At 71.6% G+C, this 57,671-nt stretch carries 46 protein-coding genes (2 of these 46 cut by a window edge); 12 read left to right on the top strand and 34 right to left on the bottom strand.

What is annotated here, in order from left to right:
• The 5 genes from dxs to AB0M99_RS15835 form a co-directional block, all read right to left on the bottom strand.
• Window positions 1–995: the 5' portion of a 1-deoxy-D-xylulose-5-phosphate synthase gene (gene dxs, locus AB0M99_RS15855; RefSeq protein WP_365920602.1), read on the bottom strand. The gene continues 922 nt to the left of window position 1, outside the view; only the first 995 of its 1,917 coding nucleotides appear in the window; its start codon is at window positions 993–995; its stop codon lies off the left edge, out of view.
• 252 nt (window positions 996–1,247) lie between these two features.
• Window positions 1,248–2,504: a sugar ABC transporter permease gene (locus AB0M99_RS15850; protein ID WP_365920697.1), complete on the bottom strand. Its 1,257-nt coding sequence runs from the start codon at window positions 2,502–2,504 to the stop codon at window positions 1,248–1,250.
• Window positions 2,505–2,563: 59 nt separating this feature from the next.
• A complete protein-coding gene (locus AB0M99_RS15845; RefSeq protein ID WP_365920600.1) occupies window positions 2,564–3,352 on the bottom strand; it encodes an ATP-binding cassette domain-containing protein in 789 nt (262 codons plus the stop codon).
• A gap of 179 nt (window positions 3,353–3,531) precedes the next feature.
• Entirely contained in the window at window positions 3,532–4,638 is a 1,107-nt protein-coding gene (locus AB0M99_RS15840; protein WP_365920598.1) for a substrate-binding domain-containing protein, read from the bottom strand.
• A gap of 118 nt (window positions 4,639–4,756) precedes the next feature.
• Entirely contained in the window at window positions 4,757–5,971 is a 1,215-nt protein-coding gene (locus AB0M99_RS15835; protein WP_365920597.1) for an ROK family transcriptional regulator, read from the bottom strand.
• Between the two features lie 593 nt (window positions 5,972–6,564).
• On the opposite strand from AB0M99_RS15835, the gene mgtA reads away from it, so the two are divergent.
• Both mgtA and AB0M99_RS15825 read left to right on the top strand, forming a co-directional pair.
• Window positions 6,565–9,285, top strand: coding sequence for a magnesium-translocating P-type ATPase (gene mgtA, locus AB0M99_RS15830; protein ID WP_365920595.1), 2,721 nt, complete (start codon window positions 6,565–6,567; stop codon window positions 9,283–9,285).
• 25 nt (window positions 9,286–9,310) lie between these two features.
• Window positions 9,311–10,033 (top strand): MgtC/SapB family protein, encoded by a 723-nt coding sequence (locus AB0M99_RS15825; RefSeq protein ID WP_365920593.1) that lies wholly within the window; start codon window positions 9,311–9,313, stop codon window positions 10,031–10,033.
• Between the two features lie 7 nt (window positions 10,034–10,040).
• Here the strand turns inward: AB0M99_RS15825 and AB0M99_RS15820 are convergent, their stop codons facing one another.
• The 4 genes from AB0M99_RS15820 to acnA form a co-directional block, all read right to left on the bottom strand.
• Complete coding sequence (locus AB0M99_RS15820; protein ID WP_365920591.1) at window positions 10,041–10,967, bottom strand: carbohydrate ABC transporter permease; 927 nt, start codon at window positions 10,965–10,967, stop codon at window positions 10,041–10,043.
• 13 nt (window positions 10,968–10,980) lie between these two features.
• On the bottom strand, window positions 10,981–11,925 hold the full coding sequence (locus AB0M99_RS15815) for a sugar ABC transporter permease (protein ID WP_365920589.1): 945 nt from the start codon (window positions 11,923–11,925) through the stop codon (window positions 10,981–10,983).
• A 43-nt stretch (window positions 11,926–11,968) separates the two neighbouring features.
• Window positions 11,969–13,402, bottom strand: a complete 1,434-nt coding sequence (gene ngcE, locus AB0M99_RS15810; RefSeq protein ID WP_365920587.1) for an N-acetylglucosamine/diacetylchitobiose ABC transporter substrate-binding protein — start codon at window positions 13,400–13,402, stop codon at window positions 11,969–11,971.
• 304 nt (window positions 13,403–13,706) lie between these two features.
• Window positions 13,707–16,421, bottom strand: coding sequence for an aconitate hydratase AcnA (acnA, locus tag AB0M99_RS15805; protein ID WP_365920585.1), 2,715 nt, complete (start codon window positions 16,419–16,421; stop codon window positions 13,707–13,709).
• Window positions 16,422–16,797: 376 nt separating this feature from the next.
• On the opposite strand from acnA, the gene AB0M99_RS15800 reads away from it, so the two are divergent.
• Window positions 16,798–19,011, top strand: a complete 2,214-nt coding sequence (locus AB0M99_RS15800) for a DUF6585 family protein (RefSeq protein ID WP_365920583.1) — start codon at window positions 16,798–16,800, stop codon at window positions 19,009–19,011.
• 52 nt (window positions 19,012–19,063) lie between these two features.
• On the opposite strand, the gene AB0M99_RS15795 is transcribed toward AB0M99_RS15800, so the two are convergent.
• Complete coding sequence (locus AB0M99_RS15795) at window positions 19,064–19,948, bottom strand: haloalkane dehalogenase (protein ID WP_365920581.1); 885 nt, start codon at window positions 19,946–19,948, stop codon at window positions 19,064–19,066.
• 98 nt (window positions 19,949–20,046) lie between these two features.
• Between AB0M99_RS15795 and AB0M99_RS15790 the strand changes: the two genes are divergently transcribed.
• From AB0M99_RS15790 to AB0M99_RS15775, 4 genes are all read left to right on the top strand, one after another.
• A complete protein-coding gene (locus AB0M99_RS15790) occupies window positions 20,047–20,529 on the top strand; it encodes a MarR family transcriptional regulator (protein ID WP_365920579.1) in 483 nt (160 codons plus the stop codon).
• Window positions 20,530–20,586: 57 nt separating this feature from the next.
• Window positions 20,587–22,116 (top strand): UDP-N-acetylglucosamine 1-carboxyvinyltransferase, encoded by a 1,530-nt coding sequence (locus AB0M99_RS15785; protein ID WP_365920578.1) that lies wholly within the window; start codon window positions 20,587–20,589, stop codon window positions 22,114–22,116.
• A 354-nt stretch (window positions 22,117–22,470) separates the two neighbouring features.
• Window positions 22,471–22,947, top strand: coding sequence for an excalibur calcium-binding domain-containing protein (locus AB0M99_RS15780; RefSeq protein ID WP_365920576.1), 477 nt, complete (start codon window positions 22,471–22,473; stop codon window positions 22,945–22,947).
• 101 nt (window positions 22,948–23,048) lie between these two features.
• The gene (locus AB0M99_RS15775; protein ID WP_365920574.1) at window positions 23,049–24,440 is read left to right on the top strand and encodes a cytochrome P450; all 1,392 of its coding nucleotides are present in this window, start codon (window positions 23,049–23,051) and stop codon (window positions 24,438–24,440) included.
• Between the two features lie 53 nt (window positions 24,441–24,493).
• Here the strand turns inward: AB0M99_RS15775 and AB0M99_RS15770 are convergent, their stop codons facing one another.
• Window positions 24,494–26,080, bottom strand: a complete 1,587-nt coding sequence (locus AB0M99_RS15770) for an MFS transporter (RefSeq protein WP_365920573.1) — start codon at window positions 26,078–26,080, stop codon at window positions 24,494–24,496.
• Between the two features lie 83 nt (window positions 26,081–26,163).
• Between AB0M99_RS15770 and AB0M99_RS15765 the strand changes: the two genes are divergently transcribed.
• On the top strand, window positions 26,164–28,236 hold the full coding sequence (locus tag AB0M99_RS15765) for a prolyl oligopeptidase family serine peptidase (RefSeq protein WP_365920571.1): 2,073 nt from the start codon (window positions 26,164–26,166) through the stop codon (window positions 28,234–28,236).
• A gap of 122 nt (window positions 28,237–28,358) precedes the next feature.
• Here the strand turns inward: AB0M99_RS15765 and AB0M99_RS15760 are convergent, their stop codons facing one another.
• From AB0M99_RS15760 to AB0M99_RS15695, 14 genes are all read right to left on the bottom strand, one after another.
• Window positions 28,359–29,330 (bottom strand): oligopeptide/dipeptide ABC transporter ATP-binding protein, encoded by a 972-nt coding sequence (locus AB0M99_RS15760; RefSeq protein ID WP_365920569.1) that lies wholly within the window; start codon window positions 29,328–29,330, stop codon window positions 28,359–28,361.
• Window positions 29,327–30,328, bottom strand: coding sequence for an ABC transporter ATP-binding protein (locus tag AB0M99_RS15755; protein ID WP_365920567.1), 1,002 nt, complete (start codon window positions 30,326–30,328; stop codon window positions 29,327–29,329). Before AB0M99_RS15755 ends, AB0M99_RS15760 begins: the two co-directional genes overlap by 4 nt.
• Window positions 30,328–31,314 (bottom strand): ABC transporter permease, encoded by a 987-nt coding sequence (locus AB0M99_RS15750; RefSeq protein WP_365920565.1) that lies wholly within the window; start codon window positions 31,312–31,314, stop codon window positions 30,328–30,330. Before AB0M99_RS15750 ends, AB0M99_RS15755 begins: the two co-directional genes overlap by 1 nt.
• Window positions 31,311–32,258: an ABC transporter permease gene (locus tag AB0M99_RS15745; protein ID WP_365920563.1), complete on the bottom strand. Its 948-nt coding sequence runs from the start codon at window positions 32,256–32,258 to the stop codon at window positions 31,311–31,313. The genes AB0M99_RS15750 and AB0M99_RS15745 overlap by 4 nt, the downstream gene beginning before the upstream one ends.
• A gap of 20 nt (window positions 32,259–32,278) precedes the next feature.
• Entirely contained in the window at window positions 32,279–34,021 is a 1,743-nt protein-coding gene (locus tag AB0M99_RS15740; protein WP_365920561.1) for an ABC transporter substrate-binding protein, read from the bottom strand.
• Window positions 34,022–34,229: 208 nt separating this feature from the next.
• Window positions 34,230–34,940, bottom strand: coding sequence for a GntR family transcriptional regulator (locus AB0M99_RS15735; protein ID WP_365920559.1), 711 nt, complete (start codon window positions 34,938–34,940; stop codon window positions 34,230–34,232).
• A gap of 56 nt (window positions 34,941–34,996) precedes the next feature.
• Window positions 34,997–35,914 carry an ornithine cyclodeaminase family protein gene (locus AB0M99_RS15730; RefSeq protein ID WP_365920695.1) on the bottom strand — a complete coding sequence of 306 codons (918 nt, stop codon included), beginning with the start codon at window positions 35,912–35,914 and terminating at the stop codon, window positions 34,997–34,999.
• Between the two features lie 74 nt (window positions 35,915–35,988).
• Window positions 35,989–37,008, bottom strand: coding sequence for a proline racemase family protein (locus AB0M99_RS15725; RefSeq protein WP_365920557.1), 1,020 nt, complete (start codon window positions 37,006–37,008; stop codon window positions 35,989–35,991).
• Window positions 37,005–38,009 carry a proline racemase family protein gene (locus tag AB0M99_RS15720; RefSeq protein ID WP_365920555.1) on the bottom strand — a complete coding sequence of 335 codons (1,005 nt, stop codon included), beginning with the start codon at window positions 38,007–38,009 and terminating at the stop codon, window positions 37,005–37,007. The genes AB0M99_RS15725 and AB0M99_RS15720 overlap by 4 nt, the downstream gene beginning before the upstream one ends.
• Before the next feature lie 20 nt (window positions 38,010–38,029).
• Complete coding sequence (locus tag AB0M99_RS15715) at window positions 38,030–38,959, bottom strand: dihydrodipicolinate synthase family protein (RefSeq protein WP_365920553.1); 930 nt, start codon at window positions 38,957–38,959, stop codon at window positions 38,030–38,032.
• Between the two features lie 76 nt (window positions 38,960–39,035).
• Window positions 39,036–40,487, bottom strand: a complete 1,452-nt coding sequence (locus AB0M99_RS15710; RefSeq protein WP_365920551.1) for an NAD(P)/FAD-dependent oxidoreductase — start codon at window positions 40,485–40,487, stop codon at window positions 39,036–39,038.
• On the bottom strand, window positions 40,468–40,782 hold the full coding sequence (locus tag AB0M99_RS15705) for a (2Fe-2S)-binding protein (protein WP_365920549.1): 315 nt from the start codon (window positions 40,780–40,782) through the stop codon (window positions 40,468–40,470). The genes AB0M99_RS15710 and AB0M99_RS15705 overlap by 20 nt, the downstream gene beginning before the upstream one ends.
• On the bottom strand, window positions 40,779–41,909 hold the full coding sequence (locus tag AB0M99_RS15700; protein WP_365920547.1) for an FAD-binding oxidoreductase: 1,131 nt from the start codon (window positions 41,907–41,909) through the stop codon (window positions 40,779–40,781). The genes AB0M99_RS15705 and AB0M99_RS15700 overlap by 4 nt, the downstream gene beginning before the upstream one ends.
• A gap of 91 nt (window positions 41,910–42,000) precedes the next feature.
• A complete protein-coding gene (locus AB0M99_RS15695; RefSeq protein WP_365920545.1) occupies window positions 42,001–44,382 on the bottom strand; it encodes a collagenase in 2,382 nt (793 codons plus the stop codon).
• A gap of 173 nt (window positions 44,383–44,555) precedes the next feature.
• On the opposite strand from AB0M99_RS15695, the gene AB0M99_RS15690 reads away from it, so the two are divergent.
• Window positions 44,556–45,941 (top strand): aminopeptidase P family protein, encoded by a 1,386-nt coding sequence (locus AB0M99_RS15690; RefSeq protein ID WP_365920543.1) that lies wholly within the window; start codon window positions 44,556–44,558, stop codon window positions 45,939–45,941.
• An 80-nt stretch (window positions 45,942–46,021) separates the two neighbouring features.
• On the opposite strand, the gene AB0M99_RS15685 is transcribed toward AB0M99_RS15690, so the two are convergent.
• From AB0M99_RS15685 to AB0M99_RS15675, 3 genes are all read right to left on the bottom strand, one after another.
• Window positions 46,022–46,348 (bottom strand): hypothetical protein, encoded by a 327-nt coding sequence (locus tag AB0M99_RS15685; protein WP_365920541.1) that lies wholly within the window; start codon window positions 46,346–46,348, stop codon window positions 46,022–46,024.
• A 136-nt stretch (window positions 46,349–46,484) separates the two neighbouring features.
• Window positions 46,485–46,883 carry a RidA family protein gene (locus tag AB0M99_RS15680; RefSeq protein WP_365920539.1) on the bottom strand — a complete coding sequence of 133 codons (399 nt, stop codon included), beginning with the start codon at window positions 46,881–46,883 and terminating at the stop codon, window positions 46,485–46,487.
• Complete coding sequence (locus AB0M99_RS15675) at window positions 46,880–48,016, bottom strand: acyl-CoA dehydrogenase family protein (protein ID WP_365920537.1); 1,137 nt, start codon at window positions 48,014–48,016, stop codon at window positions 46,880–46,882. Before AB0M99_RS15675 ends, AB0M99_RS15680 begins: the two co-directional genes overlap by 4 nt.
• Window positions 48,017–48,154: 138 nt before the next feature.
• Between AB0M99_RS15675 and AB0M99_RS15670 the strand changes: the two genes are divergently transcribed.
• Entirely contained in the window at window positions 48,155–49,774 is a 1,620-nt protein-coding gene (locus AB0M99_RS15670; RefSeq protein WP_365920535.1) for an AMP-binding protein, read from the top strand.
• Between the two features lie 4 nt (window positions 49,775–49,778).
• Window positions 49,779–50,579 (top strand): PaaX family transcriptional regulator C-terminal domain-containing protein, encoded by an 801-nt coding sequence (locus tag AB0M99_RS15665; protein ID WP_365920533.1) that lies wholly within the window; start codon window positions 49,779–49,781, stop codon window positions 50,577–50,579.
• Window positions 50,580–50,592: 13 nt separating this feature from the next.
• On the opposite strand, the gene AB0M99_RS15660 is transcribed toward AB0M99_RS15665, so the two are convergent.
• Window positions 50,593–52,842 carry a bifunctional salicylyl-CoA 5-hydroxylase/oxidoreductase gene (locus AB0M99_RS15660; RefSeq protein ID WP_365920531.1) on the bottom strand — a complete coding sequence of 750 codons (2,250 nt, stop codon included), beginning with the start codon at window positions 52,840–52,842 and terminating at the stop codon, window positions 50,593–50,595.
• Window positions 52,843–52,846: 4 nt separating this feature from the next.
• Complete coding sequence (locus tag AB0M99_RS15655; RefSeq protein WP_365920529.1) at window positions 52,847–53,674, bottom strand: enoyl-CoA hydratase family protein; 828 nt, start codon at window positions 53,672–53,674, stop codon at window positions 52,847–52,849.
• A gap of 240 nt (window positions 53,675–53,914) precedes the next feature.
• Here AB0M99_RS15655 and AB0M99_RS15650 point away from each other — a divergent pair, with 240 nt between their 5' ends.
• Window positions 53,915–54,328: an ATP-binding protein gene (locus AB0M99_RS15650; protein ID WP_365920527.1), complete on the top strand. Its 414-nt coding sequence runs from the start codon at window positions 53,915–53,917 to the stop codon at window positions 54,326–54,328.
• Here AB0M99_RS15650 and argF read toward each other — a convergent pair whose 3' ends face one another.
• From argF to AB0M99_RS15630, 4 genes are all read right to left on the bottom strand, one after another.
• Window positions 54,329–55,339, bottom strand: a complete 1,011-nt coding sequence (gene argF, locus AB0M99_RS15645; protein ID WP_365920525.1) for an ornithine carbamoyltransferase — start codon at window positions 55,337–55,339, stop codon at window positions 54,329–54,331.
• Window positions 55,340–55,415: 76 nt separating this feature from the next.
• A complete protein-coding gene (locus AB0M99_RS15640) occupies window positions 55,416–56,642 on the bottom strand; it encodes an arginine deiminase (protein ID WP_365920523.1) in 1,227 nt (408 codons plus the stop codon).
• A 46-nt stretch (window positions 56,643–56,688) separates the two neighbouring features.
• Entirely contained in the window at window positions 56,689–57,165 is a 477-nt protein-coding gene (locus AB0M99_RS15635; RefSeq protein WP_365920521.1) for a hypothetical protein, read from the bottom strand.
• Window positions 57,166–57,376: 211 nt separating this feature from the next.
• Window positions 57,377–57,671, bottom strand: the 3' end of a protein-coding gene (locus AB0M99_RS15630; RefSeq protein WP_365920519.1) for a polynucleotide kinase-phosphatase. Its footprint extends 2,333 nt past the window's final position; only the last 295 of its 2,628 coding nucleotides appear in the window; its start codon lies off the right edge, out of view; it ends in the stop codon at window positions 57,377–57,379.

The following is a 57,671-nucleotide window of genomic DNA, read 5'->3' as shown; positions in this document are numbered from 1 at the left end:
CGCTCCTTGCCGAGCCTGACCATCTCGTCGGCGAAGACGGAGGTCCAGCTGGCGGCGTCGGTGGAGACCGGCAGGCCGGTGTCCGGGTGGATCACGCCGACCGCATGGAAGCGGTCCGCCTCGTCCTGGACGGCCGGCTCGTAGCCGCGGCCCTTCTGGGTGAGGCAGTGCACGATGACCGGGCCGCTGAAGCGCTTGGCGCGCGTGAGGGCGGACTCCAGGGCCTCGATGTCGTGGCCGTCGATGGGGCCGATGTACTTCAGGCCCAGGTCCTCGAACATGCCCTGCGGGGCGATGAAGTCCTTGAGGCCCTTCTTGGCGCCGTGCAGGGTCTCGTAGAGGGGCTTCCCGACGACCGGGGTGCGCTCCAGGAGGTCCTTGCCGCGGGCCAGGAAGCGCTCGTAGCCGTCCGTGGTGCGCAGGGTCGCCAGGTGGTTCGCGAGGCCGCCGATGGTGGGGCCGTACGAGCGCTCGTTGTCGTTGACGACGATCACCAGCGGGCGGTCCTTGGCGGCGGCGATGTTGTTCAGCGCCTCCCAGGCCATGCCGCCGGTGAGCGCGCCGTCACCGATGACGGCGGCGACGTGGTGGTCCTCGCGGCCGAGCACCTCGTTGGCCTTGGCGATGCCGTCGGCCCAGCCCAGGACGGTGGAGGCGTGCGAGTTCTCGATCACGTCGTGGTCGGACTCGGCGCGCGAGGGGTAGCCGGACAGGCCGCCCTTCGAGCGCAGGTTGCCGAAGTCCTGCCGGCCGGTGAGCAGCTTGTGGACGTAGGCCTGGTGGCCGGTGTCGAAGAGGACCTTGTCCTTGGGCGAGTCGAAGACCCGGTGCAGGGCGATCGTCAGTTCGACCACACCGAGGTTGGGGCCGAGGTGCCCGCCGGTCTTGGAGACGGCGTCGACGAGGAAGGACCTGATCTCGGCGGCGAGCTGGTTGAGCTCCTCCTGGCTGAGCCGGTCCAGATCGCGCGGTCCCTTGATGCGGGTCAGCAGCACCCGTGCCTCCTTGCAGTTGCTTGCTGGTCTGTCGAGTCTAATGTTCCGCTCGCGGCGGGCATCATCGGGCGGTCCCGGTCGGGTCACACCTTTGTCATACCTGTACACGCCGGCGTGAGGTCACACACCCCAAACGGGCGTATACCCGCACACCTGCACGCACATTTGTACGCACAGGTGCCCGGCGCCACACGGAGTGGCACCGGGCACTGTGACGGGTCTTACCGCCGGGTCACGCCTCCGGGCGCGCGGTCAGGCGCGTCCGGCCGACTTCTGGGTCTTGCGAGTGATCGAGTCGATGACCACGGTGGCCAGCAGTACCGCACCGGTGATCATGTACTGGATCGGCGTCGCGATTCCCTCTAGGGCCAGACCGTACTGGATGGAGGTGATGACCATGACGCCGAGGAGGGCGTTCCAGGTCCGGCCGCGGCCGCCGAAGAGGCTGGTGCCGCCGATCACGGCCGCCGCGATCACGTTCATCAGCAGGTCGCCGGCGCCGGCGCTCTGGTTGGCCGCCGCGATCTTGGAGGCCCAGAAGAGCCCGCCGACGGCGGCGAAGGTGCCGGCGATGGCGAAGACCGCGATGCGGACGCCGTTGACGCTGATGCCCGCACGGCGCGAGGCCTCGACGCTGCCGCCGAGTGCGAAAACGTTTCGGCCGAACGAGGTGCGGCGCAGCACGAAGTCCGTGCCGACCAGGGCCAGCAGGAACAGCACCACCGCGAGCGGCAGGCCCTTGTACTGGTTGAACACCACGGCGGGACCGAAGGTGAACACCGCGAGCACGCCGGTGCGCAGCAGGATCTCGACGAGCGGCCGGGAGGGGACCCCCGCCGCCTCGCGGCGCCGCGCGTCGCTGAAGGACGCGAGGAAGTAACCGGCCACCGCGACCGCGGCCAGCCCGTAGCCCACGGCCACGTCCGAGAAGTAGTACGTGGTGAGCCGGCCCACCACGCCCTCGGAGTCGAGGTTGATCGTGCCGTTGCTGCCGAGGATCTGCAGCATGGCGCCGGACCAGAAGAGCAGGCCCGAAAGAGTGACGGCGAAGGCCGGCGCGCCGATCCTGGCGAAGAAGAAGCCGTGGATGGAGCCGATCAGGGCACCGCCCGCGATGGCCGCGAGGATCGCCAGCCACTCGTTCACGCCGTGGGTGACGGCCATGACGGCCACGATGGCACCCGAGACGCCGCTGACCGAGCCGACCGAGAGGTCGATCTCGCCGAGCAGCAGCACGAAGATGATGCCGACGGCCATCATGCCGGTGGCGACCATCGTGATCGCGATGTTGGTGAGGTTCTCCGGGGAGAGGAAGTTCGAGTTCAGCGACTGGAAGATGGTCCAGATGATGATCAGGCCGAGGACGACCGGGACCGAGCCCAGGTCACCGGCCTTGAGCTTGCGGCCGAACTCGTTCACGTAGCCGGACAGGCCCTGCTCGCGGACGAGCAGTCGGGGGTCGACGGCCGGGATGGCGTCCGGCGCGGCGGCCGGATTGACCGGGTCGATGTGCTCGGCCTGGTCGGCCGGGCCCTTGCCCAGCGGGCCGGCGGGAGGGTTCTGGGTGCTCACTTGCGGGCCTCCCCGGTGCGGGCCGCCCGGCGGGTCACGGCGTTGTCCGTGGCACCGGTGATGGCGGAGATGATCTCTTCCTGCGAGGTGTCGGCGACGCTGAAGACACCGTTGTTGCGGCCCAGCCGCAGCACCGCCACCTTGTCGGCGACGGCCTTCACATCGGCCATGTTGTGGCTGATGAGGATGACCGCGTGACCGCGCTCGCGCAGCCGCTCCACCAGGTCGAGGACCTGTGCGGTCTGCTCGACGCCGAGGGCCGCGGTGGGCTCGTCGAGGATCACGAGCTGGGGCTCGCCCAGCATCGAGCGGGCGATCGCCACGGTCTGGCGCTGGCCGCCGGAGAGCGAGGCGATGGGGATGCGGACACTGGGGATCCGGATGGACAGGGTGGTCAGGAGCTCGCGGGCGCGGCGCTCCATCTCCACCTCGTCCAGGACACCGCGGCGCTTGAGCTCGCGGCCCAGGAAGAGGTTGCCGACGACATCGATGTTGTCGCACAGCGCGAGGTCCTGGTAGACCGTCGCGATGCCCAGGTTCTGGGCGTCGTGGGGCTTGGTGATCGTGACCGGGCGGCCCTCCCACTCGATGACTCCGTCATCGATGGGGTGCACGCCGGCGATCGTCTTGACCAGCGTGGACTTACCGGCGCCGTTGTCGCCGACGAGGGCGACCACCTCGCCTGAGTGGATCTCGAGTTCTACGTCGGTGAGGGCCTGAACGGCGCCGAACCGCTTCGAGACCCCTCGCAACGCCAGCACGGGCGCAGCGGACACATGAACCATCTCCTTCGCCGCCTGACCGGCGGGGATGTCGTGCAAAAGAGCAGGAGCGGGGTGAATGGGGGATCAAGCAAAGAGGGGAGGAGAAGCGTTTCTGTGCCGGCGCCCCGCCGGTGGCGGGAAGTTGGGGGCGGGGCGCCGGACAGGCACGGGGGTCGCCCTGCGGGAGGGCGACGGGGGCCTTACTTCAGGCCGAGGGCGGCGCAGGCGGCCGCGTACTTGTCGGTGCAGATCTCGTCGAGCGTGTAGACGCCGTCCTTGATGACGGTGTCCTTGATGTTGTTCTTGGTGAGCGAGACGACCGGGATCAGCACGGCCGGGACGCCCTTGGCGCTGCCGCTGTCGACGGTGGAGGTGCCCGCCGGCTTCTCGCCCTTGGCGAGCGCGACGGCCATCTTCGCGGCGGCCTCGGCCTCGGGGGCGTACGGCTTGTAGACGCTCATGAACTGCTCGCCCGCCACGATCCGCTGCACACCGGCGAGTTCGGCGTCCTGGCCGGTGACCGGGGGCAGGGGGTTCAGACCGCCGGCCTTGAGGGCGGTGATGATGCCGCCGGCCATGCCGTCATTGGCCGAGTAGACGCCGATGATCTTGTCCTTGCCGAGCGCCGCGATCGCGCCGGCCATGTTCGTGTTGGCGTTCTCGGGCTTCCACTCGACGGTGTCGTACTCCTTGCCGATGTTCACCTTGCCGTCGAGGACGGAGTGCGCGCCGGCCTTGAAGAGCTTGGCGTTCGGGTCGGTGACCGAACCGTTCATCATGACGATCTGGCCGTCCTTGGCCTTGTCGCCCAGCGCCTCCAGGAGCGCCTTGCCCTGGACCTTGCCGACCTCTTCGTTGTCGAAGGAGGTGTAGGCGTCGATCGGGCCCTCGGCCAGGCGGTCGTAGGCCACGACCGGGATGCCGGCCTCCTTGGCCTTCTTGACCGAGCCGGCGATGGCCTTGGCGTCCACGGCGTCGACGATCAGGACGTTCACCTTGTTGGTGATCATCGTGTCGACCTGCGAGTTCTGCGTGGTCGCGTCCTGCTTGGCGTTGGCGTAGACCACCTCGGCCTTGCCGCCGGTGAGTTCGGCGATCTTCTTCTCGATGAGCGGCTTGTCGAACTTCTCGTAGCGCGCGGTCTGGTTCTCCGGCAGGAGCAGACCGATCTTGATCGCGTCACCCTTGGCGGCGCCGGAGTCCTTCGTCTTGTCTCCGGCCTCCTTCGCGCTGCCACAGGCAGCGAGCGAAACGGCCATGGTGCCGGCGGCAACGGCTACGGCGGCTCTACGCATACGCGTGTTCATTACTTGAACCTCCCTGACGAGGCCGCAACACTGCGGCCGAGGTGGATGTGAGTCAACCCCGGCCGCAATCTTGGCGTCAAGGAGTGAATCCTTAACGAGATGACAACGGTGCCATCCGTTATCTAACTGAAGACAAGACGGCTGGAGCTCGCACCCCACTACTATTTTCCGCCAAAAGGGTCGAATCGCCCATCTCGCTGAGTACGAGGGCCAGCGCGCCCAGCACCTCGGCCCGGCCGCCCAACGACCCCGTCAGCACCGACAACTGGCGGGCCGCGCTGGGAATCGCGTACCTCCCCACGGATTCACGGATGGGAGCCAGTACGAGTTCACCGGCGTCGGCGAGCGAGCCCCCGAGCACCACCCGGCTCGGGTTCAGGAGGTTGCACAGGCTGGCCACGCCGCTGCCGATGTGGCGGCCCACGTCCGTGACGACGCGACGGCAGCCCGGGTCCCCCTCCCGGGCCAGCTCCACCACCCGTTCCATCGTCAACTCCGGTCCGTGGCTGCCCTGGAGGAGCGGCAGTACGTAGCGGGCGGCGGCGAAGGTCTCCAGGCAGCCGCGGTTGCCGCAGCGGCAGACCGGGCCGGACTCGTCCAGCGTGATGTGCCCGATCTCGCCGGCGGTTCCGCCGGGGCCGCGGTAGATCTGGCCGTTGATCACCAGCCCGGCGCCGACACCGCTGGCGACCTTGATGTAGGCCAGGTCCTTCACTCCCCGCCCGCTCCCCCATACGAGTTCACCGAGCGCCCCGAGGTTCGCGTCGTTGTCCACGTACACGGGCACGCCCAGGCGCTGCGAGAGCTCCTGGCGGGGGTTGATCCCGGCCCAGCCGGGCAGGATCGCGGTGGAGCCGAGGGTTCCGGACTCCACGTCGATCGGCCCGGGCACGCCGAGCCCGACGCCGATGACCTTCTCCAGGCCCACTCCGATGGACGCGATCAGCCGGCCGACCAGGGCCTCGGCCCGGTCGAAGCCGTCCGTCCAGGAGGCGTCCACATCCAGCGGCTCGGACTCCTCGGCGAGGACCTGGTGGGCCAGGTTCCCGACGGCCACCCGCAGGTGGGTGTGGCCGAAGTCGACGCCGATGACGATGCCGGCGTCACCGCTGAGCGAGACGCTGCGCGCCCGCCGGCCGCCGGCCGAGGTGTCCGTGACCTCGACGGTCCCGGCCTCCTTGAGCTCCCGGACGATGTTCGAGACCGTGGCCGCCGACAGTCCGGTGGTACGGGCGATCTCCGCCTGGGTCAGCGAACCCGCGAGCCGCACCGCGCGTACGACCCGTTCCAGGTTCGCGCGGTGCAGCGAGGACTGCGATCCGGGAGTCTGCACGACTCATCCACTCCTGCCCATAAGCGACGGCCAGCCGTCGCCCCCCGGCCGGGCCGTCGCGGCTGCGTGCTCCGAGACCCCGGCGTCTCTCCAACTTGTGAACCTTAAGTCGAGCCTTTGCTCATCGCGACGTCAAGGGGTTGGCGCCGCACGAATCAGGCACTACCGGTCAAAAGGAGGAGAGAAAGGTCCCAGAGATCGTGCTACGGTCGCTGAGGCGCCGATCCTCTGCGGCCTCTTCCGGCCGGACCGGGCGCCTTTCAATGACCGCGCTACGCAAGGAGGTGTTCGGGATGAGTCCCGATCGAAGTCCTTGCAGCGCTCTCGTCGGCTGACCAGCTCAGACCCGTTCTGACCGGCTGACCCTTTCTTCGAGTGTGCGCCCGGCCGCGGTACTCCGCCGCCGCGACGCCTCCTGCATTCATCTTCGCAACCCCTTCCGCGGGCCTCCCGGTCCTTCCGCCGGGCCCGCGTCATCCATGCCCCTCGGCGTATCCGCGGCCCCTTCGGGCCACCCGTGCGCCGACCCATGATCACTCCACGTGACCGTGCGGCTCCGTGCTGCCCGGACGCCGTGGAGGGAGGTATTCGTCATGACCATGCTCACCCCTCGTACCCCCGCCAAGCTCGCACCGCCGGGCCGGAGCCGCCGCGAGCGCAAGGCCGCCGAGCTGGAGTCCCGTACCCGCCTCGTCGGCGAGCGCCTCACCGCGATCAGCGCCCGCCCGGGGATCCAGGTCCTTCAGGATGTGGACACCTCGCGCACCGGCCTCACCCACACCGAGGCCGCCCTGCGCCTGGAGCGGCACGGCACCAACGTCGTCGCCCAGGAGCGCGCCCCGCTCTGGTTCGTCCAGCTGGCGAAGGCCTTCTGGAACCCCTTCATCGCCGTCCTGGTCTTCCTGGCCGCGATCATGTACTGGCAGGACCCCGAGGACCCGGGCGTCATCATCCTCTCCGTGATGGTGGCGATCAGCGGACTGCTGCGCTTCTGGCAGGAGTTCCGCTCGGGCCGCGCCGCCGACGCGCTGAAGCAGCTCGTCACCACCACCTGCGCGGTGCAGCGCCGGGCCGGCAGCGGCTCGGGCCCGACCACCTTCGAGGTGCCCATGGACCAGGTGGTCCCGGGCGACCTGGTCAAGCTGGCGGCCGGCGACCTGATCCCGGCCGACCTGCGGCTCATCACCTCCAAGGACCTGATGGTCAGCCAGGCCGCGCTGTCCGGCGAGTCCCTGCCGGTCGCCAAGGCCGACACCCGGTCCGAGGACCTGGGCCAGCAGGAGACCACCGACCCGGTCGAGGCCGACAACCTCTGCCTGATGGGGACTTCGGTCACCTCCGGCACCGCCACCGGAGTCGTCGTCGCCACCGGCGCCGGCACCTACTTCGGCTCGATGGCCGGCTCGCTGGTCGGCGAGCGCCCGCAGACCAACTTCGACACCGGCGTGCGCAAGGTCAGCTTCCTGCTGATCCGCTTCATGCTGGTCATGGTCCCGGTCGTCTTCATGATCAACGGCCTGACCAAGGGCGACTGGAACGAAGCCTTCCTCTTCGGTATCGCCGTGGCGGTCGGCCTGACCCCCGAGATGCTGCCGATGGTCGTCTCCGCCAACCTGGCGCGCGGCGCGGTGGCCATGTCCAAGCGCAAGGTCGTCGTCAAGCGGCTCAACGCGATCCAGAACCTGGGCGCGATGGACGTGCTCTGCACCGACAAGACCGGCACCCTCACCGAGGACCGGATCGTCCTGGACCGCTACCTGGACGTGCACGGCAACGAGGACAACGAGGTCCTGGAGTACGGCTACCTCAACTCGCACTTCCAGACCGGCCTGAAGAACCTGATGGACCAGGCGGTCATCGACCGCGTGGACGAGGCCGAGGAGGTTGTCGTCGACGCACGGTTCTCGATGGTCGACGAGATCCCCTTCGACTTCGCCCGGCGCAGGATGTCCGTGGTCCTCAACCGCAACAGCGTCGTGGGCGGACTCGGCCGCGCCGAGCACGTCATGATCACCAAGGGCGCCGTCGAAGAGGTCCTGGACCTCTGCACGCACATGACGGACCGCGGCAGGAAGGTCGAGCTGACCGAACAGCTGCGCTGGCACGTCACCCGCATCGCCGAGGACAACAACCGGCAGGGCCTGCGCGTCCTGGCCGTCGCCACCCGCACCGTCCGCAGCCCGCGCGACACCTACACCGTCGCCGACGAGGACCAGCTGACCCTGGTCGGCTTCCTCGCCTTCCTCGACCCGCCGAAGGCCGACGCCGCCGCGGCCCTGCAGGGCCTCGCCGACAAGGGCATCGCGGTGAAGGTGGTCACCGGCGACAACGAGCTCGTCGCCGCCCGGGTGTGCGCCGACGTCGGCATCGAGGTGGGCCACGTGGTCCCCGGCTCCGAGATCGACGGCCTCGACGACCCGGCGCTGCGCGCGCTGGCCGCCCGTACGACGGTCTTCGCCAAGGTCAACCCCGTCCAGAAGGCCCGGATCGTACGGGCCCTGCAGGCGGACGGGCACACCGTCGGCTTCCTCGGGGACGGCATCAACGACGCGGCGGCGCTGCGCGACGCCGACGTCGGCATCTCGGTCGACACCGCGGTCGACATCGCCAAGGAGTCCGCCGACATCATCCTGCTGGAGAAGGACCTGACCGTCCTGGAGCAGGGCGTCGTCCAGGGCCGGACCACCTTCGGCAACACGATCAAGTACATCAAGATGACGGCGTCGTCGAACTTCGGCAATGTCTTCTCGGTGCTGGTGGCGAGCGCGTTCATCCCCTTCCAGCCGATGCTCGCGATCATGCTGCTGGTGCAGAACCTGGTCTACGACATCTCCCAGCTGGCCACGCCGTGGGACCGGATGGACGAGGAGTACCTGCGCAAGCCGCGCAACTGGGACGCCAAGGGCATCTTCCGCTTCATGGTGACCATCGGCCCCGTCAGCTCGATCTTCGACATCTCGATGTTCCTGATCATGTGGAACGTCTTCGGCGCCAACACCGAGGCCGGCGCGTCGCTCTTCCAGTCCGGCTGGTTCATCGAGGGCCTGCTCTCGCAGACCCTGATCGTCCACATGATCCGCACCCGCAAGATCCCCTTCATCCAGTCGCGGGCCTCCTGGCCGGTGATGGTGATGACCGTCCTCGCGGTGCTGACCGGGCTCTACCTGCCCTTCTCGCCGCTCGCGTCCTCGCTGGGCTTCGTGGCCCTGCCGGCGAGCTACTTCCCGTGGCTGATCGGCGTACTGCTCGCGTACTGCACGCTCACGCAGTTCGTGAAGACCTGGTACATCCGCAAGTTCAGCACCTGGCTCTGAAAGAACAAGGAAAGGAGAGAGGCCGATGCTGCTCAGCGAATGGGAGATGGCCGGACACCTGGCCGCCGCGCTCGGATTCGGAGCGGCGATCGGCCTGGAACGGCAGTGGCGCGCCCGGATGGCGGGACTGCGTACGAACGCCCTGGTGGCGGGTGGCGCGGCGCTGTTCGTGCTGCTCTCGCAGTACGGGTTCCTGAGCGCGGCCTCGGAGGTGAGCTACGACGGCTCGCGGGTCGCGGCGCAGATCGTCTCCGGGATCGGTTTCCTCGGCGCCGGGGTGATCATGCGGGACGGGCTGAGCGTCCGGGGTCTGAACACGGCCGCCACCCTGTGGTGTTCGGCGGCCGTGGGCTGCCTGGCCGGCGTGGGCCTGTTCGTACTGGCCGCCTTCGGCACGGCGGGCGTGGTGGGGGCCAACCTCCTGCTGCGCCCGCTGGGCCGGCGCCTGGACCGCGAACCGCGCGGCGGGGCCGAGGTGGCCACCGACTTCCACTTCGAGGCGGTGTGCCTGGAGGCGGAGGAGGCCCACATCCGCCACCGGCTGGTCGACGCGCTGGGCCGGCCCGGCTACCAGCTGCGCTCGATCCGCAGCCAGGACGGCCCCAAGGACGGCCTGGTGACGGTGTCGGCGCTGCTGACCGCCGAGGGGCAGGGGGGCCGGGCGCTGGAGGAAGCGGTCAGCAACCTCTCGCTCGACCCCTCGGTCTCGGCGGTCAGCTGGTCGGTCGTCCCCGACACCACGGGGTGACCCCGGGCTACTTGAGGGTGGCCGAGGTCAGTCCGGCCTGGATCTGGCGCTGGAAGGACAGGTAGACCACCAGCATCGGGATCATCGCGATGGTGACGCCGGCGAACAGCACCGGCAGGTCCGTCTCGTAGCCCATCTGGTACTGGAGTTGGATGAGGCCCTGGGTGAGCATGTACCGCTCGGGGTCCGATCCCGTCTGCGGCTGCATCAGTACGGACGGCAGGATGTACTGGTTCCACTGGCCCAGCATGTTGAATATCCCGACGCTGATCAGGCCGGGCTTGGCCATCGGCAGCATCACCTGGAAGAAGATCCGGGTGTGCGAGGCCCCGTCGATCACCGCCGCCTCGTGCACGGCCGTCGGCAGCGTGCGGAAGAAGGAGTGCATGAAGAAGACGGTGAAGGGCATCGAGTAGGCCACGTACACGAGGATCAGGCCCTGGTACGAGTTGAGCATGTCCAGCCGCTTCACCATGAAGAACAGCGGGACGAGCGCCAGGAAGACGGGGAACATCGCCCCGCTGACGAAGAAGTAGTAGATCAGCCGGTTGCCCGTGAAGGGGTAGCGCGCCAGGACGTACGCGGCCATCGAGCCGAGCAGCATGGTCAGGGGGACCGAGAACGCCATCACGATCACCGTGTTGGCGAAGTAGTCCCCGATGCCCTTGCTCCAGGCCCGGCCGAAGGCGTCGAACTCCCAGTGGGACGGCCAGCTCAGGGCCGATCCGCCGATCTGCGCGTCGGTCTTGAAGGAGCCGAGCACCAGCCAGATCAGGGGCAGGACGATCAGTATCCCCCACACGGCGAGGAAGCCGTGGGAGAAGACGTTCAGGGCCATGCCGTCGGAGCCGCCCTTGCTCCGGCCGCCGGCCTGACCGGTGCCGGCGGTGCGCTCTGCGGCCGCCTCGCCCGGTGCTTTGATCACTGTGGTCATCGTGGTCTCCCGCTCAGAACTCGACGCGCTCGCGGCGGGTGGCACGCAGCGTGATGACGGAGAGGATCAGGGTGAGGAGGAGCATGACGACCCCCATGGCGCAGGCGTAGCCCGCCTTGCCGAAGTGGAGGAAGTTGCGCATCAGCACCGTCGCCATGACCTCGCTGTGGTGGTCGGGTCCGCCGCCGAACTGGCCCGAGGTCATGGTCGACACGAGGACGAACATGTCCATCGCGGCGATGCCCAGGTAGACCGCGGAGGTCTGCACAGAATCCCACAGCAGCGGCAGCGTGACCTTGAAGAAGGTCTGGGCGCGCCCCGCGCCGTCGAGCAGGGCTGCTTCGTAGATGTCCTTGGGGACCGACTGCATGGCCGCCGAGAAGAGCACGAGGTAGAAGCCGACCCCGTGCCAGACGACGACCAGGAGCAGGCACCACAGGACGAACTTGGGCTCGTTGAGCCATTCGACGGGGTGCTGCGGGTCGACCAGGCCCAGCTTCATGAGGAAGCCGTTGAGCAGTCCTCCCTGGTCACTGCGGTACACGGCGCCGAAGAGCACCGCGAGGATGGCGAGGGAGAGCACCTGCGGGAAGAAGTAGACGATCTTGTAGAGCGCCGATCCCCGGACCCCCTGGACGCCGCCGGCCCCGCTGCGCCCGCCGGCGTTCAGCATGAAGGCGAAGAACAGGGAGATCAGGATGGTGACCGCGGGGACGAACACCAGGAGCAGCAGGTTGTGCAGCAGTGCGCCTCGGAAGACCTCGTCCTTCATCAGGGCCGAGTAGTTGTCCAGGCCGACGAAGTCGAATGTCGGTGACTGGCCGGTCCAGTTGGTGAAGGAATAGCCGAACGTCTGAATGTACGGCCAGATGACAAAGGTCAGGTACAGCGCGAGGGGCAGGAAGAGGAAGCCGGCGATGAAGCCGCCCCGTCCCTTGCTGTTGGCTACTTGGCTCATGGTGTCCGTCCCTGGTGTTGCCCGGTGACCGGTGGACGCTGCGTCAGCTGCGCTTGTTGTTCTTGGCGTTCGGGTCCTGGGTCGCCTTGTTTACCGCAGCCTGGGCCCGCTTGATCCATTCCTTGGGCTGGATGCGCTTGGCCATCAGCTCATTGGACGCGTTCTGGATCTCCGTGTCCATCTCGCTGTACCAGTCCGGGTAACGGTAGTTGAAGGTGTTGTCCCCCGCCGCCTTGAGGGCCGCGACCGCGGACTTGGTGCCGGGTCGCAGCTGAACGGCCGGGTCCACGCCGTCCTTGACGACAGTCAGCGAGTTGGCTTCCTTGGCGAAGATCGTCGACCATTCGCGCGACAGCATCGAACGGATGAACTCCAGGCCGCCGGCCTTGTTCGCGGCCTTCTCCGGGACGATGAAGGGCTCGCCGGCGCCGGCCCGGATGGCCTCGAACGGCAGCTTGCTGCCGGCCAGGACGGGCATCGGCAGGAACTGCATGTCGAAGTCGTCCGGGGTCTGCTTGAGCTGCTCGTTCTCCAGCCAGGAGCCGGAGGTGATGAAGGCGGCCTTGTACTGGTTCCACTGGGTCTGGGACTCGGTGTGGGTGAGGCCGTTGGTGCCCGGCATCAGGAGGTTCTTCTCGACGATCTCGTAGACCGCCTCGACCGCCTCCAGGGCGACCGGGTTGTTCTCGAAGGCATTCGGTTCGAGGTTGTCGATCGCCTTCATGGCATCCAGGCCGCCCTTCTTGGCGATCAGGTCCATGATGGCGACGTTGATGTAGTACGGGTACTTGCCCTGGTGGGCGAGACCGCCGATGCCGGCGTCCTTGGCCTTCGTACAGACGGCGAGGAACTCGTCCCAGGTCTTCGGCGGGGTCCAGCCCTTCTCCTTGAAGAGCTTGCCGGAGTACCACAGGCCCCAGACGGTGTAGACGTAGTTCAGCGAGACGAACTTGCCGCCCTGCATGCCGCCCTCGATGGTGCCGGCGATCAGCATGTCCCGGACCTTCTTGGTGGGGTCGTCGAGCGAGGGCGCGTCGAGCACCGGGGTGAGGTCGGCGAGCTGGTTGCCCTTGACGAGGACGTCCAGCTTGATCTGCTGGGCGCCGGAGTCGTCGACGACGTCCGGCGGGTTGCCGCCGTTGAAGCGCGGCTGGAGCTTGGAGGTGATCTCCTGGGTGGCGAGGTGGGAGGAGGTCGTGCCCCACTTCTTGTCGAAGGCGGCCTCCCACGCCTTGGCGTACTCGTCGCCGTAGCCGCCCTTGAAGACGACCACGTCGAGCTTGCTGCCCTTCGCCACGCCGAAGGGGTTCTCCTTGCTGATCGCCGCGCCGGAGGGGGCGTCCTTCGGCTTCTCCTCGCCGCCGGAGGCGCAGGCGGACAGGAAGCTCATCGTCGGCACGGTGATAAGTCCGAGTGCTGCGGAACGCTTGATCAGATCGCGGCGGCCGAGGCCCTCACCAGTGGATCCCATGCTCATGTCCTCGCCTTCGTCAGGAGTGTGAAGGAGGCCGGAAACCACGGCAGTTGCCGTTCATACGGGCATCGCCGCAGGTCCCTGCCGTCCCCCGGTCCGGGGCCGCTCGTAGCGCGGCGGTCCGGACGGGCACAGGTATAGTCCACTTCCGGTCGGCTGAGCAAGATCGTGCGCAAGGATGACCGCCAGCTTTTCCGAGTTGAGACCTGTCCGTCATCTGGAACCGCAACCACGAAAAGCGGAAGGACCGTACCCCCTTAACGGGGATACGGCCCTTTGGTGCCGATTCGCCTAAGCGTTTGAGAGCTTAGCCGCGGATGAGGTTGCGGAGCACGTACTGCATGATGCCGCCGTTGCGGTAGTAGTCCGCCTCACCCGGCGTGTCGATGCGGACGACCGCGTCGAACTCCACGCCGGTGTCGGTGGTCACCTTGACCGTGCGCGGGGTGGTGCCGTTGTTCAGCTCCTCCACACCGGTGAAGGCGAAGGTCTCCTCGCCGGTGAGGCCCAGGGAGGCCGCGGTGACGCCCTCGGGGAACTGCAGGGGCAGGACGCCCATGCCGATCAGGTTGGAGCGGTGGATGCGCTCGTAGGACTCGGCGATGACGGCCTTGACGCCGAGCAGCGCGGTGCCCTTGGCGGCCCAGTCGCGGGACGAGCCCGAGCCGTACTCCTTGCCCGCCAGGATGACCAGCGGGATGCCGGCGGCCTGGTAGTTCTGCGAGGCGTCGTAGATGAAGGAGACCGGCGCACCGTCGACGGTGAAGTCGCGGGTGAAGCCGCCCTCGGTGCCCGGCGCGATCTGGTTGCGCAGGCGGATGTTGGCGAACGTACCGCGGATCATGACCTCGTGGTTGCCGCGGCGGGAACCGTACGAGTTGAAGTCGCGGCGCTCGACACCGTGCTCGGTGAGGTACTTGCCGGCCGGGGTGTCGGCCTTGATCGCACCGGCCGGGGAGATGTGGTCGGTGGTGACCGAGTCGCCCAGCTTCGCCAGCACGCGCGCGCCGGCGATGTCGGAGACCGGGGTGGTCTCCATCGTCATGCCCTCGAAGTAAGGGGGCTTGCGGACGTAGGTGGACTGCGGGTCCCACTCGAAGGTGTTGCCGGTCGGGATCGACAGCGCCTGCCACTGGGCGTCGCCCGCGAAGACGTCCTGGTAGGACTTGCTGAACATGTCCTCGCCGATGGCGTTCGCCACGACGTCGTTGACCTCGGCCTCGGAGGGCCAGATGTCCTTCAGGAAGACCGGGTTGCCCTCGGTGTCGGTGCCGATGGCGTCGGTGGTGATGTCCACCTTCATGGAGCCCGCGATGGCGTACGCGACGACCAGCGGCGGGGAGGCCAGGTAGTTCATCTTGACGTCGGGGTTGATGCGGCCCTCGAAGTTGCGGTTGCCCGAGAGGACCGAGGTGACCGCGAGGTCGTGCTCGTTGATCGCCTTCGAGATCTCCTCGTCCAGCGGACCGGAGTTGCCGATGCAGGTGGTGCAGCCGTACCCGACGAGGTTGAAGCCCATCTTGTCGAGGTACGGGGTCAGGCCGGCCTTGTCGAAGTAGTCGGTGACGACCTTCGAGCCCGGGGCCAGGGTGGTCTTGACCCACGGCTTGCGGGACAGGCCCTTCTCGACCGCCTTCTTGGCCACGAGCGCCGCGGCGACCATGACGTAGGGGTTCGAGGTGTTGGTGCAGGAGGTGATCGCGGCGACGGTGACGGCACCGTGGTCGATCTCGAAGGAGGTGCCGTCGGCCAGGGTGACCTGGGTCGGGCGGCTCGGCACGCCGTTGGTGGCGGCCGGGGCGTCGGAGGCCGGGAAGGACTCCTTGCCCGCCTCGTCGTCGTCCTCGACGTAGTTGCGCACGTCCTGGGCGAACTGCTGCGAGGCGTTGGCGAGGACGATGCGGTCCTGCGGGCGCTTCGGGCCTGCGATGGAGGGGACGACCGTGGAGAGGTCGAGCTCCAGCTTCTCGGAGAAGTCGGGCTCGGCGGCCGGGTCCAGCCACAGGCCCTGCTCCTTGGCGTACGCCTCGACCAGCGCGACCTGCTGGGCGTCGCGGCCGGTCAGGCGCAGGTACTTCAGGGTCTCGTCGTCGATCGGGAAGATCGCGGCGGTGGAGCCGAACTCCGGCGACATGTTGCCGATGGTGGCGCGGTTCGCGAGGGAGGTGGCGGCGACGCCCTCACCGTAGAACTCGACGAACTTGCCGACGACGCCGTGCTTGCGGAGCATCTCGGTGATGGTCAGCACGAGGTCGGTGGCGGTGGTGCCGGTGGGCAGCTCGCCGGTCAGCTTGAAGCCGACGACGCGCGGGATCAGCATGGAGACCGGCTGGCCGAGCATCGCGGCCTCGGCCTCGATGCCGCCGACGCCCCAGCCCAGCACGCCCAGGCCGTTGACCATGGTGGTGTGCGAGTCGGTGCCGACGAGGGTGTCCGGGTACGCCTGGCCGCCCCGGACCATGACCGTGCGGGCCAGGTGCTCGATGTTGACCTGGTGGACGATGCCGGTGCCCGGGGGGACGACCTTGAAGTCGTCGAAGGCGGTCTGGCCCCAGCGCAGGAACTGGTAGCGCTCCTTGTTGCGGCCGTACTCCAGCTCGACGTTCTGCGCGAAGGCGTCCTTCGTGCCGAACTTGTCGGCGATGACCGAGTGGTCGATGACCATCTCGGCGGGCGAGAGCGGGTTGATCTTCGCCGGGTCGCCGCCGAGGGCCTTCACGGCCTCACGCATGGTGGCGAGGTCCACGACGCAGGGCACACCGGTGAAGTCCTGCATGATCACGCGAGCCGGCGTGAACTGGATCTCCTCGCTGGGCTGGGCCTGCGAGTCCCAGTTGCCGAGCGACCGGATGTGGTCGGCGGTGATGTTCGCGCCGTCCTCGGTGCGGAGCAGGTTCTCCAGCAGGACCTTCAGGCTGTAGGGAAGGCGGGCGGAGCCCTCGACCTTGTCCAGCTTGAAGATCTCGTACGACTCGTCGCCCACCTGCAGCGTGCTGCGGGCGTCGAAGCTGTTCGCCGACACGACAGTCTCCTTCATGCATGAATTCGCGCTTTTACCGCAATCCTGCCGCGAGGCACTCTGGCCAATCCGCTAAGGTGAGGCTAAGTTAGGTAACCCTTACCAGCGGGACGGCTGCGGTACGTCTTGGGCAGATATCTCGATGTCGAGATAACTCTAGTACATGTCCGCGGCCCGGACGAGGCGCGGACCCGTCGGCCCGCCGTCACGGCCTGCCGCCGGGGCCCTCGCGCACGCCCTCGTCCGGCGCACCGACCGGCGCGAACGGCGCGAACACCGCCCGCCGCCGAGCCCCCGTACGCCCTACGTGCACGCACCCGCGCTCCCTATCCTGCTTCGAGGAGGCCGGGGGGCCGGGGTTCCGCGTCAGGGGGCGGCTGTGGCACGTGCGGTGGGGATCGACCTGGGGACGGACCGCTGCGCCGTGTCCGTATTCACCGGGGGCGCGGACGGGTTCGGCGGCGCTCCGGTGGCCGTCCCCGGCGCCGGAGGCTCCCGCACCACCCCCGCCGTGGTCGCCTTCACCGCGGACGGCGAGGTCCTGGTCGGCGAGGCCGCCCGGCGCCAGGCCGTCACCAATGCCGCCCGGACCGTCGACGGGATCCGGCGGCGCCTGGGAACCGACTGGACGCTGCGGATCGACGGGGAGACGTACACCGCGCAGCGGATCGCCGCGCTGCTGCTGGGCCGGCTCAAGGCGGACGCCGAGGCCCACCTCGGCGAGCCGGTGACCGACGCCGTGATCACGGTTCCGGCGGACTTCGGCGAGGCCCAGCGGCAGGCCACCCGGGAGGCCGGGGCGCTCGCGGGCCTCCATGTGCTGCGCGTCCTCAGCGAGCCGGCCGCGGTGGCGCTGGCGAACGGGGTGGCCAGGTCCGGCGGGGACGACACCGTGCTCGTGTTCCGCCTGGGCGGCGGCAGCTTCGACGCATGCCTGCTGGAGACCGGCCGGGCCGACGGCAGGCTCGTCGCCGAGGTCAAGGCCGGCGCCGGCGACTGCGGCCTGGGCGGCGCCGAATGGGACCGGGCCCTGGCCGACGGCCTCGCCGCGCGGTTCCGCGAGGCGCACGGGGTCGACCTGGACGGGGACGAGGCGACGGCGCGGCGGTTGCGCGAGGCGGCCGAGCGGGCGAAGACCGACCTCTCCTCTGCCACCGAGACCACCGTCAGCCTGCCGTTCGTCGCCGGCGCGCCCGGCGGGCCGCTGCACCTGGAGGAGCGGCTGACCCGCGCCGAGTTCGAGCAGCTGACCCGCGGCCTGCTGGGGCGCTGCGCCGCCGTTTTCCACGGGGTCGCCAGGGACTCGGGAATCCCGCTGCGTGACATCGACCACGTCGTGCTGGCCGGCGGCGCGACCCGGATGCCCGCCCTCGTGGAGCTCGTACGCGAGCTGACCGGCGGACTGGAGCCGGGCAGGGCGGCGTACGGGGACGAAGGGGCCGCGGGCGGGGCCGCGATCCAGGCCGCCGTCCTCAAGGGGCTGTGCCGCGACGCCCTGCTGCTCGACGCCACCTGCAAGTCGCTGGGCGTGGAGACCGAGGGCGGCGTCATGACACCCGTCGTCGAACGCAACACCACCATTCCGGCCAAGCGCACCGTGCTCTTCGACCGCACCGGAAGCGGCCCCCTGGTCATCCGGGTCCACCAGGGCGAGCACGCCGTGGCCGCCGAGAACGAGCTGCTGGGCACGGTCGAGCTGGCCGGGCCGCCGCCCGGCCGCCGCCGGGGCGCCCCGCGGATCGAGGTCACCGTCGAGATCGACGGCAATGGCCTGATCGACGTCTGGGCCCAGTACGCGGGCAAGGGGCCCAGAGCGCGGATGGCCGCGACCGGCCCGGCGCCGTCGGGGGGCGGCGCCGAGCTGGTCGCGGTGGATCCGGGGACCGGAGCGGACGGCAGCCGGCGGACCGCACCGGGCGCCGGGAGCCCGCGGGTGGAGTCGGCCGCCGAGGAGGCGGGGCTCGGCGGGCACACCGCGAGCTACGACACGTCCGTCGCCGCGGCCCCGATGGCCGCGGGCGCCATCGCCGCGGCCCTGGGGATGCGCTCCCTGGCCGCCCGGGCCGCGGGCCGGGGGCGCACGCAACTGCACTTCTTCGAGCACGGGCTGGTCGTCGCGGAGGCCGACGGCGCCACCGCCGCATGCCGCTGGGACGCGCTCTCGGTGTGCCAGAACGTCGTACGGCACTTCTACAACGGGGCGCACACCCACACCACCCACGCGTACCGGCTCGCCCGCCCGGACGGCTCGGTCCTGCTGCCCGGCCGGGTGGCGCCGGGCGCGGACCGGTGGGGTCCCGCGCTCCAGGAGGCGGTGACGGCGGCCCAACTGCCCAGGGCGCTGGCCGAGGTCCGGGAGGGCCGGGCGGTGGCCTTCGGCGCGTTCTCCCTGAGCCGGGAGGCGATGTCGGCGCGGGAGCGGTCGGCGTCCTGGGACCGGGTCGAGGAGGTCTCCGTCGCGGGCGGCCGGGTCAGGGTCCAGCTCAAGGGGCAGCGGCGGGCGATGGCCCGGGCGCGGGTGAGCGAGATCCCGAACTTCTTCGTCTTCCAGACGCTCGCCGAACACCTGCGCAAGTCGGCGGGCGAGCCGTAGGACCTCGGGGCGCCGGCTTCCGCAGGGCCGGAGGGGGCAGCGCGCGCGGGCGTCAGCCGCTGAGGCCGTGGCGGGCCGCCCATGCGCTGACGGCGGCGGCGATCTCCTCGGGCCGGTCCTCCGGGCACAGATGGCCGGCGGCGCCGCAGTACTCGGTCTCCAGCGCCGAGATGTTCTCCCGGCACCAGGCGGTCAGCTCGGCCCCGACCATCAGCGTGGGCGAGCCGTCGAAGGTGAGCAGCAGTTTGGGCACGCCGGGGCTGGCCGCGAGCCACGCGTCGTAGGCCTCGACCCGCGCGACCACGTCGGCGGGTTCGCCGCCGAGCGGCATCGAGCGGGCCCACCGGAGCATCGGCAGCCGGCTCTCGCGGGTGGGGTAGGGGGCGGCGTAGACGGCCCGGTCGGATGCGGCCATCGGGGTCAGGACCGTCCGGCCGATGCCGTCCTCGATGAAGACGTTGCGGTCCAGGACCATCTCCTCCCCCAGGCCCGGGGTGCGCAACGCCTCGAACCGGGCGCGGGCGGCAGCCGGGTACTCCTCCCAGGTCAACGGCCGCAGGATCGTTTCCATGAAGGCGATGCCGCGGACCCGCCCGGGGTGCCGGGCGGCCCGGTCGAGGGCGAGCGCCCCGCCCCAGTCCTGGCCGACGAGGACGGCCCGCTCCAGGCCGAGGGCGTCGAACCAGGCGTCCAGGTAGCGGGCGTGGTCCTCGAAGCGGTACGCGCCGCCGGGCTTGCCGGAGCGGCCCATGCCGATGAGGTCCGGGGCGAGGACGCGGACCCGGCCCTGTGCGGCGCCCTCGATCCGGGGCAGTACGCCGCGCCAGAGGTGGGAGGAGGTGGGGTTGCCGTGCAGGAAGACGTACGGGGTGCCGGTGGCGCCCGCACCGAGCTCCTCGTAGTACACCGTCGAGTCGAGTACGCCGATCGTGGGCATGGAGGGTCCTTCCCGAATAATCATTGGTGACACTAACGTTAGTGCCGCGAACGAAGCTATATCGTTAGTGCCACCAACGCAAGGGGTAGACTCCGCGCATGATCACGGAAGAGGGCCAGGCCGTTCCGGCGCGACTGCGGGAGCTGCCGAGCCGACTGCTGGGGCAGGCCTCCACGCACGCCCAACGCTTGGTGACCGAGGGACTGAACGGGGCAGATGCCCGCAAATGGCATTACGCGGCCCTGGTCGCCCTGGAGGAGTTCGGACCCGCGAGCCAGGCCGAACTGAGCGGCCGCACCGGCATCCACCGCAGCGACCTGGTCGCGGTCATCAACGAACTCGCCGAGCGCGAGCTGGTCGAGCGGGCCCCCGACCCCGGCGACCGGCGGCGCAACGTCATCACCCTCACGCCGCCCGGCCGGCGCAGACTGCGCAAACTGGAACAACTCCTCGCCGCGGCCCAGGAGGAGCTCCTGTCCCCTTTGTCCGCATCCGAGCGCGAGCAGCTCGTCCGGCTCCTGGGCCGCCTCGTCGAGCACCACGCGCACGCGGACCCCACCATGGGAGCTGACGACCGGTAACACCCGTACGCCACACCCGACGCGAGCGGAATCTCATATCTGAGATACGGTGCAGCCATGGCAGACGACTACCTCGTACGCATCGGCAAGCTCATCCGTGACGCCCGGCAACACCGGGGCTGGACACAGAGCCAGCTCGCCGATGCGCTCGGCACCAGCCAGAGCGCCGTGAACCGGATCGAACGCGGCAACCAGAACATCAGCCTTGAGATGATCGCCCGGATCGGCGAAGCCCTCGACAGCGAGATCGTCTCCCTCGGCTACGCCGGCCCGATGCACCTGCGCGTCGTCGGCGGGCGCCGGCTGTCCGGTGCGATCGACGTCAAGACGAGCAAGAACGCGTGTGTCGCCCTGCTGTGCGCCACCCTCCTCAACAAGGGCCGTACGGTGCTCCGGCGCGTGGCCCGCATCGAGGAGGTCTACCGCCTCCTGGAGGTCCTGAACTCCATCGGCGTCCGCACCCGCTGGATCAACGACGGCGTGGACCTGGAGATCGTGCCGCCGGCCCGCCTCGACATGGACGCCATCGACGCGGACGCGGCGCGCCGTACCCGCAGCATCATCATGTTCCTGGGCCCCCTGCTGCACCGGATGGACCGCTTCCGGCTGCCGTACGCGGGCGGCTGCGACCTCGGCACCCGCACCATCGAGCCGCACATGATCGCCCTGCGCCGCTTCGGCCTGGACATCACCGCGACCGAGGGCATCTACCACGCGCAGGTCGAGGCGGGGGTCTCCCCCGGCCGTCCGATCGTGCTGACCGAGCGCGGGGACACGGTCACCGAGAACGCGCTGCTGGCCGCCGCGCGGCACGACGGCGTCACGGTCATCCGCAACGCCTCCTCCAACTACATGGTCCAGGACCTGTGCTTCTTCCTGGAGGCCCTGGGCGTCGAGGTGGAGGGCATCGGCACCACCACGCTGACCGTGCACGGCGTCCCGAACATCGACGTGGACGTGGACTACTCCCCCTCCGAGGACCCGGTCGAGGCGATGAGCCTGCTCGCCGCCGCGGTGGTCACGGAGTCCGAGCTGACGATCCGCCGGGTGCCGATCGAGTTCATGGAGATCGAGCTCGCGGTCCTGGAGGAGATGGGCCTCGACCACGACCGCTCGGCGGAGTACACGGCCGACAACGGCCGCACCCGCCTGGTGGACCTCACGGTCCGCCCGTCGAAGCTCGAAGCGCCGATCGACAAGATCCACCCGATGCCCTTCCCCGGGCTGAACATCGACAACGTCCCGTTCTTCGCGGCCATCGCCGCCGTCGCCCAGGGCCAGACCCTGATCCACGACTGGGTGTACGACAACCGGGCCATCTACCTGACCGACCTCAACCGCCTCGGCGGCCGCCTCCAGCTCCTGGACCCCCACCGCGTCCTGGTCGAGGGCCCCACCCGCTGGCGCGCGGCGGAAATGATGTGCCCCCCGGCCCTGCGCCCGGCGGTGGTCGTCCTCCTCGCGATGATGGCGGCCGAGGGCACCTCGGTCCTGCGCAACGTCTACGTCATCAACCGCGGCTACGAGGAACTGGCGGAACGCCTCAACTCGGTGGGCGCCCAGATCGAGATCTTCCGGGACATCTAGGAACCCGGCCACACCGAAAACACGACGAAGGCCCCCGCCGGCCCCCTGGCGGGGGCCTTCGCACGCCCAGACGCATCCACCGGCGGCAACGCGGAAGCGGTGGCGTGGATCACGGGCCGGGTTTCGGGTTCGGGGTTCACCGGCGGGCGAGCGCGCATAGGCTGCGGCGGTTGTGCGTCGGGGTTGAGTTCGGGGGTATCGATGTTCCACCGCAGGGGTTTTGCCGTCGCCGCCGTTACGGGCGTTGTCGTGTTGCTCGGGGCCGGGTGCGAGGGAGGCACGGCGAAGGGTGGCTCGGGCAAGGCCGGTCCCGCCCCTGCCCCGAGTGCGGCCGGCCCTTCGCCGCAGCCGGTGATGCCCTCGCTGATCGGGCAGCGGTACGCCGCCGCCGAGGCCGCCTTGAAGCCGTTGGTCACCACGCCCGTCGAGGTGCGCGCCGCGTACAGCGACGTCAAGCTCGCCGCCGACCGCTCCCAGTGGACGGTCTGCTTCCAGACCCCGGCGGCCGGCAGCGCCCTCCCGCCGACCACCGCCGTCGAGCTGTCCGTGACCGCGCCCGGCACGCCCTGCCCGGCGCAGGCCGGCGCCGCTCTGCACCCCTCCAAGGCCCCCGGCCGCACACCGGCGCCGAAGTCGACGCCCACCCCCGCGCCCGGCGGCAACGGCGGCAACGGCGGCACCACCACTGGCGGCACCACCGGCGGCGGGTCGGTCACGTACAAGAGCTGCGCCGAGGCCAAGGCCGCGGGCGCCGCCCCCATCCGCCGCGGTCAGCCCGGCTACAGCAAGAACCTCGACCGCGACAACGACGGCATCGCCTGCGACAAATGACCCGGGACCGGACTCATTTGGCCTGATCCGGTGGTCATTCCCGCCCCCGCGGCCGGCGGCCCGGCAGAATCGCAGCGTTCGTACAGCGTCGAGGGGGCGGCATGGCAGTGCAGACAGACACAGGCATCGGTACGGAGATTCCCGCGCTCGCGGGAGTACCACTTCTCGGTTCGCTGTTCGACCTGAGATCGAACTCGCTCGGCACCTATCTGCGTGCCATGCACGAGCACGGTGACGTCGTCCGGATCACCGCGGGCCCGCCCGGCCTGCGCGCCGAGCTCCACTGCGTCTTCTCGGCGGAGGGCGCACAGCAGGTTCTGGCATCGGAATCGGCCAACTTCCGCAAGGACAACCCCTTCTACCAGGAGATCCGGGACTCCTTCGGCAACGGCCTGCTGACCAGCCAGGACGAGGACTACCTGCGCCAACGGCGGCTGGTGCAGCCGCTGTTCACCAAGCGCCGGGTGGACGGGTACGCGGACGCCGTCGCCGCCGAGACCGAGACGACGGTCAACTCCTGGGGCGAGGCGCTGGACGGGGTCGTGGACGTCTCCGCCGAGATGATGCACCTCGCCCTGCGCGCGGTCACCCGCATCCTCTTCGGCACCGACGTGGACGCCGCCGTCGACGTCGTCGACCGGTGCTTTCCGGTCATCACGGAGTACGCGCTGCGCCGCGGCTACTCGCCCGCCAACATCCCGCGCACCTGGCCCACCCCGGGCAACCGGCGGGCGGCCGCCGCGATGGACGAGCTGTACGCGGTCTGCGACAGGATCATCGCCGAGCGCCGTGGCGGCCGGGCGGGCAAGGCCAACGGTTCCGGCGAGGACCTGCTGAGTCTGCTCGCCGCCGCGTCGGACACGCAGGACGGGGAGTTCGACGCCACCGAGCTGCGCGAGCAGGTGCTGATCTTCCTGCTCGCCGGGCACGAGACGACCGCCACCTCGCTCGCCTTCTCCCTGCACCTGCTGGCCCGCCACCCCGAGCTGCAGACCCGGGCCCGCGAGGAGGTCTCCCGCGTCCTGGGCGACCGTGCGCCGCAGGCCTCCGACCTCGACCGGCTCCCGTACCTCACGCAGGTGCTCAAGGAGGCCATGCGGCTCTACCCGGCGGCCCCGGTCATCGGGCGGCAGGCCGTCGCGGCCTGCGATATCGGCGGCCACACCGTGCCCGCCGGAGCGACCGTGATACTCGCCCCGTGGGTGACGCACCGCCACCCCCGCTACTGGCCGGACCCGGAGCGCTTCGACCCCGAACGCTTCACCCCGGAGGCGGAGGCGGAACGGCCGCGCTACGCCTGGTTCCCCTTCGGCGGGGGTCCGCGCGCCTGCATCGGGCAGCACTTCTCGATGCTGGAGTCGGTGATCGCGCTGGCGATGATCCTGCGCGCCTACGAGTTCGAGGCCGTGGACACCGAGGTCCCCGTCAGCGCCGGGATCACCCTGCAGACCGACGGCCCGGCGCGCTGCCGGATCCGCCGCGTGGAGCCGTAGCCTGGCGGACACCGGGCGCGGAGCGCACGGCACAGGGAGCGTAGAGCTGCCGCCTACGGCCCCGCGCCGTGGCCCTCGCCCGGGACCGCCGGTCCGGCCGGCGCCGGGGTGTGGTTGCCCTGGAGGCGTTCGATGTCCGAGGGGCGGACCTGGATCGCGAACACCGCGATCACCGCCCCGGCCAGGGTGAACAGCGCCGCCGCCACGAAGGACGCGGCCACGCCCGAGGTGAGCACCTGGTCGGCCCAGGGCTTCGGGAGCTGCCCGGTCCGCTCGAAGAAGGCCCTCTGCTCAGGGTTGGCCGTACCGAGGAAGGACGGCACCTGGTCCTTGGCCTCGTTGCGGCTGGCCGTGCCGAAGACCGTCACGAGGATCGACAGGCCGAGCGATCCGCCCACCTGCTGCATCGAGTTGAGCAGCCCGGACGCCGCGCCGGACTCCCGGTCGGACACGTTGGACAGGGCCATCAGCGTCAGCGATACGAACTGCAGGCCCATGCCGGTGCTGAACACCAGCATCGGGCCGAGGATGCTGCCCAGGTACGTGGAGTGGATGTCGGTCTGCGTCAGCCAGGCCAGGCCGGCCGCGCAGAACAGCGCGCCGCTGACCATGAAGGGCTTGGGCCCGTACTTGGGCAGCAGTTGGGAGGTGACCCCGGCCGCCACCGCGATCATGGCGCTGACCGGCAGGAAGGCGAGGCCCGCCCGCAGCGGGCTGAAGCCGAGCACGTTCTGCACGAACAGCGTCAGGAAGAAGAACATGCCGAAGATCGCGCAGGCGAGCATCAGCATGATCCCGTACGTCCCGGCCCGGTTGCGGTCCGCGAACATGTGCAGCGGCGTGATCGGCTGGGGCGAGCGCCGCTCGTTGATCACGAACAGCGTCAGCAGGACGACGGCGGCGGCGAACGACCCGAGCGTGAATCCGTCGCGCCAGCCCTCCTGGGACGCGCGGATGAAGCCGTAGACGAGCGCGACCATGCCCGTCGTGGACAGCAGCGCGCCCGCGAGGTCGAAGTGTCCGGGGTGGCGTTCGGATTCCTTGAGGACCCGCGCGGCCAGCAGGGCGATCACCAGGGCGATGGGGACGTTGACGAACAGCACCCAGCGCCAGTCGAGCCACTCGACGAGGAGGCCGCCCGCGAGGAGCCCGATCGCGCCACCGCCGGCCGAGACTCCGGCGAACACGCCGAACGCGCGGTTGCGGGCCGGGCCTTCGCGGAAGGTGGTGGTGATCAGCGCGAGCGAGGTCGGCGAGGCGATGGCCCCGCCGACGCCCTGGAGGGCTCGGGCGGCCATCAACTGGCCTGCGTTCTGGGCGAGTCCGCCGAGGAGGGAGGCCAGCCCGAAGAGCAGGACGCCGAAGATGAACACCTTCCGCCGGCCGAGGATGTCGCCTGCGCGGCCGCCGAGGAGCAGCAGTCCGCCGAAGGTGAGGGTGTAGGCGTTGACGACCCAGGAGAGGCTCTCGGTGGAGAAGCCGAGTGCGGTCTGGATGTGCGGGAGCGCGATGTTCACGATGGTGATGTCGAGAACGACCATGAGTTGGCAGGAGGCGATGACGAACAGGGCAAGCCCGTTTCCGCCCCCTCGGACCTTGCCGTCGGTCCCGTTGCTGCTCGGCAGTGCGTTCGGGTCCACCTAGTCGACGCTATGCCCGCCCCTCTGGGGTCACCACTCGAACGGCCTAGGCCATGTGATATTTCACATGTCACACTGATGCCATGGACGACTACCTCAGGCTCTCCGCCGACACGGCCCGGTTCACCTACGGCGCACCGCGCGCCTTCACCTTCGGCGACGGCGGCCGGCTCCTCTGGTTCCTCCGTTCCACGGGTCCCACCGACGCCTTCGACAGCCTCTGGGTGCTGAATACCGCCACCGGCACCGAGTCCCGGCTTGCCGACCCCCGCGAGCTGTGCCCCGAGCCCGGCGAGCTGCCCGTCACCGAGCGCCGGCTGCGCGAGCGGATCCGGCTCGTCGCCGCCGGGATCGGCTCGTACGCGCTCTCCGGCGACGGCCGCCGCGCCGTCTTCGCGCTGTACGGGCGGCTCTACGGGGTCTCCTGCGACGGGGCCGGGCAGCCCGGCGCGGCGCCCGAGGAGATCCCGGCCGCCGGGCCCGCCTTCGACCCCCGGCCGAACGCCGACGGCTCCCGCACCGCGTACGTCACGGCCGACGCCCTGCACACCGCCCCCGGCGGCCGGATCAGCCCCGACGACGGGGCCCGCTGGGGCGTGGCCGAGTTCGCCGCCGCCGAGGAGCTGAACCGGGCGCGGGGCCACTGGTGGTCCCCCGACGGGCAGAGCCTGCTGGCCGCCCGGGTCGACGAGGGCGCGCTCCAGCGGCGCTGGTTCGCCGACCCGGCGCGACCCGAACTCCCGGCCGAGGACTTCGCGTACCCCGAGGCGGGCGGCCCCAACGCCGACGTACAGCTCTGGGTGCTCGGCCCGGACGGGTCCCGTGTGCGGCTCGACTGGGACGCCGGGGCCCACCCGTACGTCTCCGACGCGGGCTGGGAGTCGGCCGGGGAGATCCTGCTGACCGTGCAGGACCGGCTCCAGCAGTCCGTCCTGCTGCTCAGCGCCGACCCGGCCACCGGGCGGACCCGGGAACTCTCCCGCACCACGCACGCGCAGTGGGTCGACCCCCTCGTCCCGGGCACCCCGGCGCGGCTGCCCGACGGCCGGATGCTCACCTCCGCCGACACCCCCGGACAGGGCGCCCGCGCCCTCGCCGTGGACGGCCGGCTGCTCACCGGGGAGGGGATCCAGGTCCGCCGCGTGGCCGGGGTCCACGAGGGCCGGCTGCTGATCGAGGCCGGGCTGCGCGACCCCTCCGAGCAGCAAGTGCTGCTGCTCGACCCCGAGTCCGGGGAGGTAGGCCCGCTCGCCGACGGGCCCGGGGTGCACACCGTTGCCGCCTCGGCCGGGGCGCTACTGCTGACCTCCGCCGACGCCGACGGGATCCGGCGCTCCGTACGGACCGCCGACGGGCGGGAGTTCACCCCCGCCGACCTGTCGGAGCCGTTCCCGTACCGGGTGGTCCCGGTGCTGGAGCGGGTCACCGAGCACGGCCTGCCCACCGCGCTGGTGCTGCCCCGCGGCCACGTGCCCGGCCGGCGGCTCCCGGTCCTGGTCGACTGCTACGGCGGGCCCGGCTACCAGGACGTCAGCGCCGAACCCCGCCGCTGGCAGGCCAAGCAGTGGTGGGCCGACCAGGGCTTCGCGGTGGTGACCACCGACAACCGCGGCACCCCGTACGTCTCCCCCGCCTTCACGCACGCCATGTACCGCGGCTTCTCCGAGGTCACCCTGGACGACCAGGTCGCCGCCCTGCACGTGCTCGGCGCCCGCCACCCGGACCTCGACCTCGGCCGCGTCGGGGTGCGCGGCTGGTCGTACGGCGGGTACCTCTCCGCGCTGGCGGTGCTGCGCCGCCCGGACGTCTTCCACGCGGCGGCGGCGGGGGCCGCGCCGACCGACTTCCGGCAGTACGACACGGCGTACACCGAGCGGTACCTGGGCCTGCCGCAGGACCACCCGGAGGTCTACGAGCGGGACTCGCTGATCCCGGACGCCCCGAAGCTGACCCGGCCGCTGCTGCTCGTGACCGGCCTGGCCGACGACAACGTCCACCCCTCCCACACCCTGCGCCTCTCCCGGGCGCTCACCGACGCGGGCCGCCCGCACCAGCTGCTGGCCCTGCCCGGCGTCACCCACATGACCCCGGGCGGCACCCGGGAAAAGGTGATGGCGCAGGAACTGGAGTTCTTCCGCCGCGAACTGCGCCCCTGACCGACCGCGCACACGAACGAGGGCCCCGCAGGCACCATCGCCTCCGGGGCCCCTGCCGTGGACGGGCGAAGGGCCCCGGAGGCGTCATCGGCTCCGGGGCCCTCCCCTTCCCGTGATCCCCGTCAGTCACCCGGGAAGTGACACGCCACCTCCGAGGAGGCGGCAAGCTGCAGCAGCGGCCGCTCCGTGCGGCAGATCTCCTGCGCCTTCGGGCAGCGCGGGTGGAAGGTGCAGCCCGGGGGCGGGGCGGCCGGGCTCGGCGGGTCGCCGAGCAGCACGATCCGCTCGCGCCGCCGCTCGGCCGCCGGGTCGGGCAGCGGAACGGCGGACAACAGCGCCCTGGTGTACGGGTGCTGGGGGTTCTCGTAGAGGGACGCCTTGTCCCCGATCTCGACGATCCGGCCGAGGTACATGACGGCGACCCGGTCACTGACCCGCTTGACGACGGACAGGTCGTGCGCGATGAACACGTAGGCCAGGCCCAGTTCGGCGCGCAGCTTCTCCATCAGGTTGACGATCTGCGCCTGGACGGAGACGTCGAGCGCCGATACCGGCTCGTCGGCGATGACGAGGCGCGGGCTGGTGGCGAGCGAGCGGGCGATGCCGATGCGCTGTGCCTGGCCGCCGGAGAACTCGTGCGGGTAGCGGTCGATGTGCTCGGGGATCAGGCCGACGAGTTCCATCAGCTCGGCGGCCCGGCGCCGGGCATCGGCCGCGCTCGACCCCTGGACCAACAGCGGGTCCGAGATGATCCGGGACACCGTCTGGCGGGGGTTGAGGGAGGAGTGCGGGTCCTGGAAGACCATCTGGATGTTCTTGCGCAACGGCCGCAGGGCGCCCTGGGAGAGCCGGCTGATGTCCTTGCCCTCGAACTCGACGCTGCCGGAGGTGGGTTCCAGCAGCCGGACCAGCATCCGGCCGGTGGTGGACTTCCCGCAGCCCGACTCCCCGACCAGGCCGAGGGTCCCGCCGGCCGCCAGGTCGAAGGAGACCCCGTCCACGGCGCGCACGGGCGCCCCCCGGCGCCCGGTGACCGACCGCTTCCCGGGGAAGGTCATCGTCAGGTCGCGTACGGACAGGAGCGGTTCGCTCATCGGGTCACCTCGGCAGGGGTTCCGGCGCCGGCCCCGGCGTAGTGGCAGGCGACCGTACGCGGCGGCCCGTCCCCGTAGGCCTCCAGGTCCGGCCGTACGTCGCCGCAGCGCGCGGCCGCCCTCGGACAGCGGGGGGCGAACGCGCAGCCGGACGCCGGCGCGAGCAGGGAGGGCGGGGAGCCGGGGATGAAGGGCAGCGGTGCGTCGTCGGGGGTGTCCAGCCGGGGCAGCGAGTCCAGCAGGCCCCGGGTGTAGGGGTGGGCGGGGTCGGCGAACAGCTCGTCGACCGGGGCCTGTTCGGCGGCCCGGCCGCCGTACATGACCAGGACCTCGTGGGCCACCCGGGCCACGACGCCCAGGTCATGGGTGATCATCACGACGCCGAGGCCGCGCTCCTGCTGGAGCCGGGCGATCAGTTCGAGGATCTGCGCCTGCACGGTGACGTCGAGGGCGGTGGTCGGCTCGTCCGCGATCAGCAGTTCGGGCTCGCAGGCCAGGGCCATGGCGATCATCGCGCGCTGGCGCATGCCGCCGGAGAACTGGTGCGGGTACTCCCCCGCCCGGCGGGCCGGTTCGGGGATGCCGACCTCGCCGAGCATGTCGACCGCGCGCTTGCGCGCGGCGGCCCGGCCGGCCCTGAAGTGGATCCGGAAGTGCTCGGCGATCTGCTCGCCGATCGTGTAGTAGGGGTGCAGGCTGGACAGCGGGTCCTGGAAGATCATCGCCATCTTGCGGCCGCGCACGGCGGAGAGCTCCTTCTCCGAGAGGCCGGTGAGCTCCCTTCCGGCGAGCTTGACGGATCCGCCGACCTCGGCGCCGCGGTGCAGCCCCATGACGGCGAGGGAGGTGACGGACTTGCCCGAGCCGGACTCGCCGACGATGCCGAGGGTGCGTCCGGCCTCCACGGTGAAGCCCAGCGAGTCGACGGCGCGTACCGAGCCGCGCGGGGTGCTGAACGTGACGTGCAGGTCGCGTACTTCGAGAAGGGGAGCGGCCATCAGTACCTCACCCTCGGGTCGATGACGGCGTACAGGAGGTCGACGGCGAGGTTGGCGACGACGATGAAGAAGGCGGCGAGCAGGGTGACGCCGAGGACCACGGGCTGGTCGGACGTGACCAGGGCGCCGTAGAACAGCCTGCCGATGCCCGGGAGTCCGAAGATGGACTCGGTGATGACGGCTCCGGCGAGGAGCCCTCCGAGGTCCATGCCGAAGATGGTCAGGATCGGGGTCATCCCGGAGCGCAGCCCGTGTTTGACGACGACCGTGCGCTCGGGCATGCCCTTGGCGCGGGCAGTGCGGATGTACGGCTCGGCCATCGCCTCGATCATCGAGCCGCGGCTCTGCCGGGCGTACATGGCGGCGTACAGCAGGGCCAGCGCGGTCCAGGGCAGCAGGAGGTTCGAGGCCCAGGAGACGGGGTTGTCGGTGAAGGCCTGGTAGGTGGGGTACGGGAGCAGCCCGGCGATGCGGATGACCCCGTAGATGAGCATGACGGAGGTGAAGTAGACGGGCAGCGAGGCGGCGGCGACCGCGCCGACCATCAGGGCCTTGTCGGTGGCGGTGTCCTTGCGCAGCGCGGCGGTGACGCCCGCGCCGAGGCCGAGGACGAGCCACAGCACGGCGGCGCCGACGGCCAGCGAGGCGGAGACCGGGAGGCGGTCCATGAGCAGGTCCCACACCGGCAGGGAGTTCTCGTACGAGTAGCCCAGGCAGGGGAAGTCGCACTGGACTGCGTACTGGCCTGTGCCGAGGGTGCGGCCGGTGAAGATGCCGGTGAGGAAGTCGAGGAACTGGCGCCACACGGGCTGGTCGAGACCCAGATAGGCCCGTACGTCGGCCAGTCGCTCGGCGCTGCAGGTCTTGCCGCAGGCGGCCGCGGCCGGGTCGGAGGGCAGGACGTAGAAGATGAGGAAGGTGACGGCGGCGATGGCCAGGAGGACTCCGGCCAGGGCGAGCAGCCGGCGCGCGAGGTAGAGGATCACGTGCGGCCGCCCCTCGGGTCGAGGATGTCGCGCAGGGCATCGCCGAGCAGGGTGAAGGCGAGCACGGCGAGGAAGAGGAAGACGCTCGGGATCACGAAGTACATGGGGTCGGTCTCGTAGTAGGCCACGGACTCGGCGATCATCTGGCCCCAGGACGGGGTGGGCGGGCGGACGCCGACGCCGAGGTAGCTGAGCGCGGCCTCGGTGCTGATCATTCCGGGGATGAGCAGGGTGGTGTAGGCGATGACGGGGCCCGAGACGCCCGGGAGGATGTCGCGGGTCAGGATCCGCCAGGAGCCGGCGCCTCCGACGCGGGCGGCGTCGACGTATTCGCGGTGTTTGAGGGAGAGAGTCTGGCCTCGGACGACGCGGGCGACGCCGGGCCAGCCGAACACCCCGATGACGGTGGTCATCAGGACGATCCGGTTGACGTCCTTGGCCACCGACAGCATCGCGATCATGAAGATCAGCGAGGGGAAGGACATGGTGAGGTCCATCAGGCGGGACAGGACCGCGTCGGTGCGGCCGCCGAAGTAGCCGGCGGCGATCCCGGCCGCGGTGCCGGCGACCACGACGATGGCGGTGGCTGCGAAGGCGATGAGGAGGGAGACCTGGGCGCCGTGGACGACACGGGCGAACAGGTCGCGGCCGGTGACGGGTTCGACGCCGAGCCAGTGCTCGGGGCTGATCCCGCCGAAGGAGCCCAGCGGCTGGCCCCCGAGGTAGGGGTCGACGGCGGTCTTGTCGAACTCGTCGGGCGACCAGCCGCCGAGGCTCCCCAGCCAGGGGGCGGTGGCGGCCATCAGGACGAAGAGCAGGACGACGCAGAGGCTGATGCGGACGGCGGGGCGGCGGCGGAGTTCCCGCCGGGCGAGCTGCCAGGGGCTGCTGCCCGGAGGGACCTCCGCCGCCGGAGGGCCGGCGGCGGGTGCGGTGGCGGTCATGGCTGTGTCTTCGCCGGCCCTCAGCCCTGGCTCTTCGACGGGTCCTTGAGGCCGACCGTCGCGTAGTCGATCTCGCCGGTCCATGCGGGGTGGCCGAAGGCGCCGGCGATGTTGGGGCCGACGAGGAGCGGCTTGCGCTCCAGCATGACGGGGATGGACGGGGACTTCTTCATGAGCTCGGCGTCCAGTTCGATCCAGGCCTGGTTGGCCTGCTTCGCGTCGGCCATGTTGTTGATCTCGTCGATCCGCTTGATGGTCGCCTCGTCGCGGAACTGGCTGTAGTTGCCCTGGTTGCCCTTGTCCTTGATGGTGCGTCCGTCGAAGACGAAGGGGATCCAGGTGGAGCCGGAGGGGTAGTCGGGGCACCAGCCGGTGTAGGTCATGTCGGGCGTGGTGGAGAGGTCTCCGATGACGTCGTAGTACGCGCCCGGGTCGACGGTGTCGATGACGACCTCGACGCCCACGCGGGCCAGGCCCTGCTGGATGGCCTCGGCCTGGCCCTTGTCGCCGCTGGAGACGGACAGGGAGACCTTGAGCTTCTCCTTGCCGGCGGCCTTCAGCAGTTCCTTGGCCTTGGCCGGATCGCCCGCCGGGGCGATCTTCAGCGTGTCGGCCTGCTTGCCGCCGGACAGGGCCGGGGGCAGGTAGGCGGTGGCCACCTCGTTGAGCGCGGGACCGCCGCCCGCGGTGACCACGGCCTCCTTGTCGACGGCGTACTGCATGGCCTCGCGGACCTTGGGGTCGTCGAAGGGGGCGCGCGAGTTGTTCAGGAAGAGCATCTCGGTACAGCCCTTGGTCTCGGCGATCAGGCGGGCCTTGATCTCCGGCTTGGGCAGCACCTTGGGGGCGCTCTCGGGCCGCATGTCGACGTACTGGACGGCCGAGGCGTCGGCGCCCTCGCCGGCGATGATGCGGTCGTCGATCTGGCCGCCCTTGAGGCCCATGACCACGACGAACTTGTCCGGGTACGCCTTGCGCACGGTGTCGGTCTTCACGTCCCAGTGCTCGTTGCGGACGAGCACGAGCTTCTTGTCCCGGTCGTACGACTCGATCTTGTACGGGCCGGAGGAGAACGGGCGGGAGTCGTACTGGGTGCCCTTCTCCTGGGACTGCGGGACCGGGGCGAAGGTCGGCAGGGTGGCGGTGGCGGAGAACTCGGCGACGGGACGCTTGAGTTCGAAGACGATCGTGCGGTCGTCGGGGGTCTTGACCGAGTCCAGATGCTTGCCCTGGAGGGGGCCCTTGTAGCCCTCGGCGCCGGCCAGGTACTGGGCCGCGTAGTCGGGGCCGCCGGTGAGGTCGGGGGCGAAGGAGCGCTCGACGTTGTACTTGATGTCCTGGGCCTTGATCGGCGAGCCGTCCTCGTACTTCACGCCCTCCTTGAGGGTGAAGGTCCAGGTGCGGCCGCCGTTGGAGGGGGTGCCGAGGTCGGTGGCGAGGTCGGGGACCAGCTCGCTGCCGCCCTTGCCGGGCTCGGCCTTGAAGGTGACGAGCGTGCGGTAGAGGAGGCGGGTGCCGAAGTCCATCGTCGGCATCACCCAGTTGCGGGCCGGGTCGAGGTGGGCGAAGTCCTGGTTGGACAGGATCGTGAGGGTGCCGCCCTTGACCGGGGTGCCGCCGAGGATCTTGCCGTCGTTGGCGGCGGCGGGGTTGGAGGCCCCCGCGTCCGCCGAGCCCTTCTTCGGGTCGGAGCAGCCCGAGGCGCCGAGTGCGAGAGCGGCCACCAGGGCGGTGGCGAGGGCGAGTTGGGTGCGCTTGGTCATGGGTCACTCCAGTGAAGGGCTGCGCTCTATGATGTGACCGGTAACATAGTAATGTGAAATTGTACTGACAAGAGGCTGGTGCAGCCGTTACCCAGCCGTGTCCAAATCCCGCCGTCGGAACCGGTGTTGACCCACCACATGGGTACGCCGTCCGACGCGGACCTCGCCGGCGGGCGAAGGCGTCGAACGGCGGTGGGGCCGGTGGGACCTAGAGGCCCGAGCCCAGGCGGGTGGCCGGGCGGCCGACCGGCTCATCGCGGCCCTGGGCCCACAGGGAGCGGACGTGGCCGAGGTGGCGCAGCATGCACTGCTCGGCCGCCTCGGCGTCCCCGGCGATCATCAGGTCGAGCAGCTCGATGTGCTCCTCGGCGGAGGACACCAGCTTGCCGGCCTCGTCCAGGCCCGTCAGGCCGTACAGGCGCGAGCGCTTGCGCAGATCGCCGACCGTCTCGACGAGCCGGTCGTTGCCGGCGAGCGCCAGCAGGGTGAGGTGGAAGCGGCGGTCCGCCTCCAGGTACCCGATGAGGTTGTGCTCGCGCGCGCTGGTGACGATCTCCTCGGCGATGGGCCGCAGCGCCTCCAGCTGCTCGGACGTGGCCATTCTCGTGACCCGGCCGATGGTGGGGACCTCGATCATCGTGCGCAGTTCGGTGTACTGGTCCAGGTCGCGTTCGCTGACCTCGGTGATCCGGAAGCCCTTGTTGCGGACCGGCTCGACGAGGCCCTCGCGGGCCAGGTCGAGCATGGCCTCGCGCACGGGCGTGGCCGAGACGCCGAGTTCGGCCGCGAGGCCGGGTGCCGAGTAGACGCTGCCGGGGCGCAGCTCACCCGCTATCAGGGCTGCTCGGAGGGCGTGGCCGACCTGGTCGCGGAGCCGTTCCTGGGCCTTGATGAGACTGTGCTGCTTCAGGTCACCCATTGCTTTTCCTCCGACACCCCTCGCACCACCGACGCGCAGGGGAACAGCGTACAATGTCACGTTGCGCTGTTCGCCCCGGTGGCCAGGTACATCGCCACGGCCACAGCGAGATCCTCCCAGGCCATGCCCACGCTCTTGAAGAGCTGTGGACAACCTGCCGCCCCGCCCGCCGGCATCCGGCCCGCCACCAGGTCGGCCAGGGTGCCGCTGATATGACCGGGCCCGATGGCCCCTTCCGCCTCCGGCACCAGCAGGTCCCCCGCCTCCCGCAGAGCCGCCGCACGCGACTCCACGTACACGGCGGCCCGCCGCACCAGCGCGGTGTCGGTCTCACGGGCCTCCGGCTCGTGAGAGCCGACGGCGACGACCGTCGCGCCCGGTGCCACCAGGCGCCCGTCGAAGAGGGGTTCGCGGGCCGTGGTGCAGCAGACCACCAGATCGGCGCCGGCCACCTCCTCGGCCGCCCCGGTCCTGGCCTCCACCCCCAGGGTACGGGCGTACTCGGCCAGCTTCCGCGCACCCTCGGACCGGCGGGCGACCACCACCACCTCGGCCAACGTCCGCTCGGCCAGCACCGCTTCGAGGTGCCCGTACGCCTGCGGCCCCGAGCCGAAGAGCACCAGCCGCAGCGGCCGCCCGGCCGGGGCCAGGTACCGCAGGGCCAGGGCCGACACCGCCGGGGTGCGCAGGGCGGTCAGCGCCGCCCCGTCGAGCAGGGCCAGCGGCGTGAGCGTCGGCCCGTCCAGCAGCAGGTAGGACCCGGTGATCCGGGGCAGCCCGCGGCCGGGGTTGTCCGGCGCGACCCCCGCGATCTTCACCCCGGCGTACGCCCCGGTCGCGGCCGGCATCAGCAGCAGCTCCCCTCCGGGCACCGCCAGCGCGGTGCGCGGCGGGCACGCCTCCGGGTCCAGCCCGGCCCGCAGGGCGTCGGCCAGCGCGTCGGCCGCGGCGGCCGGGGTGAGCAGCCCGGCCATGGCCCCGGCGCCGAGCTGCACGATCCCCTCGGCGCCGGGGTTCGTCACACCGGAGCCCTTCACTCCGGAGCCCGTCACAGCGAGAACCCCGCGCCGAGCGCGTCGTACGGGTCGACCGTGAAGGTGTGCTCGCCGGTGCGGTACGCCGTGCCGGTGACCTCGGTGACGCCGCCCTCCAGCATCCGGCCGGTGAACACCGTGCCCACCACCGACTCGTGCAGGAGGTCCTCCCCCGCCCCGAACCGGCCGTCCTCGGCCAGCAGCGCGAGCCGCGCCGAGGTGCCGGAGCCGCAGGGCGAGCGGTCGATCTGCCCGTCGGCGAAGACGGTGACGTTGCGCTGGTGCGGCCCGAACGGGGTGTCCGACAGCTCCTCGTAGAGGATCACCCCGTAGACCCCGGAGAGCAGCGGCCCGCCGGGGTGCCAGGTGGCGGGGTGGGTGGCGAGCGCGGCCCTGACCTCCTGCCCGGCCCGCACCAGCGAGGGCAGTTCCGCCGGGGAGACCCCGAGGCCGAGCTCCCGCGCCGGGAGCGAGGCGTAGCAGGCCCCGGCGTGCGCGATGTCCACCTCGGCCATGCCCAGCGACGTGGCGACGGGCACCTTGCGGGCGCCCACCCGGGCCGGGACGTTGCGGAAGGTGATCCCGGTGGTGCGGCCGCCGTCCCGGTGCACGGTGGCGGTGACCCGCCCGGACGGCACGTCGATGCGCACCTGCGCGTCCCCGTTGTCGGGGGCGGCGACCAGGCCGGTGTCCACGGCCCAGGCGCCGAGCGCCATGGTGCCGTGCCCGCAGGCGGTGGAGTAGCCGTCCTTGTGCCAGAACAGCACCCCGAAGTGCGCCCCGTCGTCGTCGGGCGGCACGACGAACCCGCCGTACATCCCGGCGTGTCCGCGCGGCTCCTGCACCAGCATCCGCCGTACGTCGTCCAGCGCGCTCCGGCGCGGGGCCGTGCCGGATCCTCCGGGTCCGATGGCGGTGGCGCAGCGCTCGGCGACGGTGTCCCCGGGCACGGGGGCGAGGGCGCCGGAGGTGAGGTCGACGATCCGGAAAGGCTCGCCGGCGGTGTGGTAGTCCACCGTTCGAACGGTCGTCACAGGAGGAACCCTCCGGGGAAGGGGTCGGTCGGGTCGAGGAAGTACTGGGCGGTGCCGGTGATCCAGGCGCGCCCGGTGACGGTGGGCACGACGGCCTGTCGGTCGCCGACGGTGGTCCGGCCGACGAGCCGGCCGGTGAACTCGGTGCCGATGAAGGACTCGTTGACGAAGTCGGCGCCGAGCTCCAGGAGCCCCCGGGCGTGGAGCTGGGCCATGCGCGCGCTGGTTCCCGTACCGCAGGGCGAGCGGTCGAACCAGCCGGGGTGGATGGCCATGGCGTGCCGGGAGCGGTGGCCGTCGGAGCCGGGGGCTGCGAGGTAGACGTGCTTGACCCCGGCGATGGAGGGGTTCTCGGGGTGCACGGGGCGGTCGTCGCCCGCGTTGACGGCTTGCATGACGGCGAGCCCGGCGGCGATCAGGTCCTCCTTGCGGGCCCGGTCGAAGGGCAGGCCGAGGGCGTCGAGTTCGACGAAGGCGTAGAAGTTGCCGCCGTAGGCGAGGTCGTAGGTGACCGTGCCGAAGCCGGGCACCTCGGTCTTCAGGTCGAGGCCGACGCTGAAGGCGGGCACGTTGGTGAAGGTGACGGCGGTCGCCGCCCCGTCCTCGACGTGGACGTCGACGCTCACCAGTCCGGCCGGGGTGTCGAGCCGGACCGTGGTGACCGGCTCGACGACCGGGACCATGCCGGTCTCGACGAGGACGGTGGCGACCCCGATGGTGCCGTGTCCGCACATGGGGAGCAGGCCGGACACCTCGATGTAGAGGACGCCGTAGTCCGCGTCGGGGCGGGTGGGGGGCTGCAGGATCGCGCCGCTCATCGCGGAGTGCCCGCGCGGTTCGTACATGAGCAGGGTCCGGACGTGCTCCATGTGCTCGATGAAGTGAAGGCGCTTGTCGGCCATGGTGGCACCGGGGATCACCCCGACTCCCCCGGTGATCACCCTGGTCGGCATGCCCTCGGTGTGCGAGTCGACCGCGTGGTAGATGTGGCGCGTGCGCATCGGGCGTCCCCTCCGGCTGGTTAGTTGAGGCCCTCGGCGAGGGCCTTCTCGGTGGCGGCGCGGACGGCGGCCTCGATCTCCCCGGTGAGCGGGAAGCGCGGCGGGCGGGTGGCGCCGCCGGGGCGGCCGGCCAGGTCCATGGACAGCTTGATGGCCTGGACGAACTCGGTCTTGGAGTCCCAGCGCAGCAGGGAGTGCAGGGACTTGTAGAGCGGCAGGGCGGTGGTGAGGTCGCCCGCGACGGCGGCCCGGTAGAGGGTGGCGCAGGACTGCGGCAGGGCGTTGGGGTAGCCGGCGATCCAGCCGACCGCGCCGGCGAGGGCGAGTTCGAGGAGCACGTCGTCGGCGCCGATGAGCAGGTCGAGGCCCGGGGCGAGTTCGGCGATCTCGTACGCGCGGCGGACGTCGCCGCTGAACTCCTTCACGGCGACGATGCTGCCGTCGGTGTGCAGCCGGGCGAGCAGGGCCGGGGTCAGGTCCACCTTGGTGTCGATGGGGTTGTTGTACGCGACGACGGGCAGTCCGGCGCCCGCGACCTCGGCATAGTGGGCGCGCACGGTCTGCTCGTCGGCGCGGAAGGCGTTGGGGGGCAGGAGCAGGACGGAGCCGGCGCCCGCCTCGGCGGCCTGGTCGGCCCAGCGGCGGGCCTCGGCGCTGCCGTAGGCGGCGACGCCGGGCATGACGCGGGCGCCGTCGCCCGCGGCCTCGACGGCGGTACGGACGACACGCGCCCGCTCCTCGTCGGTCAGGGTCTGGTACTCGCCGAGGGAGCCGTTGGGGACCACGCCGTCGCAGCCGTTCGCGATCAGCCAGGCCACGTGTTCGGCGTACGCGTCGTAGTCGACGGTGAGGTCCTCGCGCAGGGGCAGCGCGGTGGCCACCATGATTCCGTGCCAGGGGCGGTTGCGGGTGGGGGCGGACGCAGGCGCGGGGGTGTGCGCGTTGGTCATGAGTGAACTCCCTAGAGTGGTGTGTGACATTTTACTAGTGGGTATGCGGTGGCCACAAGGGTCGTGGCCCCTCCGATCAGCGGTCGCCCGCCGGAAGTTGCGCGAGGTGCGCCAGCGGAACCGGGCAGGACAGCGGCCTGCGGTCGGGCGCGGGCTCCTCCCCGGCGAGGGCGGCGACGGCGGGCCCGCACATGCGGCCCTGGCACCAGCCCATGCCCGCCCGGGTGAGCAGTTTGACGGTACGGGCGTCCCGCGCGCCCAGGTCGCGCACGGCCTCGCGGATCCGGCCGGCCGGGACCTCCTCGCACCGGCAGGCGTCGGCGTCGTCGCGCAGCCAGTCGGTCCACCCCTCGCCGGGCCGGTGCGCGGCGGCCATGGCGGCGGCGAAGGCGCGCAGTCGCGCGCGGCGGCGCACGAGCCGGCCGGGTGCGGGCCGCCCGGCGATGTCCAGGGCCGCCAGCTCGCCCTCGACCAGGGCCAGTTGGGCCCCGCCGATGCCGCCGGTCTCGCCCGCCGACCAGATGCCGGGGACGGAGGTCCGCTGCGCGGCGTCCAGGTCCAGCGCGACCGTGCCGTCGGCGCTGCGGCGGGTGGCGCAGCCCAGGCCGGTGGCCAGCTCCAGCTGGGGCACCAGGCCGTGGCCGACCGCGACGGCGTCGCAGGGGATGCGGCGGGCGGTGCCGGGGACCGGGCGCCAGTCGCGGTCGAGGCGGGCCACGGTGACGGCCTCGACGCGGTCGGTGCCGTGGGCCTCGGTGACGGCGTGCCGGGTGAGGAGGCGGACGTGGTGGCGGAGCAGGGCGCTGCCGTACGTGGCGCCTTCGGCGAGCTTGCCGGGGTTGCGCAGCAGGGCGGCGGCCCGGCCGGCGTAGCCGGTGTACGAGGCACCCTCCACCACGGCGGGCACGGTTGCTCCGGCGGCGGCCAGCGAGCCGGCCACGGCGAGCAGCAGCGGCCCGCTCCCGGCGACGACCACCCGCTTGCCCGGGAGCACGAGCCCGCCCTTGAGCATGGCCTGGGCTCCGCCCGCTCCGATCACCCCGGGCAGGGTCCAGCCGGGGAAGGGCAGTTGCCGCTCGTAGGCCCCGGTGGCGAGCAGTACGCCCCGGGCCCGGACGGCTGCGGCGCGCTCCTCGGGGCCGTGGCCGGCCACCGCGTGCAGGAGCCACCCCGGACCGTCCGGGACGACCGCCCAGACGTGGTGGCCCGGAAGGAAGGTGATCCGGCCGGCCGATTCGTGGGCGCGCAGAGCGGCTTCGCGGGAGGCGAAGTCGGCCCAGCCGTGGTGCAGGGCCTGCGGCCGGGCGGCGCCGAGTCCGGGCGCGGGCGTGCGGTAGTACTGCCCGCCCGGGCGGTCGCCGGCGTCGAGGACGGTGACGCGCAGGCCGAGCCCGGCGGCGGTGACGGCGGCGGCGAGTCCGGCCGGGCCCGCCCCGACGACGGCGAGGTCCACGGGCGCGTCGGTGGGGTCCGCGGGCGCGGCGGCGAGGTCCGCGGAGGCGGCCGGGTCAGACGGCGAGGTCGGCATGGCCGGTTCCCTCCTGGGTGGTGACGGTGTCCCCGGGGCGGGCCGGGACCAGGCAGGCGCGCTGGTTCGGGCGGCCGTTGACGGTGACGAGGCAGTCGTAGCAGCTGCCGATGCCGCAGAACGCGCCGCGCGGGGCGCCGCCTTCGCGGGTGGTCCGCCAGGCGAGGATCCCGGCGCCCCACAGCACGGCGGCGATGCTCTGCCCCTCCTGCGCGGGCAGCGTCCGGCCGTCGAAGCCGATGGTGTGGGTCGCCGCCGGGGCGCCGCCGACCAGCGAGCGGGGGGTGCGGTTCATCTGTCGGCCTCCGCGAAGCGGTCGGGGCGGAACGGGTCCGGGGGGAGCGGGGGTTCGGCTCCCGTGAGGGCGGCGGCGATCAGCACGCCGGTGCCGGGGGCGAGCCCGATGCCCGCGCCCTCGTGGCCGCAGGCGTGCAGCAGGCCGGGCACCCTGGGGTCCGGGCCGATCGCCGGGAGGTGGTCCGGCAGGTACGGGCGGAAGCCGTGGTAGGTGCGCAGCACCCGGACCCCGGCCAGGACGGGGAAGAGCGCGGCGGCCTGGGAGGCCAGCCGGCGCAGGGCCTCCGTCGAGAGGGACCGGTCGAAGCCGACCCGCTCCCGGGTGGCGCCGATCAGCACCGGGCCCGACGGGGTGCCCTCGACGACCCCCGAGGACTGCAGGGCCGCGGAGTCGCTGGCGACGTCCGCGACGTAGTCGGCCGCGTAGACCTTGTGCCGGACCACCCTCGGGAGCGGTTCGGTCACCAGGACGAAGCCGCGGCGCGGCAGGACGGGCAGGTCGCTCCCGGCGAGGGAGGCGACGGCTCCGCCCCAGGTGCCGGCCGCGTTGACGACCGCGGGGGCGAGCAGTTCGCGGCGTGCGGTGCGGACCCCCCGTACGCCGCCGGGCCCCGTCAGGACCTCGGTGACCTCCTCGCCGAGGTACAGCTCGGCGCCGGAAGCGGCCAGCAGGCGGGCCGCGGCCTGGGCCGGCTGGACCTGGGAGTCCTGGGGGTAGTGGAAGCCGCCCGCGAGGCCCGGGGCCAGGTGCGGTTCCAGGTCGTACAGGCCGTCGGGGCCCACCTCGGCGGCGACGACCCCGGCGGAGCGCTGGCCCTCCGCGAAGTCCCGTAGCGCCTTCAGGGTGGTCTCGTCCTGGGCGACGACGAGGCCGCCCTTGGGCTCGTACTCGAACTGCCCGGGGAGCGCGGCCGCCAGCTCTTGCCAGAGCCGGGTCGAAAGCAGCGCGAGGTCCAGCTCCGGGCCGGGCTTCTTGTCGGAGACGAGCAGGTTGCCCTCCCCCGCGCCGGTCGTTCCGCCCGCGACGGGGCCGCTGTCGACGACGGCCACGGAGAGGCCGGAGCGGGCCGCGTAGTAGGCGCAGGCCGCTCCGACGACGCCGGCGCCGATGATCACGACGTCCATGCCAGTAATATGTCACATTCTTTAGAAGGTGCCTAGGGTTGCCCGGGCCGGTCCCGACCCCCGTTCAGGTACGGGACCGGCCCGGAAGCGGTCAGCTGCGGAGCGGACCCTCACAGCTGTAGCTCGACGTGCCGGCGACGCGGTTGGACCAGATCTCCAGCGGGCCGAAGGAGCAGTTCATGTCGGCCAGGTTGTTCGAGGCCGCCCCCGCCCGGTCGAGGATGAAGTAGTCGACCGTCTCGGACACGTCCTTGAAGTTCTGGTCGTCGCTGCGCCAGTTCTTCAGGTTCGACGTGATCCGGCCGGTACAGGTGAACCGGCGCTTGCCGGGGTCGCCGTTCTCCACGCAGTCCGGCGTGTTGTAGGTGGCGGTCGCGAAGGCCGACTTCACCGACGCCAGCGCCGAATCACGGAGCTGCTCGTTGGGCGTGAAGGAGGTGTTCGGGACGAAGAGCTGGTCCACCTTGGCGATCTGGGCGTCCAGGAAGCGGTCGTAGTCGCGCTGGAGGTAGCTGTCCGCGCCCATCCGGTGGCGCCAGGCGTCGTAGCCGGCCACGTCGTTGGCGCGCAGGTAGCCGTACATCTCGCGCAGCAGGGAGGGCTTCTCGGTCCACAGGAACTCGAAGAAGGTGCCCGCGTAGCTGTAGAAGCGGAAGCCGTCGCCGTCGTAGGTGGCGTGCAGCAGCTGCTCGACCGTCATGCGGGGGCCGCCGCCCGCGGTGTCGTTGATGATGCTCTTGACCAAGGACTTGCGGACGGCGATGCCGTTGTCGCGGGTGGCGCCGTCGAAGAACTCGGCGGTCCCCTCGTCCATCGCGGTCGTGCGGTCGCCCTCGTACCAGGGGCCCTGGCCGAAGAAGCCGGGGACGGCGAAGCGGCCGTTGAGGTAGTGCGTGTACTCGTGGCGGAAGAGCTCTTCGAGGGTGAGGGAGGAGTCCTCCGGGACCCGGCGCTGGTAGGTGTAGAAGGTGGCGCCGTTCTCGATGTAGATGCCGCCGTTGTTGGTGCCGTAGCCCGTGAGGATCGGGTGGTAGTTCTCGTAGTCGGCGCGGGAGGCGTAGAGCACGATGTTCAGCGTGGTGTTCGGGTCGCCGGCGAGCGGCTGGTCGGTGCCGAGGACGCGGTGGAACTGCGTCTTCACCTGCTTGCTCGCGTAGTAGAGCTGGTCGACGGTGGCCCGGTCGAGGGCGGTGCGGACCTTGATGGCGCCGTTGTCGTAGGTGAAGGTGTTCGGGAAGAGCGTCTTCTCGATGTCCTCCTTGCAGACCCCGTACGGCTTGCACGCCTGGTAGAAGTTGAGCCAGGAGACGATCTTGGCCCACGGCTCGGTGCCGAGGTCGGCCTTGACCTGTCCCAGCATGGCGCCGAGGTCGGCGACGACCTGGTCCTTGAGGCCCTCGACCTGGCCGAAGCGGCCGTACTCGCTGAGGGCGTCGCGCGCCACCCAGGCGTTGCGGGTGCCCTTGAGGTGGGTGTAGGTGGAGAAGGCCTTGATGGCGGCGCGGTAGGCGGGGTCGGCCGCCACCGCCGCGTGGAAGGCGGCGTCCCGGTTGCCCGGGTAGACGCCGAGGTAGTTGACGGACAGGGCGGCCAGTGCCGCGCCCGCCCAGCCCGCGTCGAGGTGGGTGGCCGGGTGGGCCGGGTCCATGGTGGCCAGGACCTTCTTGATCAGGCCGAGCTGGTGCTGGCGCAGGCCGGGCGCGCTGGCGGCGTAGAGCGCCTCGCGCAGGGTGCGGGCGTTGGAGGCGGTGACGTCGAAGGTGCGCGCGGCGCCGCCGAAGTCGGCGATGGCCCGGCGCATGGCGTCGACGGTGGGGGCGTCGGTGACGTCGATCTCGGGGCGCGAGTAGTCGTGGTAGGCGACCGCGTGCAGGTAGGTGAACATCTCCTCCAGGTGGGAGGAGTTGCGGCCGTCGTGGGCGGCGGCCAGGCCGGATATCCGGCGGGAGACGGCCTGGACGTGGGCGTCGGACATGACGGGGGCCAGGCGGGCGTCCCAGGTCCAGATCAGCCCGCGCAGGCAGCCGTCGGCGAGGACGGCCTGGTCGCCGAGGAAGTCGGCGAACTGCTCCGGGGAGAGGTTCGTGATCCCGTCGAGGGTGCAGGGGACGCCCGCGGCGACGCTCCGCGCGGTGGGGGCCGCCATGGCCGCCTTGCGGCTCTTCTCGGTGTTCGCGGACGGCGCGGCGGCGGCCGTGGCGGCGCCGGGGACCTGGCCCGCGACGGCGAGTCCGCCGGGGGCGGGCGCGGGGGCCGGGACGGCCTCGGACGCGTCGGCGAGGTGGTCGACCTCGTCGAAGGGGTTCCCGGCGGGACCGGGCGCCTGCGACCCGGCGAACGCGGCCGGGGCCGAGGCCGGGGCCGGTGCCGCGCTCTCCGCGGCCTGCGTGACGGCCTGGCCGGCAGAGGCGAGCAGCGTCACGGCGACGGCGGAGGCAAGGAGGGACGAACGCACAGCTCTGTGCTTGGGCACCGAGAACTCCTGATGTGGAGGGGTGAGGTGGGGGGTGGTGCGTGAACTGCCCTGCTTCACGCGGCGTTTGACGGGGATTAACGTGCCGCGGTGTGAGCTGTAACATAGTAATGTGAAATTGCACTGACAAGACCTGTGCGCCCATCAGTTCGCAACTTCTTGAGGGAGCCCCCGTGAGCGACACCCCCTCCCGCCCCACCGCCGGACTCAACACCGGCAGTCACGACCTGCCGGTCTCCCCCGAGCTGTCCCGGTTCATGGCGTCCGACTGGGCTCCCTCGCCCCTGCCCGACTCCACCCGGATTCCGGCGTACGCGCTCACCCCGGCCCGCCGCGCCCGGCTCTCGGCGCGCTTCCCCGGGGAGCGGCTGATCGTCCCGGCCGGGGAGCTGAAGGTCCGCTCGAACGACTGCGACCACCGCTTCCGCCCGCACAGCGCGTACGCCTGGCTGACGGGGCTGACGGGGGAGGACCAGGTGGGCCACGTCCTCGTACTGGAGCCGGCCGGGCCGCACGCGCACGAGGCCGTCCTGTACCTGCGCCCCCGCTCCTCGCGCGCCGACGGCACCGAGGAGTTCTACCGGGACCGCCGCTACGGGGAGTTCTGGGTCGGCCGCCGCCCCGACCTCGCCGAGGCCGAGCGGCTGACGGGCCTGCGCTGCGCGCATCTGGACACGCTGGGCTCACCCGCGGGGCGCAACGCCGCGACCGACACCGAACTGGCCGCCGCACTGTCCGAACTGCGCCTGGTCAAGGACGCCTGGGAGGTGGAGCAGCTCCAACTGGCCGTCGACCACACCACGGCCGGCTTCGAGGACGTCGTACGGGCCCTGCCGCGCGCGCTCGCCCACCCCCGCGGGGAGCGCTGGATCGAGGGGGTCTTCGGCCTGCGCGCCCGGGCGGAGGGCAACGGCACCGGCTACGACACGATCGCGGCCTCGGGGGCGCACGCGTGCGTGCTGCACTGGATCCGCAACGACGGCCGGCTCGACGGGGACGAACTGCTCCTGCTGGACGCGGGCGTGGAGACCGACAGCCTGTACACGGCGGACATCACCCGCACCATGCCGCTGTCGGGGCACTTCTCCTCTGTCCAGCGGCAGGTCTACGAACTGGTCCTGGCCGCCCAGGACGCGGGGATCGCCGCACTGCGGCCGGGCGCGAGCTTCCGCGACTTCCACCGGGCCGGGATGCGGGTGATCGCGGAGGGCCTGGCGGAGTGGGGGGTCCTCAAGCACCCGGAAGGGGACCTGCACCGGCGCTACACGCTGTGCAGCAGCGGGCACATGCTGGGACTGGACGTGCACGACTGCGCGAAGGCGCGGGCCGAGACGTACCTGGACGGGGTCCTGGAGGAGGGCCAGGTCCTCACGGTCGAGCCCGGGCTCTACCTCCAGCCGGACGACGAGACCCTGCCGCCCGAACTGCGCGGGATCGGCGTCCGCATCGAGGACGACCTGGTGATCACGGCCACCGGGGCCCGCCTGATGTCGGGGGCCCTGCCGCGCACGGTGTCGGGCATCGAGGACTGGATGGGCGCCCTCATCGACGGCTCCTGACCGCCGGCCAGGCGGTGGCGTGGTCACCCGGCGGTGACCCCGCCACCGCCTGCGCCCGGTGATCGGTGGGGAACGGCTGCCTAGTCGTTCCAGTTGTTCCAGTTGTTCCAGTCGCCGTCGTGGTGCCAGTTGCCGTTCCAGTCGTCGTTCCAATTGCCGTGCCAGTCGTTGTTCCAGTCGTTGTGCCAGTTGTTGTTCCAGTGGCCGTCGTGCCACCCGTCGTTCCAACTGTCGTTGTTCCAGTTGGAGTTGTGCCAGTTGCTGTTCCAGTTGTCGTTGTCCCAGCACCAGCTGGGGCGGTTGTTCCAGTTGCGATCGCAGCAGTCGCGCCATCGATCGCCGTTCCAGTTGCTGTGACACTGGTAGGTCTGCGGAACAGACGCAGCGAGGGCGCCGCCGACAGGCATCAGGCCGAGTGTGATCCCGGCGGCCCCTGCCACGGCTGCCGCAACGAACCCACGGCGCATATCCATGCACCTCCGAGTATTGATGACGGAGACTACAAAAGGGGCATATCAACCCTCCCCCCTCCCCGTCGCCCTGTCAAAGCAGGACCGCTACGCCGTCCAGTTCGACCAGTGCCTGCTCGTCCCACAGCCGGGCCACTCCGATGACCGCCATCGCGGGGTAGTCGCGACCCGCCAACCGCCGCCAGATCCGCCCGAGTTCGGGCGCGCATGCGCGGTAGGCCGGCACGTCCACGGCGTACACCGTGACCCGCGCCAGACCGGCCGGTGTGCCGCCCGCCGCCGCCAGGGCGGCCAGCAGGTTCCCCAGCGCCCGCTCGAACTGTTCCGGCAGGGTCTCGCCCACCACCTTGCCGGCGCCGTCCAGCGCGGTCTGCCCGGCCAGGAACACCAGCCGGGCGCCCTCGGCGACCACCGCGTGCGAGAAGCCCGTCGCCGGGGACAGCTCGGGCGGATTGACGCGTTCCACGCTCATCGCGCGGCCACCTCCCCTACTGCCCGGTACAGCTCCTTCGCGATGATCGTGCGCTGCACCTCGCTCGCCCCCTCGTAGATCCGCGGCGCCCGTACCTCCCGGTACAGGTGCTCCAGCAGGTGCCCGCGCCGCAGTGCGCACGCCCCGTGCAGCTGCACGGCGTGGTCCACCACGTACTGGGCCGTCTCCGTGGCCAGCAGCTTCGCCATCGCCACCCGCCGCGGGACGTCCGGCGAGCCGGTGTCGTAGGCCTCCGCGGCCGCGTACACCAGCAGCCGGGCCGCTTCCGTACGGGTCGCCATCTCCGCGACCCGGTGGGCCACCGCCTGGAGGTCGCCCAGTACGCCGCCGAAGGCGCTCCGCCCCGCCGTGTGGGTCAGCGTCGCGTCCAGCGCCGCCCTGGCCATCCCGACGGCGAAGGCGCCGACGCTGGGGCGGAAGAGGTTCAAGGTGTCCATGGCCACCCGGAAGCCCCGGCCGGGCGCCCCGAGGAGGTCTTCGGGGCCGACGCGGACCCCGTCGAAGAGCAGCGAGCCGATCGGGTGCGGGGAGAGCATGTCCAGGGGTTCGCCCGAGAGCCCGGGCCGGTCCGCGGGGACCAGGAAGGCCGTGACCCCCTTCGCTCCGGGCTCCTCCCCCGTGCGGGCGAAGACGGTGTAGAAGTCGGCCTCGGGGGCGTTGGAGATCCAGCACTTCTCCCCCGTCAGCCGCCAGCCGCCGTCCGCCGTGCGCCCGGCCTCCAGCGCCAGCGCCGCCGCGTCCGATCCCGCCCCGGGCTCGCTCAGCGCGAACGCCGCCACCGCCCGCCCGGCACGCACCCGGGGCAGCCACTGCTCGCGCTGCTCCTCGCTGCCCGCCCGGAGCACGGGGTAGGCCCCCAGGCCCTGGAGGGCCAGTGCCGTCTCGGCCTCCGTGCATCCGTACGCGAGGGACTCGCGCAGCAGGCACAGCTCAAGCGCCCCGGAGGTGAACAGCCGGTCCAGCAGCCCCTCCTCCCCCAGGGCCGCCAGCAGCGGCCGGTTGACCCGCCCCGGCTCGCCCTTCTCCGCCAGCGGCCGCAGCCGCCGCTCCGCCAGTGCGCGCAGCCGCCCGCACCACGCCTCCTGGTCCGCCCCGAGCGCGAATCCGGTCATCCGAATGCCCCAGCCTCTATCGCGGTCTGTTGACTGCCGTCACCATCACGATACGCTCGTACGGCAACCGCACGGCCGGCTCCACTCATTCCGGTCCAATACAAAGGGGCCGGACCGTTGCAAGGGGGCGAACCCGCCTTGGAGCTCAAGCCCTCCGCCCACTCCGACACCTTCGCGCGCGACCATCTGCCGCCCCCGCACGCCTGGCCGCGGCTGCTCTTCGAGCTCCCCGAACTGGCCTATCCCGACCGGCTGAACTGCGGCGCCGAACTGCTCGACGCCACCGTCGCCCGCTTCGGCCCCGACCGCCCCGCCTTCCGGGGCGGGGACGGCTCGGTGTGGACGTACGGCGAGCTGCTGGACCGGGTGGACCGCCTGGCCCACGTCCTCACCTCCGACCTCGGTGTCGTGCCCGGCAACCGGGTGCTGCTGCGCGGCCCGACCAGCCCGTGGCTGGCCGCCTGCTGGCTGGCGGTCATGAAGGCGGGCGCGGTGGCCGTGACCGTGCTGGCCCAGCAGCGCGCGCAGGAGCTGGCCACGGTGTGCGCCATGGCCGAGGTGCGGCACGCGCTGTGCCATGCGGGTGCGCTGGACGACCTGGTCAAGGCCGAGGTGCCGGGCCTGCGGATCACCCCGTACGGCGGCGGGGGCGCGGGCGATCTGCTGAACCTCGCGAAGGCCCGTCCGCAGCCGTTCCAGGCCGTGGCGACCTCGGCGGACGACGTGGCCCTGATCGCCTTCACCTCGGGCACCACGGGCTGGCCCAAGGGCTGCATGCACTTCCACCGCGACCTGCTGTCCGTCGCCGACACCTTCTCCCGCAACGTCCTGCGCCCCCGCCCGGACGACGTGTTCGCGGGCAGTCCGCCGCTCGGCTTCACCTTCGGGCTCGGCGGGCTGGTCGTCTTCCCGCTGCGCGCGGGCGCCTCGGCGCTGCTGCTGGAGGAGGCCGGGCCGCGCCGGCTGCTGCCGGCGCTCGCCGAGCACCGGGTCACGGTGCTGTTCACCGCGCCCACCGCCTACCGGGCGATGCTGGACACCCTGGGCCCGTACGACGCGGGGGCCTACGACCTGTCGGCCCTGCGGCGCTGCGTCTCGGCGGGCGAGAACCTGCCCGCCGCGACCTGGCAGGCCTGGTACGAGCGCACCGGGCTGCGGATCATCAACGGCATCGGGGCCACCGAGCTGCTGCACATCTTCATCTCGGCCGCCGACGAGGACATCCGCCCGGGTACCACGGGCCGGGTGGTTCCGGGCTGGCAGGCCCGGGTGGTGGACGCCGCCGGGCGGCCCGTCGCGGACAACGAGCCGGGGCTGCTGGCCGTGCGGGGACCGGTGGGGTGCCGCTACCTGGCCGATCCGCGGCAGGGCGAGTACGTCCGGGACGGCTGGAACCTGACCGGTGACACCTACGTCCGGGACGCGGAGGGCTACTTCCGCTACGTCGCCCGCGCGGACGACATGATCGTCTCGGCGGGTTACAACATCGCCGGGCCGGAGGTCGAGGAGGCGCTGCTGCGCCACCCGGACGTGCTGGAGGCGGCGGTGGTCGGCCGTCCCGACGAGCGCCGCGGGCAGATCGTGGTGGCGTACACCGTCTCGCGCGAGGGCGCGGTCCTCACGGAGGACGCCCTGCGCACCTTCATGCGGGCGGAGCTGGCCCCGCACAAGTGCCCGCGCAGCTTCGTCTTCCTGCCGTCGCTGCCGCGCACGGCCACCGGGAAACTCCAGCGTTTCCGGCTGCGCGATCTAGAGTGAACCCGTGGTCGAGCAGCACACTCCGCGATCTCTGATCGTCACGTTCTACGGAGCCTACGGGCGGGCCTTCGAGGGCCCGGTCCCGGTGGCCGCGCTGGTCCGCCTGCTGGGCGCGGCCGGCGTGGACGCCCCGTCGGTGCGCTCCTCGGTGTCCCGGCTCAAGCGGCGCGGCTTCCTGCTGCCCTCCCGCGCGGGGGACGGCTCGGCGGCGTACGCGCTGTCCGAGGAGGCGCGGCAGCTGCTGGAGGACGGCGACCGGCGGATCTACGGTGGCGCGGAGCCGTCGCCGGAGTGGCTGGTGGCCGTCTTCTCCGTCCCGGAGCAGGAGCGCAGCAAGCGGCACCTGCTGCGCTCCCGGCTGGCCCGGCTCGGCTTCGGCGCGGTGGCGCCGGGGGTGTGGATCGCCCCGGCACACCTGTACGGGGAGACGCGGCACACCGTGGACCGGCTGTACCTGACGTCGTACGTGGAGCTCTTCCGCGGTGCGCACCTCGGCTTCGCCCCGACCGCGGAGGCGGTGACCCGCTGGTGGGACCTGGCGGCCCTGGCCAAGCAGCACGAGGAGTTCCTCGACGTGCACGAACCTGCCCTGCGCGCGCTCCAGGCGGGCCCGGAGCCGTCCCCGCAGGAGGCCTATCGCGGCTACCTCCTCGCCCTGGACTCCTGGCGGCGCCTGCCGTACGCCGACCCGGGCCTGCCGCGCGAGCTGCTCCCGGCGAACTGGCCGGGCGACCGCGCGGCGGCGGTGTTCGCCGAGCTCCACGCGCGGCTGCGGGACCGGGGCGCGGCCTTCGCGGCGCCGTGACGGGGCCGGTGCCTCAGCCGCGTCCCGTGGGCGGTCGGCGGCTGCCGGCCCGGTAGGGGGCGGGCCAGGGCGCGGCCGGGCCCTCGTAGGCCTGGTCGGCCGCCGCGTGCAGGGTCCAGTGCGGGTCGTACAGGTGAGGGCGGCCGACCGCGCACAGGTCCGCGCGCCCGGCCAGGAGCAGGGAGTTGACGTCGTCCCAGGAGGAGATCGCGCCGACGGCGATCACGGGCACGCCCAGCGCGTTGCGGATCCGGTCGGCGTACGGGGTCTGGTAGGAGCGCCCGTACTCGGGTGCCTCGTCCGACACCACCTGGCCGGTGGAGACGTCGATGGCGTCCGCGCCGTGGGCGGCGAAGGCGGCCGCGATGTCGACGGCCTCCTGCGGCGAGGTGCCGCCGGGGGCCCAGTCGGTGGCCGAGAGGCGGACCGTCATCGGCCGGTCCTCGGGCCAGACCGCGCGGACCGCGTCGAAGACCTCCAGCGGGAAGCGCAGCCGGTTCTCCAGGGGGCCGCCGTACTCGTCGTCGCGGTGGTTGGTCAGCGGGGACAGGAACCCGGACAGCAGGTAGCCGTGCGCGCAGTGCAGTTCGAGCAGGTCGAAGCCGCTGTCGGCGGCCCGCACGGCGGCCGCGGCGAAGTCGGAGCGGATCGCGGCGAGGTCGGCGGCCGCCAGGGCGCGCGGGACGGCCGAGACGCCCGGCCGGTAGGGCAGCGCGGAGGCCGCGGCCACGGGCCAGTTGCCCTGGGGCAGGGGGTCGTCCATCCCCTCCCACATCACCCGGGTCGAGCCCTTGCGGCCGGAGTGCCCGAGCTGCACCCCGAGGGCCGTGCCGGGCGCCGAGGTGTGCACGAAGTCGGCGATCCGGGCCCAGGCGGCTGCCTGCTCCGCGGTGTACAGGCCGGTGCAGCCGGGCGTGATCCGGCCCTCGGGGCTGACGCAGACCATCTCGGTCATGACCAGCGCGGCCCCGCCGAGCGCCCGGGAGCCGAGGTGGACGAGGTGGAAGTCGCCGGGCAGCCCGTCCTTCGCCGAGTACACGTCCATCGGGGAGACGACGATCCGGTTGCGCAGGGTCAGCCCGCGCAGGGTGAAGGGGGTGAACATGGGCGGGGTCCGCCCGTCGGGGCAGCCGAAGTCCCGTTCCACGGCGCGCGCGAAGCGCTCGTCGCGCATTCGCAGGTTGTCGTGGGTGACCCGGCGGCTGCGGGTGAGGAGGTTGAAGGCGAACTGCCGGGCGGGCTGGCCGACGTACCCGGCGATCTCCTCGAACCACCGCATGCTGGCGGCCGCGGCCCGCTGGGTGCTGGCCACCGCCGGGCGGCGGGCGGCCTCGTACGCGGCGAGGGCGGCGGGTACGTCCGCCTCGGAGGCGACCGCCTCGGCGAGCGCGAGGGCGTCCTCCACCGCGAGCTTGGTGCCGGAGCCGATGGAGAAGTGCGCGGTGTGCGCCGCGTCGCCGAGCAGTGCCACGTTGCCGTGGGACCAGCGTTCGTTGACGACGGTGCGGAACCGGGTCCACGCGGAGCGGTTGCCGTGCAGGGGCCGGCCGCGCAGGGTCTCGGCGAAGATCTTGGCGCAGCGGGCCGCCGACTCCGCCTCGTCGCACAGGTCGAAGCCGGCCGCCCGCCAGACCTCCTCGCGCATCTCGACGATCACGGTCGACTCGTCGGCGGAGAAGGGGTAGGCGTGCAGTTGCATCACCCCGTGCTCGGTCTGCGCGATCTCGAAGCGGAAGGCTTCGAAGGCGAAGTCGGCGGCCAGCCAGATGTAGCGGCACCGCCCGCCCGTCAGGGTGGGCCGGAAGTGCTCGGCGCCGTGCTGCCGGGTGGTGCTGTGCACCCCGTCGGCGGCGACCACCAGGTCGTACGAGCCCGCGAGCGCGGCCGCGTCCGGGGCACGGGTGCGAAAGTGCAGGCGTACGCCCAGTCCGGCGCAGCGCTCGTGCAGGATCTCCAGCAGCCGGCGCCGGCCGAGGGCGGCGAAGCCGTGTCCGCCGGAGGTCAGCAGCCGGCCCCGGTGGACGATCTCGACGTCGTCCCAGCGGACGAACTCCGCGCTGAGGGCGGCGTAGACGACGGTGTCGGCGCGCTCGATTCCGCCGAGCGTCTCGTCGGAGAGCACGACGCCGAAGCCGAAGGTCTCGTCGGGGGCGCCGCGCTCCCAGACCTCCACGGTGTGGCCCTGCCGGGCGAGCAGGGCGGCGGCGTACAGTCCGCCCGGTCCCCCGCCGACTACGGCGACCCGCATGGCGTGCGCGGCCATCGGGTTACCTGCCCTTCCATGCCGGGGGCCGTTTTCCGGTGAAGGCGGCGTGGAACTCCGCGTAGTCCTCGCCGTTCATCAGCAGGGCCTGCGTGTTGGCGTCCAGCTCCACCGACGCGGCCAGCGGCATGTCGAGTTCGGCGGTGAGCAGGGCCTTGGTCTGCGCGTACGCGAGGGCGGGGCCCGCGGCGAGGTGCGCGGCCAGCTCGGCGGCCCGGGCGTGGGCCTTGCCCTCCTCGGTGACCTCGCTGAGCAGGCCGATCCGCTCGGCCTGCGGCGCGGGTACGGGTTCGCCCAGCATCAGGAGTCTGGTGGCGTGCCCGAGGCCGACGACCCGGGGCAGCAGGTAGGCGGCGCCCATGTCCCCGCCGGAGAGGCCGACCCGGGTGAAGAGGAAGGCGAAGCGGGCGGTGGGGTCGGCGATCCGGAAGTCGGCGGCGAGGGCGATGACGGCCCCGGCCCCGGCGGCGACCCCGTGCACGGCGGCGATGACCGGGAAGGGGCACTCGCGCAGCGCGCGCACCACCTGGCCGGTCATCCGGTTGAAGTCGAGGAGTTGGGCGGTGTCCATCGCGAGGGTGGCGCCGATGATCTCGTCGACGTCGCCGCCGGAGCAGAAGCCGCGGCCCTCGCCGCCGAGCACGAGGGCGCGCACGGAACGCTCCCGGGACAGTTCGGCGAGCAGATCGCGCAGGTCGGCGTAGGCGCCGAAGGTGAGCGCGTTCAGCTTCTCGGGGCGGTCGAGGGTGACGGTGGCGACGCCGTCCTGCCGGTCCACCCGCAGGTGGCGCCACCGTTCGGTCGCTGATGTGGAACCAAGGAAGGGGCTCACCCTCCCGAAGGTATCACCGGATCGTGACTGCCGTCACAGAAACACGACACAGCATGCCGTCACGCGCCGCGGGGCTTCCACACGGGGCGGACGTCCCGACCCTCCGGTGGCACTGGTCCCTGGCAGTTCCGCCGGGGTGCCCTACATCACGCGATTTCGAGTTCGTATGGTTGAAACCAGGATTTCCTCTGCCCCGGCCCGCCCCCGCCGGCCACGACCCCACGGAACGGACGGTCCCCCTTGCCAGAACCCTCCGCCTGGCGGATCGCCCTGCCCCACACGGCAGCCGCCGTACCCATCGCCCGCGCCCTCGTCCGTACCGCGCTCGCCGAGATCGAGACCCCCGCCGACAGCGACACCGCGGAGCTGCTGACCGCCGAACTCGTCGCCAACGCCGTCGAGCACACCCCCGGCAACGCCCCGATCGAGCTGGTCGTGGAGCTGCTGGCCAACGGCTGCCAGGTCGAGGTCCACGACGGCGACCCGCAGCCCCCCGCCAGCCTGGCGGCCCGCGCCGGCGACGTGCACCCCGACCCCTGGCAGGAGCACGGCCGCGGCCTGCTGCTGATCCGGACCCTGAGCTCCGCCTGCGGCCACCGCCGCACCGCGCACGGCAAGGCCGTGTGGTTCACCCTGCCCGCCCGCCCCGCATGACTATGCGGCGGGCCCGGCCAGCAGGGCGACGAGCACGGCCTTGATGGTGTGCAGCCGGTTCTCGGCCTCGTCGAAGACGACCGAGTGCGCGGACTCGAACACCTCGTCCGTCACCTCCAGCGAATCCAGCCCGTGCCGCTCGTGGATCTCCTGGGCCACCTTGGTCCCGAGGTCGTGGAAGGCCGGCAGGCAGTGCAGGAACTTCACGTCCGGGTTCCCGGTGGCGCGCAGCACGTCCATGGTGACGGCGTACGGGGCCAGGGCCGCGATCCTCTCGTCCCAGACCTCCTTGGGCTCGCCCATGGACACCCAGATGTCGGTCACGACGAAGTCGGCCTGCGCGACCCCCTCGGCGATCTCCTCGGTCAGCGTGATCCGGGCGCCGCTGCCCGCCGCGAGCTCGCGGGCCGCGGCCACCACCGACTCGGCCGGCCAGTAGGCCTTCGGCGCGACGATCCGTACGTCCATGCCCAGCAGCGCGCCGGTCACCAGGTAGGAATTGCCCATGTTGAAGCGGGCGTCGCCGAGGTAGGCGAAGGCGATCCGCTCCAGAGGCTTGTCGCAGTGCTCGGTCATGGTGAGTACGTCGGCCAGCATCTGGGTGGGGTGCCAGTCGTCGGTGAGCCCGTTGAGGACCGGCACGCCGGCGTGCTCGGCGAGCTCCTCGACGGTGTCCTGGCTGTCGCCCCGGAACTCGATCGCGTCGAACATCCGGCCCAGCACCCGCGCCGTGTCCTTGACCGACTCCTTGTGGCCCATCTGGGAGCCGGAGGGGTCGAGGTAGGTGGTGTGGGCGCCCTGGTCGGCGGCGGCGACCTCGAACGCGCAGCGGGTGCGCGTCGAGGTCTTCGCGAAGATCAGGGCGATGTTCTTGCCCTGGAGCCGGCGCTGCTCGGTCCCGGCCTTCTTCGCCGCCTTGAGTTCGGCGGCGAGCTCGACCAGGCCGCGGAACTCGGCGGCGGTGAAGTCGAGCTCCTTGAGGAAACTGCGGCCGACGAGGTCGGTGGCCATGGGGACGCTCCAGAGTCACGGTGACAGGGGATGTTGGAAGTCTATACGATCCTCTGCATTGATATACAGCCCCCCTTCAGACGGCGTCCCGCTCCACCGGACAGCTCATGCAGCGCGGACCGCCCCGCCCGCGCCCGAGCTCGCTGCCGGGGATCTCGATCACCTCGATGCCCTCCTTGCGCAGGTGGGTGTTGGTCGTGACGTTGCGTTCGTACGCGACCACCACGCCCGGCTCGACGGCCAGCACGTTGCAGCCGTCGTCCCACTGCTCGCGCTCCGCCGAGTGCACGTCCTGCGTCGCCGTCAGCACCCGGATCGAGTCGAGGCCGAGCGCCGACGCGATGGCCCGGTGCATCTGCTCCGGCGGGTGGTCGGTCACCTTGAGCTCGCTCGCCCCGCCCCCCGGCTGGATCGTGTAGGAGCGCAGCATGCCCAGGCCCGCGTACTGAGTGAACGTATCTCCATCGACCATCGTCATCACCGTGTCCAGGTGCATGAACGCCCGCCGCTTGGGCATGTCGAGCGCCACGATCGAGGTGGCCGACCCGGCCGCGAACAGGCCGCGCGCCAGCATCTCCACGGCCTGCGGGGTGGTGCGCTCGCTCATCCCGATCAGCACGGCGCCGTTGCCGATGACCAGGACGTCGCCGCCCTCGATGGTCGAGGGATAGTCGGCCTGCCCCTGCGACCAGTAGTGGAAGGCCCCCGAGGAGGTGAAGAGCGGATGGTGCTTGTAGATCGCCTCGAAGTGGACGGTCTCGCGCTGCCGGGCCGGCCAGCGCATGGCGTTGATCGAGACCCCGTCGTAGATCCAGGCCGAGGTGTCCCGGGTGAACAGGTGGTTGGGCAGCGGCCCCAGCAGGAAGTCGTCCAGCTCCATGGCGTGGAAGCGGACCGACACCGGCTCGGCGTGCCGCTCCAGGAACTCCCGCTTGGTCATCCCGCCGACCAGCGCCTCGACCAGTTCGGCCGAGGGCAGCCCGTCGAAGAACGACCGCAGGTGGTCGGTGGCGAGCGGACCGTACTCCTTCTCGTCGAAGACCCGGTCCAGTACGAGGTGTCTCGCCTCCGGGATCTCCAGGGCCTCGCACAGCAGGTCCCCGAAGAGGTGGACCTCGACGCCCCGGTCGCGCAGTACGTCGGCGAAGCCGTCGTGCTCCTGGCGGGCCCGGCGCACCCACAGCACGTCGTCGAAGAGCAACGCGTCCTTGTTGCTCGGTGTGAGCCTCTTCAGCTCCAGGTCGGGCCGGTGGAGGATGACGCGGCGAAGCCGCCCGGTCTCGGAATCGACATGGAATCCCATGCCGTACACGTTCGCAGACCGGGCGGCCTTTTGACGTGGCGTCGGCTCAGCGGGGAACGTCGAGGCCGAGGAGCGCCGTCGGGGCGCCGGTGAGCTCCGGGGCCAGGAGGCCCAGCTTCGGCGCCACGACGTTCGGCAGCCCGAAGTTGCTCCCGTCCGGCATCGTCAGCGGGGAACCGAGCACCGCACCCGGGGTCCGGGTGCGCAGGGTGGTCGCCGGCGCGTCCAGCGAGCCCTTGCCGTCCTTCTCGGGCCGGTCCAGGAGGTTCGGCACCGGCGTGGTGACGAGGGTGTTGCCGAGCTCGGTGGCGATCGGGACCGCCGGGAGCAGCGGAGTGGGGAGCATGTCCCCCGTGTGGTGGCGGGGCGCCTCGGGCGCGCCGACGACCGGGACCGGGACCCCGGTGGCCACGCGCGGAGTGTCCACGCCCAGCGTGGTCTTCACAGCGTCGAGCGGGACCCCGACCGGCACCGAGTCGGCCACGGCCGGGGTGGCCGCGCCGGCCGCGGCCATACAGGTCATGAGCGCCGCAATGCTTCCGCGCGCGGTCATCTTCATAAGTGGTGTTCCGTCCTTCCAGGTCGCGGACAGTCCGCTGCCCTGGATGAACGATCCCGCCGGTGGTTTCCCCGGCGTTCTGCGGGAAAGTTCCCCCATACGACCTAATTAGCGGCCGTACGGGGGTCTCCGCTTTACGCGTGTGCCCCGCGGGCGGGGCGGCCGCCGGGCCCGGTCAGAGCCTGGGGTCGACCGGCTCCGACTCCAGGGCGAGCACCGCGAAGACGGCCTCGTGGACCCGCCACAGCGGCTCCTGCGCCGCCAGCCGGTCCAGCGCCTCCAGTCCGAGCGCGTACTCGCGCAGGGCGAGCGAGCGCTTGTGCCCGAGGAACCGCCCGCGCAGCCGCTCCAGGTTGTCCGGGCGCGTGTACTCCGGGCCGTAGATGATCCGCAGGTACTCGCGCCCGCGCACCTTCACCCCGGGCTGGACCAGGCGGCCCTTGCCGTCCTTGGCGTACGCCTGGAGCGGC

The organism is Streptomyces sp. NPDC051183, from assembly GCF_040682455.1.
Classification (GTDB): domain Bacteria; phylum Actinomycetota; class Actinomycetes; order Streptomycetales; family Streptomycetaceae; genus Streptomyces.
Note: the sequence above shows the minus strand (reverse complement) of the source record. Positions and strands in the feature narration are given on the sequence as shown.

Bases quoted from the DNA above. Each gene is read 5' to 3' on its own strand.
- AB0M99_RS15845 (WP_365920600.1), bottom strand. From the start codon at position 3,352: ATGGTTCATGTGTCCGCTGCGCCCGTGCTGGCGTTGCGAGGGGTCTCG.
- AB0M99_RS15840 (WP_365920598.1), bottom strand. From the start codon at position 4,638: ATGAACACGCGTATGCGTAGAGCCGCCGTAGCCGTTGCCGCCGGCACC.
- mgtA (WP_365920595.1), top strand. From the start codon at position 6,565: ATGACCATGCTCACCCCTCGTACCCCCGCCAAGCTCGCACCGCCGGGC.
- AB0M99_RS15825 (WP_365920593.1), top strand. From the start codon at position 9,311: ATGCTGCTCAGCGAATGGGAGATGGCCGGACACCTGGCCGCCGCGCTC.
- AB0M99_RS15820 (WP_365920591.1), bottom strand. From the start codon at position 10,967: ATGACCACAGTGATCAAAGCACCGGGCGAGGCGGCCGCAGAGCGCACC.
- AB0M99_RS15815 (WP_365920589.1), bottom strand. From the start codon at position 11,925: ATGAGCCAAGTAGCCAACAGCAAGGGACGGGGCGGCTTCATCGCCGGC.
- ngcE (WP_365920587.1), bottom strand. From the start codon at position 13,402: ATGAGCATGGGATCCACTGGTGAGGGCCTCGGCCGCCGCGATCTGATC.
- AB0M99_RS15795 (WP_365920581.1), bottom strand. From the start codon at position 19,948: ATGCCCACGATCGGCGTACTCGACTCGACGGTGTACTACGAGGAGCTC.
- AB0M99_RS15790 (WP_365920579.1), top strand. From the start codon at position 20,047: ATGATCACGGAAGAGGGCCAGGCCGTTCCGGCGCGACTGCGGGAGCTG.
- AB0M99_RS15785 (WP_365920578.1), top strand. From the start codon at position 20,587: ATGGCAGACGACTACCTCGTACGCATCGGCAAGCTCATCCGTGACGCC.
- AB0M99_RS15780 (WP_365920576.1), top strand. From the start codon at position 22,471: ATGCCCTCGCTGATCGGGCAGCGGTACGCCGCCGCCGAGGCCGCCTTG.
- AB0M99_RS15775 (WP_365920574.1), top strand. From the start codon at position 23,049: ATGGCAGTGCAGACAGACACAGGCATCGGTACGGAGATTCCCGCGCTC.
- AB0M99_RS15765 (WP_365920571.1), top strand. From the start codon at position 26,164: ATGGACGACTACCTCAGGCTCTCCGCCGACACGGCCCGGTTCACCTAC.
- AB0M99_RS15760 (WP_365920569.1), bottom strand. From the start codon at position 29,330: ATGAGCGAACCGCTCCTGTCCGTACGCGACCTGACGATGACCTTCCCC.
- AB0M99_RS15755 (WP_365920567.1), bottom strand. From the start codon at position 30,328: ATGGCCGCTCCCCTTCTCGAAGTACGCGACCTGCACGTCACGTTCAGC.
- AB0M99_RS15745 (WP_365920563.1), bottom strand. From the start codon at position 32,258: ATGACCGCCACCGCACCCGCCGCCGGCCCTCCGGCGGCGGAGGTCCCT.
- AB0M99_RS15740 (WP_365920561.1), bottom strand. From the start codon at position 34,021: ATGACCAAGCGCACCCAACTCGCCCTCGCCACCGCCCTGGTGGCCGCT.
- AB0M99_RS15735 (WP_365920559.1), bottom strand. From the start codon at position 34,940: ATGGGTGACCTGAAGCAGCACAGTCTCATCAAGGCCCAGGAACGGCTC.
- AB0M99_RS15730 (WP_365920695.1), bottom strand. From the start codon at position 35,914: ATGGCCGGGCTGCTCACCCCGGCCGCCGCGGCCGACGCGCTGGCCGAC.
- AB0M99_RS15720 (WP_365920555.1), bottom strand. From the start codon at position 38,009: ATGCGCACGCGCCACATCTACCACGCGGTCGACTCGCACACCGAGGGC.
- AB0M99_RS15715 (WP_365920553.1), bottom strand. From the start codon at position 38,959: ATGACCAACGCGCACACCCCCGCGCCTGCGTCCGCCCCCACCCGCAAC.
- AB0M99_RS15710 (WP_365920551.1), bottom strand. From the start codon at position 40,487: ATGCCGACCTCGCCGTCTGACCCGGCCGCCTCCGCGGACCTCGCCGCC.
- AB0M99_RS15705 (WP_365920549.1), bottom strand. From the start codon at position 40,782: ATGAACCGCACCCCCCGCTCGCTGGTCGGCGGCGCCCCGGCGGCGACC.
- AB0M99_RS15700 (WP_365920547.1), bottom strand. From the start codon at position 41,909: ATGGACGTCGTGATCATCGGCGCCGGCGTCGTCGGAGCGGCCTGCGCC.
- AB0M99_RS15685 (WP_365920541.1), bottom strand. From the start codon at position 46,348: ATGCCTGTCGGCGGCGCCCTCGCTGCGTCTGTTCCGCAGACCTACCAG.
- AB0M99_RS15680 (WP_365920539.1), bottom strand. From the start codon at position 46,883: ATGAGCGTGGAACGCGTCAATCCGCCCGAGCTGTCCCCGGCGACGGGC.
- AB0M99_RS15675 (WP_365920537.1), bottom strand. From the start codon at position 48,016: ATGACCGGATTCGCGCTCGGGGCGGACCAGGAGGCGTGGTGCGGGCGG.
- AB0M99_RS15660 (WP_365920531.1), bottom strand. From the start codon at position 52,842: ATGGCCGCGCACGCCATGCGGGTCGCCGTAGTCGGCGGGGGACCGGGC.
- argF (WP_365920525.1), bottom strand. From the start codon at position 55,339: ATGGCCACCGACCTCGTCGGCCGCAGTTTCCTCAAGGAGCTCGACTTC.
- AB0M99_RS15640 (WP_365920523.1), bottom strand. From the start codon at position 56,642: ATGGGATTCCATGTCGATTCCGAGACCGGGCGGCTTCGCCGCGTCATC.
- AB0M99_RS15635 (WP_365920521.1), bottom strand. From the start codon at position 57,165: ATGACCTGTATGGCCGCGGCCGGCGCGGCCACCCCGGCCGTGGCCGAC.